The sequence below is a fragment of the Candidatus Methylospira mobilis genome, from assembly GCF_009498235.1.
Classification (GTDB): domain Bacteria; phylum Pseudomonadota; class Gammaproteobacteria; order Methylococcales; family Methylococcaceae; genus Methylospira; species Methylospira mobilis.
On record NZ_CP044205.1, the window covers coordinates 2356847 to 2412658 of the forward strand.

64 protein-coding genes and 2 pseudogenes (2 of these 66 only partly in view) are annotated in these 55812 nt (G+C 53.3%); 44 read left to right on the top strand and 22 right to left on the bottom strand.

What is annotated here, in order from left to right:
* From F6R98_RS10560 to F6R98_RS22755, 9 genes are all read left to right on the top strand, one after another.
* Positions 1 to 708, top strand: the 3' portion of a protein-coding gene (locus tag F6R98_RS10560; RefSeq protein WP_153248986.1) for a hypothetical protein. 1008 nt of this gene lie to the left of the window's left edge; 708 of the gene's 1716 nt are visible here — the last part of the coding sequence; the start codon falls outside the window, past its left edge; it ends in the stop codon at positions 706 to 708.
* Positions 709 to 721: 13 nt separating this feature from the next.
* Positions 722 to 1141: a hypothetical protein gene (locus F6R98_RS10565; protein ID WP_153248987.1), complete on the top strand. Its 420-nt coding sequence runs from the start codon at positions 722 to 724 to the stop codon at positions 1139 to 1141.
* 3 nt (positions 1142 to 1144) lie between these two features.
* Positions 1145 to 2785 (top strand): hypothetical protein, encoded by a 1641-nt coding sequence (locus F6R98_RS10570; protein WP_153248988.1) that lies wholly within the window; start codon positions 1145 to 1147, stop codon positions 2783 to 2785.
* Between the two features lie 5 nt (positions 2786 to 2790).
* Entirely contained in the window at positions 2791 to 3483 is a 693-nt protein-coding gene (locus F6R98_RS10575; RefSeq protein WP_228124828.1) for a hypothetical protein, read from the top strand.
* Positions 3484 to 3486: 3 nt separating this feature from the next.
* Positions 3487 to 4245, top strand: a complete 759-nt coding sequence (locus F6R98_RS10580; RefSeq protein ID WP_153248989.1) for a hypothetical protein — start codon at positions 3487 to 3489, stop codon at positions 4243 to 4245.
* A 16-nt stretch (positions 4246 to 4261) separates the two neighbouring features.
* Positions 4262 to 5047 carry a hypothetical protein gene (locus F6R98_RS10585; RefSeq protein WP_153248990.1) on the top strand — a complete coding sequence of 262 codons (786 nt, stop codon included), beginning with the start codon at positions 4262 to 4264 and terminating at the stop codon, positions 5045 to 5047.
* A gap of 177 nt (positions 5048 to 5224) precedes the next feature.
* The gene (locus F6R98_RS10590; RefSeq protein ID WP_153248991.1) at positions 5225 to 5662 is read left to right on the top strand and encodes a hypothetical protein; all 438 of its coding nucleotides are present in this window, start codon (positions 5225 to 5227) and stop codon (positions 5660 to 5662) included.
* A 75-nt stretch (positions 5663 to 5737) separates the two neighbouring features.
* On the top strand, positions 5738 to 6010 hold the full coding sequence (locus tag F6R98_RS10595; protein WP_153248992.1) for a DUF1902 domain-containing protein: 273 nt from the start codon (positions 5738 to 5740) through the stop codon (positions 6008 to 6010).
* On the top strand, positions 6007 to 6198 hold the full coding sequence (locus F6R98_RS22755) for a type II toxin-antitoxin system HicA family toxin (protein ID WP_153248993.1): 192 nt from the start codon (positions 6007 to 6009) through the stop codon (positions 6196 to 6198). Before F6R98_RS10595 ends, F6R98_RS22755 begins: the two co-directional genes overlap by 4 nt.
* A 29-nt stretch (positions 6199 to 6227) precedes the next feature.
* Here the strand turns inward: F6R98_RS22755 and F6R98_RS10605 are convergent, their stop codons facing one another.
* Positions 6228 to 6911 carry a hypothetical protein gene (locus F6R98_RS10605; RefSeq protein ID WP_153248994.1) on the bottom strand — a complete coding sequence of 228 codons (684 nt, stop codon included), beginning with the start codon at positions 6909 to 6911 and terminating at the stop codon, positions 6228 to 6230.
* 87 nt (positions 6912 to 6998) lie between these two features.
* A complete protein-coding gene (locus F6R98_RS10610) occupies positions 6999 to 7355 on the bottom strand; it encodes a helix-turn-helix domain-containing protein (RefSeq protein WP_153248995.1) in 357 nt (118 codons plus the stop codon).
* A 275-nt stretch (positions 7356 to 7630) separates the two neighbouring features.
* Here F6R98_RS10610 and F6R98_RS10615 point away from each other — a divergent pair, with 275 nt between their 5' ends.
* The 9 genes from F6R98_RS10615 (at position 7631) to F6R98_RS10655 (ending at position 12149) form a co-directional block, all read left to right on the top strand.
* Positions 7631 to 8161: a lysozyme gene (locus tag F6R98_RS10615; RefSeq protein ID WP_228124829.1), complete on the top strand. Its 531-nt coding sequence runs from the start codon at positions 7631 to 7633 to the stop codon at positions 8159 to 8161.
* Between the two features lie 11 nt (positions 8162 to 8172).
* On the top strand, positions 8173 to 8433 hold the full coding sequence (locus tag F6R98_RS10620) for a hypothetical protein (protein WP_153248996.1): 261 nt from the start codon (positions 8173 to 8175) through the stop codon (positions 8431 to 8433).
* A gap of 10 nt (positions 8434 to 8443) precedes the next feature.
* Positions 8444 to 8998: a phospholipase D-like domain-containing protein gene (locus F6R98_RS10625; RefSeq protein WP_153248997.1), complete on the top strand. Its 555-nt coding sequence runs from the start codon at positions 8444 to 8446 to the stop codon at positions 8996 to 8998.
* Positions 8999 to 9076: 78 nt separating this feature from the next.
* Positions 9077 to 9580, top strand: a complete 504-nt coding sequence (locus F6R98_RS10630) for a hypothetical protein (RefSeq protein WP_153248761.1) — start codon at positions 9077 to 9079, stop codon at positions 9578 to 9580.
* 8 nt (positions 9581 to 9588) lie between these two features.
* Positions 9589 to 9963 carry a hypothetical protein gene (locus F6R98_RS10635; protein WP_153248760.1) on the top strand — a complete coding sequence of 125 codons (375 nt, stop codon included), beginning with the start codon at positions 9589 to 9591 and terminating at the stop codon, positions 9961 to 9963.
* A complete protein-coding gene (locus F6R98_RS10640) occupies positions 9960 to 10856 on the top strand; it encodes a hypothetical protein (RefSeq protein ID WP_153248759.1) in 897 nt (298 codons plus the stop codon). Before F6R98_RS10635 ends, F6R98_RS10640 begins: the two co-directional genes overlap by 4 nt.
* Positions 10857 to 11375: a hypothetical protein gene (locus tag F6R98_RS10645; RefSeq protein WP_153248758.1), complete on the top strand. Its 519-nt coding sequence runs from the start codon at positions 10857 to 10859 to the stop codon at positions 11373 to 11375.
* Entirely contained in the window at positions 11375 to 11638 is a 264-nt protein-coding gene (locus F6R98_RS10650; protein WP_153248998.1) for a PAAR domain-containing protein, read from the top strand. Before F6R98_RS10645 ends, F6R98_RS10650 begins: the two co-directional genes overlap by 1 nt.
* A 10-nt stretch (positions 11639 to 11648) precedes the next feature.
* Entirely contained in the window at positions 11649 to 12149 is a 501-nt protein-coding gene (locus F6R98_RS10655) for a defense against restriction DarA-related protein (protein ID WP_153248999.1), read from the top strand.
* 63 nt (positions 12150 to 12212) lie between these two features.
* Here F6R98_RS10655 and F6R98_RS10660 read toward each other — a convergent pair whose 3' ends face one another.
* A complete protein-coding gene (locus F6R98_RS10660; protein ID WP_153249000.1) occupies positions 12213 to 12467 on the bottom strand; it encodes a hypothetical protein in 255 nt (84 codons plus the stop codon).
* Between the two features lie 284 nt (positions 12468 to 12751).
* Between F6R98_RS10660 and F6R98_RS22760 the strand changes: the two genes are divergently transcribed.
* Entirely contained in the window at positions 12752 to 12808 is a 57-nt protein-coding gene (locus F6R98_RS22760) for a DUF4113 domain-containing protein (protein ID WP_407079310.1), read from the top strand.
* A gap of 174 nt (positions 12809 to 12982) precedes the next feature.
* Here F6R98_RS22760 and F6R98_RS10670 read toward each other — a convergent pair whose 3' ends face one another.
* On the bottom strand, positions 12983 to 13201 hold the full coding sequence (locus F6R98_RS10670) for a hypothetical protein (protein ID WP_153249001.1): 219 nt from the start codon (positions 13199 to 13201) through the stop codon (positions 12983 to 12985).
* 294 nt (positions 13202 to 13495) lie between these two features.
* On the opposite strand from F6R98_RS10670, the gene F6R98_RS10675 reads away from it, so the two are divergent.
* Genes F6R98_RS10675 through F6R98_RS10685 form a run of 3 tightly spaced genes read left to right on the top strand, consistent with a single transcriptional unit; the run spans position 13496 to position 16371 of the window.
* Positions 13496 to 15028 (top strand): hypothetical protein, encoded by a 1533-nt coding sequence (locus F6R98_RS10675; protein ID WP_153249002.1) that lies wholly within the window; start codon positions 13496 to 13498, stop codon positions 15026 to 15028.
* A gap of 15 nt (positions 15029 to 15043) precedes the next feature.
* Positions 15044 to 15466, top strand: a complete 423-nt coding sequence (locus tag F6R98_RS10680; protein ID WP_153249003.1) for a hypothetical protein — start codon at positions 15044 to 15046, stop codon at positions 15464 to 15466.
* Between the two features lie 5 nt (positions 15467 to 15471).
* Positions 15472 to 16371 (top strand): hypothetical protein, encoded by a 900-nt coding sequence (locus tag F6R98_RS10685; RefSeq protein ID WP_153249004.1) that lies wholly within the window; start codon positions 15472 to 15474, stop codon positions 16369 to 16371.
* Between the two features lie 167 nt (positions 16372 to 16538).
* Here the strand turns inward: F6R98_RS10685 and F6R98_RS10690 are convergent, their stop codons facing one another.
* Positions 16539 to 16721 (bottom strand): hypothetical protein, encoded by a 183-nt coding sequence (locus F6R98_RS10690; RefSeq protein ID WP_153249005.1) that lies wholly within the window; start codon positions 16719 to 16721, stop codon positions 16539 to 16541.
* 177 nt (positions 16722 to 16898) lie between these two features.
* On the opposite strand from F6R98_RS10690, the gene F6R98_RS10695 reads away from it, so the two are divergent.
* The 3 genes from F6R98_RS10695 to F6R98_RS10705 all read left to right on the top strand — a co-directional run bounded on the left by F6R98_RS10695 (position 16899) and on the right by F6R98_RS10705 (position 20496).
* Entirely contained in the window at positions 16899 to 19385 is a 2487-nt protein-coding gene (locus F6R98_RS10695; RefSeq protein WP_153249006.1) for a hypothetical protein, read from the top strand.
* 113 nt (positions 19386 to 19498) lie between these two features.
* On the top strand, positions 19499 to 20056 hold the full coding sequence (locus tag F6R98_RS10700; protein WP_153249007.1) for a Panacea domain-containing protein: 558 nt from the start codon (positions 19499 to 19501) through the stop codon (positions 20054 to 20056).
* Complete coding sequence (locus F6R98_RS10705; protein ID WP_153249008.1) at positions 20053 to 20496, top strand: hypothetical protein; 444 nt, start codon at positions 20053 to 20055, stop codon at positions 20494 to 20496. The genes F6R98_RS10700 and F6R98_RS10705 overlap by 4 nt, the downstream gene beginning before the upstream one ends.
* A gap of 52 nt (positions 20497 to 20548) precedes the next feature.
* Here F6R98_RS10705 and F6R98_RS10710 read toward each other — a convergent pair whose 3' ends face one another.
* Positions 20549 to 21613, bottom strand: coding sequence for a phage antirepressor N-terminal domain-containing protein (locus tag F6R98_RS10710; protein WP_153249009.1), 1065 nt, complete (start codon positions 21611 to 21613; stop codon positions 20549 to 20551).
* A 537-nt stretch (positions 21614 to 22150) separates the two neighbouring features.
* On the opposite strand from F6R98_RS10710, the gene F6R98_RS10715 reads away from it, so the two are divergent.
* The 5 genes from F6R98_RS10715 to F6R98_RS22035 all read left to right on the top strand — a co-directional run bounded on the left by F6R98_RS10715 (position 22151) and on the right by F6R98_RS22035 (position 25574).
* Entirely contained in the window at positions 22151 to 22492 is a 342-nt protein-coding gene (locus tag F6R98_RS10715) for a DUF2845 domain-containing protein (RefSeq protein WP_153249010.1), read from the top strand.
* Positions 22492 to 23073, top strand: a complete 582-nt coding sequence (locus F6R98_RS10720; protein ID WP_153249011.1) for a hypothetical protein — start codon at positions 22492 to 22494, stop codon at positions 23071 to 23073. The genes F6R98_RS10715 and F6R98_RS10720 overlap by 1 nt, the downstream gene beginning before the upstream one ends.
* A 187-nt stretch (positions 23074 to 23260) precedes the next feature.
* The gene (locus F6R98_RS10725; protein WP_153249012.1) at positions 23261 to 23590 is read left to right on the top strand and encodes a type II toxin-antitoxin system RelE/ParE family toxin; all 330 of its coding nucleotides are present in this window, start codon (positions 23261 to 23263) and stop codon (positions 23588 to 23590) included.
* A complete protein-coding gene (locus F6R98_RS10730; protein ID WP_153249013.1) occupies positions 23580 to 23894 on the top strand; it encodes a helix-turn-helix domain-containing protein in 315 nt (104 codons plus the stop codon). The genes F6R98_RS10725 and F6R98_RS10730 overlap by 11 nt, the downstream gene beginning before the upstream one ends.
* Positions 23895 to 24026: 132 nt before the next feature.
* The gene (locus F6R98_RS22035; protein WP_228124830.1) at positions 24027 to 25574 is read left to right on the top strand and encodes a tetratricopeptide repeat protein; all 1548 of its coding nucleotides are present in this window, start codon (positions 24027 to 24029) and stop codon (positions 25572 to 25574) included.
* Here F6R98_RS22035 and F6R98_RS10740 read toward each other — a convergent pair.
* Entirely contained in the window at positions 25499 to 26542 is a 1044-nt protein-coding gene (locus F6R98_RS10740; protein WP_153247527.1) for an IS30 family transposase, read from the bottom strand. The two genes, F6R98_RS22035 and F6R98_RS10740, sit on opposite strands and share 76 nt — an antisense overlap.
* Positions 26543 to 26597: 55 nt before the next feature.
* Here F6R98_RS10740 and F6R98_RS10745 point away from each other — a divergent pair, with 55 nt between their 5' ends.
* Entirely contained in the window at positions 26598 to 27065 is a 468-nt protein-coding gene (locus F6R98_RS10745) for a lysozyme inhibitor LprI family protein (protein ID WP_153249014.1), read from the top strand.
* Between the two features lie 94 nt (positions 27066 to 27159).
* Here the strand turns inward: F6R98_RS10745 and F6R98_RS10750 are convergent, their stop codons facing one another.
* Positions 27160 to 27609 (bottom strand): hypothetical protein, encoded by a 450-nt coding sequence (locus F6R98_RS10750; protein WP_153249015.1) that lies wholly within the window; start codon positions 27607 to 27609, stop codon positions 27160 to 27162.
* A 189-nt stretch (positions 27610 to 27798) separates the two neighbouring features.
* Here F6R98_RS10750 and F6R98_RS10755 point away from each other — a divergent pair, with 189 nt between their 5' ends.
* The 10 genes from F6R98_RS10755 to F6R98_RS10800 are packed head-to-tail and all read left to right on the top strand — an operon-like array spanning position 27799 to position 36738.
* Entirely contained in the window at positions 27799 to 28086 is a 288-nt protein-coding gene (locus F6R98_RS10755; RefSeq protein WP_153249016.1) for a hypothetical protein, read from the top strand.
* Positions 28086 to 29585 (top strand): hypothetical protein, encoded by a 1500-nt coding sequence (locus tag F6R98_RS10760; protein ID WP_153249017.1) that lies wholly within the window; start codon positions 28086 to 28088, stop codon positions 29583 to 29585. The genes F6R98_RS10755 and F6R98_RS10760 overlap by 1 nt, the downstream gene beginning before the upstream one ends.
* Positions 29582 to 31030, top strand: a complete 1449-nt coding sequence (locus tag F6R98_RS10765; RefSeq protein ID WP_153249018.1) for a hypothetical protein — start codon at positions 29582 to 29584, stop codon at positions 31028 to 31030. Before F6R98_RS10760 ends, F6R98_RS10765 begins: the two co-directional genes overlap by 4 nt.
* 2 nt (positions 31031 to 31032) lie before the next feature.
* Positions 31033 to 31794 (top strand): hypothetical protein, encoded by a 762-nt coding sequence (locus F6R98_RS10770; protein ID WP_153249019.1) that lies wholly within the window; start codon positions 31033 to 31035, stop codon positions 31792 to 31794.
* A gap of 7 nt (positions 31795 to 31801) precedes the next feature.
* Positions 31802 to 31993 carry a hypothetical protein gene (locus F6R98_RS10775; RefSeq protein ID WP_153249020.1) on the top strand — a complete coding sequence of 64 codons (192 nt, stop codon included), beginning with the start codon at positions 31802 to 31804 and terminating at the stop codon, positions 31991 to 31993.
* A 12-nt stretch (positions 31994 to 32005) separates the two neighbouring features.
* Positions 32006 to 33274: a hypothetical protein gene (locus F6R98_RS10780; protein WP_153249021.1), complete on the top strand. Its 1269-nt coding sequence runs from the start codon at positions 32006 to 32008 to the stop codon at positions 33272 to 33274.
* 3 nt (positions 33275 to 33277) lie between these two features.
* Positions 33278 to 33985, top strand: a complete 708-nt coding sequence (locus F6R98_RS10785) for a hypothetical protein (RefSeq protein ID WP_153249022.1) — start codon at positions 33278 to 33280, stop codon at positions 33983 to 33985.
* A 12-nt stretch (positions 33986 to 33997) separates the two neighbouring features.
* Positions 33998 to 34558 (top strand): phage tail protein, encoded by a 561-nt coding sequence (locus F6R98_RS10790; protein WP_153249023.1) that lies wholly within the window; start codon positions 33998 to 34000, stop codon positions 34556 to 34558.
* A gap of 16 nt (positions 34559 to 34574) precedes the next feature.
* Positions 34575 to 36281 (top strand): hypothetical protein, encoded by a 1707-nt coding sequence (locus F6R98_RS10795; protein WP_153249024.1) that lies wholly within the window; start codon positions 34575 to 34577, stop codon positions 36279 to 36281.
* A gap of 40 nt (positions 36282 to 36321) precedes the next feature.
* Positions 36322 to 36738, top strand: coding sequence for a hypothetical protein (locus F6R98_RS10800; RefSeq protein ID WP_153249025.1), 417 nt, complete (start codon positions 36322 to 36324; stop codon positions 36736 to 36738).
* A 416-nt stretch (positions 36739 to 37154) separates the two neighbouring features.
* Here the strand turns inward: F6R98_RS10800 and F6R98_RS22765 are convergent.
* Positions 37155 to 37529: pseudogene (locus F6R98_RS22765) on the bottom strand (tyrosine-type recombinase/integrase); the annotation flags it as partial.
* 188 nt (positions 37530 to 37717) lie between these two features.
* On the opposite strand from F6R98_RS22765, the pseudogene F6R98_RS10810 reads away from it, so the two are divergent.
* Positions 37718 to 38329, top strand: a pseudogene (locus F6R98_RS10810) (IS3 family transposase); the annotation flags it as partial.
* 120 nt (positions 38330 to 38449) lie between these two features.
* Here the strand turns inward: F6R98_RS10810 and F6R98_RS10815 are convergent.
* The 8 genes from F6R98_RS10815 to F6R98_RS10850 form a co-directional block, all read right to left on the bottom strand.
* Positions 38450 to 39076, bottom strand: a complete 627-nt coding sequence (locus F6R98_RS10815; RefSeq protein WP_194270245.1) for a nucleoside deaminase — start codon at positions 39074 to 39076, stop codon at positions 38450 to 38452.
* A gap of 226 nt (positions 39077 to 39302) precedes the next feature.
* Positions 39303 to 40541 carry a carbohydrate porin gene (locus F6R98_RS10820; protein ID WP_153249028.1) on the bottom strand — a complete coding sequence of 413 codons (1239 nt, stop codon included), beginning with the start codon at positions 40539 to 40541 and terminating at the stop codon, positions 39303 to 39305.
* A 902-nt stretch (positions 40542 to 41443) separates the two neighbouring features.
* A complete protein-coding gene (locus F6R98_RS10825) occupies positions 41444 to 42526 on the bottom strand; it encodes an IS91 family transposase (RefSeq protein WP_153249029.1) in 1083 nt (360 codons plus the stop codon).
* Positions 42523 to 42717 (bottom strand): tyrosine-type recombinase/integrase, encoded by a 195-nt coding sequence (locus tag F6R98_RS22465; RefSeq protein ID WP_153249030.1) that lies wholly within the window; start codon positions 42715 to 42717, stop codon positions 42523 to 42525. Before F6R98_RS22465 ends, F6R98_RS10825 begins: the two co-directional genes overlap by 4 nt.
* Positions 42690 to 43430, bottom strand: coding sequence for a tyrosine-type recombinase/integrase (locus F6R98_RS10835; protein WP_153249031.1), 741 nt, complete (start codon positions 43428 to 43430; stop codon positions 42690 to 42692). The genes F6R98_RS22465 and F6R98_RS10835 overlap by 28 nt, the downstream gene beginning before the upstream one ends.
* 262 nt (positions 43431 to 43692) lie before the next feature.
* Positions 43693 to 45258 carry an FAD-binding oxidoreductase gene (locus tag F6R98_RS10840; RefSeq protein WP_153249032.1) on the bottom strand — a complete coding sequence of 522 codons (1566 nt, stop codon included), beginning with the start codon at positions 45256 to 45258 and terminating at the stop codon, positions 43693 to 43695.
* Positions 45259 to 45835: 577 nt separating this feature from the next.
* Entirely contained in the window at positions 45836 to 46228 is a 393-nt protein-coding gene (locus tag F6R98_RS10845; RefSeq protein ID WP_153249033.1) for a surface-adhesin E family protein, read from the bottom strand.
* A gap of 63 nt (positions 46229 to 46291) precedes the next feature.
* A complete protein-coding gene (locus tag F6R98_RS10850; RefSeq protein ID WP_153249034.1) occupies positions 46292 to 47581 on the bottom strand; it encodes a citrate synthase in 1290 nt (429 codons plus the stop codon).
* Positions 47582 to 47746: 165 nt separating this feature from the next.
* Here F6R98_RS10850 and F6R98_RS10855 point away from each other — a divergent pair, with 165 nt between their 5' ends.
* On the top strand, positions 47747 to 49132 hold the full coding sequence (locus tag F6R98_RS10855; RefSeq protein WP_153249035.1) for an MFS transporter: 1386 nt from the start codon (positions 47747 to 47749) through the stop codon (positions 49130 to 49132).
* A gap of 14 nt (positions 49133 to 49146) precedes the next feature.
* Here the strand turns inward: F6R98_RS10855 and F6R98_RS10860 are convergent, their stop codons facing one another.
* The 4 genes from F6R98_RS10860 to leuS are packed head-to-tail and all read right to left on the bottom strand — an operon-like array spanning position 49147 to position 54590.
* Positions 49147 to 50409, bottom strand: coding sequence for a glutamate-5-semialdehyde dehydrogenase (locus tag F6R98_RS10860; protein WP_153249036.1), 1263 nt, complete (start codon positions 50407 to 50409; stop codon positions 49147 to 49149).
* Positions 50406 to 51446: a DNA polymerase III subunit delta gene (gene holA, locus F6R98_RS10865; RefSeq protein ID WP_153249037.1), complete on the bottom strand. Its 1041-nt coding sequence runs from the start codon at positions 51444 to 51446 to the stop codon at positions 50406 to 50408. The genes F6R98_RS10860 and holA overlap by 4 nt, the downstream gene beginning before the upstream one ends.
* Positions 51443 to 51973, bottom strand: coding sequence for an LPS-assembly lipoprotein LptE (locus tag F6R98_RS10870; RefSeq protein WP_228124831.1), 531 nt, complete (start codon positions 51971 to 51973; stop codon positions 51443 to 51445). Before F6R98_RS10870 ends, holA begins: the two co-directional genes overlap by 4 nt.
* Positions 51974 to 51980: 7 nt before the next feature.
* Positions 51981 to 54590 carry a leucine--tRNA ligase gene (gene leuS / locus F6R98_RS10875; RefSeq protein WP_153249039.1) on the bottom strand — a complete coding sequence of 870 codons (2610 nt, stop codon included), beginning with the start codon at positions 54588 to 54590 and terminating at the stop codon, positions 51981 to 51983.
* A 132-nt stretch (positions 54591 to 54722) separates the two neighbouring features.
* On the opposite strand from leuS, the gene F6R98_RS10880 reads away from it, so the two are divergent.
* On the top strand, positions 54723 to 55502 hold the full coding sequence (locus tag F6R98_RS10880) for a ParA family protein (RefSeq protein WP_153249040.1): 780 nt from the start codon (positions 54723 to 54725) through the stop codon (positions 55500 to 55502).
* A 59-nt stretch (positions 55503 to 55561) separates the two neighbouring features.
* Here F6R98_RS10880 and F6R98_RS10885 read toward each other — a convergent pair whose 3' ends face one another.
* On the bottom strand, positions 55562 to 55812 hold the 3' portion of the coding sequence (locus tag F6R98_RS10885; RefSeq protein WP_153249041.1) for a GNAT family N-acetyltransferase. 598 nt of this gene lie beyond the right edge of the window; the window shows 251 of its 849 coding nt (coding positions 599-849); the start codon falls outside the window, past its right edge; its stop codon occupies positions 55562 to 55564.

The following is a 55812-nucleotide window of genomic DNA, read 5'->3' on the forward strand; positions in this document are numbered from 1 at the left end:
GCCAGCCCCTGGCGCGTGTTCACGCAACAGACCATCGACAGCCGTACCCAGATGTCGAACGAATTGGGGCTGGACCCTTACGGCGAAAGCGTGATCGGCATTCAGCAGCAATTCGCCAACGAGCGCCATTACAAGGTGCTGGCCATGGCGCGGCGCTTGGCGGTCAACAACCACACGCAATTCGATTTCAATTGGGCGACCAATAATGGCGGCGAAAGCCTGCAAAAGACCCGCTCTCAAATCCTACAGGACTTCGCCACCCCGCTGGGCGTCGCCGATCAGCAAATGGCGAACGACACCATGAACCACGGTATCACCCACTTGTACGTGGGTAAGTTCATGGCGTCCATGCTGTTGTCGATGCCGAGCGACATTTTCGTGCCGTCAGGGCTACCCGCTCGTCCGGGCATTTACCGCGTTGGGCGTCTGTTTGGCCGTTTCGATGTGTATTACGCGCCCAAGGGCGTGAAGGAAGCGATCGTCAATGGCACGCAAACCGCTCAGGTTTTGTGCATCGGACGCGCAACCGACGTCACGCGCAACCCGTTTGTGCTGGGCGACGCCGTGGCGCCCCAGGTTATACCGTTGGCGGTCAATTCCGACATGAAAACCGGGGCCGCGTTCTACGCGCGCAACTTTACCTCAGTCAATCCGCACTGCCCGTCTTCCATGGGCTGCGCGATGATCGACGTCTACAACCTGACCTAATATCGAGGCGATCATGTCAAGAATCATTGAAATTGGCGCGCCGGTATCCGGTGAAAAAAGCGCAAACGACGCGTTGAAAGAAGCGTTTGAAGGAGCTGGTTACCCGCTGGATGTAACGATTGAAAGCCACCTGCAACGCGCTATCGCGCTGCCGGAAATCGGGGTCTATTTGCCCGCGTCGAAGAGAACGTTCGCCACCATACGCAATGAGGATGCGTTTCATCGCGCGGTATCCAGCATCGAGCAAATCGCGGCGCTCAACGGTTACCAGAAAATCGTGACCATCGAGGAGGGGCATGCGGACCCGGCCGCGGACGGCGCAGCCGGCGCGGATGCAACCGAAACAAAGAGTCGAGCCAAAAAACCAGCGAATTCCGGGGCGGATGCGTCCACGCATAACGCATCCGATCCCAATTCCAAGCAAGGAGCATAACCCATGACCGGAGTGGCTTTTACTCGTCAATTGGGTTCGGAATCGGGAGTCCAGCTCAACCCGCTGAGGGACGAGTCGGAACTCCCAACGCTGGACAACGCGGACCAGACCTTCGCCGTCGCCATGCGCGCCACCCGTGGACGCATCGACAAGCCGTTTGCCGTCAATAGCGGGAACATCGGCAAAAAGCTGGGCAGCGGCGAGTCGATTCGCCTGTCCGCGCTGAACGAAGCGTGGGTTCAGGTATGGGAGGCGGTGAACCGTGGCGCTTACAACGCCATAGTGCAGCGCCTGATAACGAATGCGGCGGTTATCAAATGGGCTGTGGTCACGCTGCCCGATTCCGCTCCCGATGCCCCGGCGTTTTCGGTATCCGCCATCGATCCGGCGCCGCCCTACCTGCTCGCCATCAAGCATCTGGAGTGCCATAACGACGGCATTAAACTGGCGTTTCATGCCGATGAATCTCGCTCTGGCGGGGTGCTGACCGAGAATAGCAAGATAACGCTGAGAATATTCGATTCTGCCGACATATTGCTCTATGAGTTCCGTGGATCGCTAGATCCCGCCGCCCGCGATGATTTCGGGAATTCAGCGTTTTTGCCGGATGTCGTGTCCGGGATAACCGACGCGGTGGAAATCGAAGTTGGCGCAACCACCGCGATCGCCATCACCTCGAATGCCTATGGATACGACGCGGCGGGCAAGGAGAAATGGGTTAAGTCGGACTTGCTGATGTGTTTCGATGAAGGGGGCAAGGCGTACAGCACTCAAGACTACCATAATGCGCGTGATAAACTGCAGCGCACGCAATTGGGTTATGCCTACATCGCATCGGGCGGCACGCAATCAATCGGACTGATTGCGGCGCTGGCTCAATTATCGTTCGACACCAATAAGCAGTTCCGCCTCGACATACCCGGAAATTTAACGGTGGAGGAAGCGATTACGTTTAAGGAACAGCTTAATCTGGAAGCCGTTGAAACGGCTCACTTGATACATGTGTACTGGGCGCCGCTAAAAAGCGACGATCCGACCGGAGTGAACGGTAAAGGCTATATTGGAACCTCGGCGCTTAATATCGCGTTGTCGTGCCTGCGTAACGCGCAGGCCAATTCCAAGGGGTTCGCGTCTAAAAACTACCCTATCGCCGGGCGCGAATGGCCGGTACAGCGCACCGGGCTGGTACAGGTCGTCACCCCTGGCGATCAGGAACTTAGCGCGCTGGCAAAAGCCAGGATCAACCCGGTGATTTTTGAAACATACACCGGCGGTGGGCGCTATGTGTTCAGAGACTCCTTGACCTGCGCTCCGGTTGAAAACGTCCTCAAAAAACTGATTTCCGTGGTTGAAATGTCCACCAGCATCGACGATGCCGTGACGCGCTACGCAAAGGATGTGCTGCAACTGCCGATGGACGTATGCATCAAGCGCATGACCGACTTTCTTCAAAATCTGTTCGAGGGGGCTCAGGGCGCAAAATGGATTACCCCGTCGAGCGATCCGGCCATGGGCGGTTCCGCGTTCCGTTTTACGGTTCAGCCGAACGCGGCGCGCCCTTACGACACAATGGACTATGCATACTGGCTGCATTATGACGGAACAAACCGCCAGAGCTATGTAACCCAGACATTAAGCAGGTAATACTCATGAGCTTGACTGAAATTTTACGCAGCGCCATGGCGCGCAGCAAAACGCTGGACAGTTGCAAGGAAGAAAAAACCGTCGACTCGGCGGACACGCCCGAGCTGGAAGGCGCGGACCAGTACACGTTGAACGACGTGGCGTTAAAAACGGCGGCAGCCATACAGCAGTGGTGCGAAACCGATGACCTGGATTCCGGGGAAACCTCCGCGAATCGCCTGATGGCGTTGATCGTGGGCATCGCCGATATCAATAAGGACGGCGACATCACTGATGATGAGGCCGATCTGCTGGATATGGCCCTGAACGCGGCGTGGGATTATCTCGCCTCGAAGGGGGCCGACGAAGAAGACATCGGCGCGCTGCTGAACGATTGGGACGACGATGCCGCTGACCGCATCCGGGATCTGGTCACCAGCGCCTTGCCGGATGGCGATGACGCGGCTTCCGATGACCTGAACAGCTTCGTGTTCGGCGTCAGCCAGGAACCGGCGCTGGATGCCGTCTACAGAAACAAGGTAGCCATTCGCGGCGGTAAAAAGGTGCGCATACACAAGCGCATCTCAGGAACCGTGCATTTATCGGCCAAGCAAAAAGTGGCCGTGCGCAAAATGCTGATGAAAAGCCACTCTTCCACGGCGCAGATGCACCGGATGAAGTCGGTGCGCGTCCGTGGGCAATTTGGGATGAAGGTTTAATGGATGGTCCTTGGCGCGCTGTCATCGCTGTGGGGCGAATTATCGCCGCACCTGATCGCCAGTTTTTTTGAGGTTGATCGAAGCGGCGCGCGTATGGGCTCCGGCGCGGAGGTAAAAGCGCCGCTGACGGATTCGAATCTGGAGGCTACGCTTAACTGGCAAAGCCCGTTCGAGCAGGCCGGGCCTGAGTCAAAGGCTCCGGCTCTACTGGCCATGCTGCAATCCGGAGCCTTGCAGCCCATTATGGATGTAATGCTTGGAAAAGCTGCCAATGCAACCGGCATCGATGTGTCGGGAGCGCAACAGAAATCCAACGCCTTTCTTAAGCAATTCGACGGCAGAACCGGCATCACCAAGCTGAATTCCACACAGGTTTTTACCGGCATGCCGCCGGTAAAAATATCGGTCACCGCGCTATTTCGGGCATGGCGGGATGCTATTTCGGAAGTTGAGGCTCCAGTTGATCAGCTTTGGGATTGGGCGCTTCCGCAAGAGCTATCGAAAGACGGCGCTATCGTCGGTAGCCTGAAGGCGGCAAGCGGGGAACAAAGCGCGCTGGATGCGTTACTGCCCTCGCACGCACCGACCATGATCGGCGTGACGTATAAGGGGCGGACCTATGCGCCGCTGGTAATCGAGTCAATCGGCTACCCCATAAGCTCGCCCATTTCATCAAGCGGCAATTATGTCGAGCTATCCGTACCCATGACGCTGTGCACGCTGACCGCGTGGGATCGAAACGACCGGAAAAAAACCCGTTAATTTATGTGAGAAACACATGATTTACATACCGCCACTCAGAACAAAACGCCTCACGGTACAGCTCAAGGAGCTGTCCATTATGGATAGCATCGCGCTGGCCGGAATGCCTATCGCGCACGAGCAATCCAACATAACGCAGTTCCTGCGGCGCGCCACGGACAGCGCCAACGGCATCGATCCCGCCTTATGGACGGTTCAGGAGCGCCTATTGGCGGTTTGCCACTATATTGCCGCGGTAGCCGATGACGGCCCTGATTTTTCAGTCGGCGCTGCGGCGCATTATTCCGATTACCTGGATGGCGAAGTCGATATCACCGGCGATGGAAAACCGCTGCCGGCCGGTGAGCTGTCCGGCGATAACTGGTCCATCCGGCATCTGACCGGCTGGTCCGCCGAGGTCATCGAACGCCTGGAAGGGGAAATACCGGGTCTTTCTGCAAGAGCGCATTGGCTGTTGGGCGCCATGGCCGCGCAACTGGTGCGCGACTCGGAGGAAATCAACGATGAGTTTACCGATGAATGGCTGCTGGAGCGCATGCGGATCATGGCGGCGTTCCCGGAAAGTGACTTCATCGCGTTGAGCGCGATATTCATGGAGGGCAAGGCGACGCTGCATCACCTGATGCGCATCGAGTTCGGCGACGACGGCGGCATCGTGGTACTGCCGAAGGAGGGCGGCCTGTTACCGCCCGCCCGATTTCGCCTATATTCCTGCCTCTCAACGTTCGCGCGCGGAATGGGCGGAAAACCTGACGAATCTGGCGATCAGCGTCAGTCTATTCTCTTCGACACCGCTGCATGAGGCGTTGCGGCTCACGAGCAACCAGGCATCCCACTTCTTTGAGTCCAAGGCATTTACCGACTATAGGAAAAATCGCGACGCCGAGATGAAAATACAGGTGGCGGTCGTTAACCGGCTGAATGACGTGGTCAAGTCGGTGGGCATACTGGCGAAGGTGATGAGTAAACGGTAACGATAATGGAAATGAACAATGTCGAAACAATGCTGGCCGGCGGCGCGGGCGGCATCACCGTAACCGGTTTTTTATTCTGGTCGGTGCGCCGCATGTTCCGGCAGTACTCGACCGAGATCACAGAGAAGCGCAAGGACGAAGCCGAGGCGGCGCTTTTTACCAATCTGCGCGCGGAGATAACGCGCATGGGCGAGGATATTCTCAAAATCAAGGAAGCGCATCGGCAGGAAAAGCATGCGCTTGACCGGCGCATTGAGGCGCTGGAACATAAAGTAGCGACGCTAAACGGCCAGCGCAACCGCACAAAACAGATCGCGGTGGACGGATACCGCAGTTGCGCGAAAGGAAGCTGCCAGCATCAACCGGACACGCTGGGCAAGTTCAACCAGATCATCGACCACGGCGATCCTAATAAGGAGTGGGATTTTAAAACCGCTCCATAGATTGACAGTAATTGCAGAGTGCAGCAGAATAATTAGCCGTAACATAGCCGCCTCAGTCATTCTGGAGTAACCACCATGTACCGCCTCGGCTGGCCTCTGTCCACATTTCTTGCATCACTCGGCATCCCGCTGCTGGTTAAAATTATTGTTTTTTATGACGATGAAGCGCATGTTTATGTTGCGACAAGTCCGGATGTAAAGGGGCTGGTCGTAGAATCCAGCGACTTTGAGGAACTCAAGCGCGAGATTACAGATTTGGTTCCCGAGCTGCTGTCGCTTAACCGGCCCAATCTACGCTCAAAACCCGCAACAGACCTGACGTTTACCCAGCATCTTTCCCATGCATGAATGGCTACGAGAAGCAGGTTAAAGCGCTGCTGCTCCAAGCCGGTTGCAAACTGATACGCTCTGGAAAAGGATCGCACGAAATCTGGCAATGTCCAAATGGCGTGAATGTTACGGTAAACCACGCCTGCAAATCCCGTCATACAGCAAACAGCATCTTACAGGCTGCGGGTATCAAGTTCAGATTTTGAGCCGCGTCCCTGCGGCTGGATTACCCGGTTCACCAAGCCTTGCTCAACTCCTCCACGCAGAAGCGCCGCGCCTTTTCTCGGTACTGAGGCGACAGGTTCATGGTGCGCAAAAACGTCGCCATCAGCGCGGGCATGGTGGCGATGCCTTCGGATATCGAGGTCAGGCCCAAGGTGGACAGGTATTCGTCCACCAGCTCGCGCGTTAGCGGCTGGATGTTGCTCTGGCCGTTTTCGATGGTCAGCAGGTAGTGATTACGTCCGGCAGCCGAAGGGAGAACCCTACCCAGTAACCGCTCCCCTATTGTCTGGAGTATGCGCGCAGCGGCATACTGCACGCGCCTGATTGATCCCAACTCGATATCCCTGCAATGCGCCCATAGGGTTTCGTTTGGCAGCAGTATCAACTCAATCGCCATTTGGTCTTGCGGGCTGGCATTGCAGTAATGCTCGAATAGGGATTGTTTGAGGGATGCGTCCGGGGTTGCTTCCTGAGCGGGAATAAACTCACCTTCCAGCGGCAGCCGCGCAACCAGCGAGCAAACATCGGTAAACGACTCGGCGGGAACCTCTTTGTAACTGCATCCGAACTTGGACTTGATCGACGACCAGCACTTGATGGCGGCCTTGGCGTGTTTGTCTTGCGGAAGTTCGGCGACGCGGGATTTGACCAGCGCCTTGATGACGTCCTGCTGGTCTGGCGTCAGGCAGATCAAATTTCCCCCTCAGTCTTATTGCTTCTTTTCTGACATTTACAATGCTAATCGGTTGAACTAAATAACCTCGAAGTTGATAACTCTCCATTAATCCTCTTCTTTCTTCGCTCCCAACAAATCCGCAAGTTTAGCAAGAGTTTCCGCGTCAAAACTCGATCTGGCAAAACCGGCGATTAACATCTGCTGCTGCGGGTCGCATCCTTCCAGCGACACGCTTTTGTTTGCCATATCCGCGTAAACCCCTAAATCTTTAACCATAACGCCGCGCTCTTCAAAAAACTGGGTGGTTTTTTTTACCCACTCTTCGGGAATTTTTTTTCTTCCGGTTTCCATGGCACTAAGAAAGGCCGGTGATACTTCGAGACTTTCAGCCATGGTGGACAAGGTTTCATGGGCATCCAGTCTGGCCTTTCTGACAGCTCTTCCAAAGTCAGTAAGCCTCATTTTTTCAATCTCCCCTTTAGTTTGTTACACATTACGGATCAATCATGATCCTGAGACGCGATTATACCTATCCGCACAACAATTTCAACCGTTTTGGTTAAAATTTTTTAACATGCGGTTCTTCCTGTCAATCGTGAACCTTATACGCTCCCCCAACTATCAAAAACTAAGGTAGCCCGATATTGCACGCATACCATTCAAAACCGGAAAACAGCGCAAAAACCGCCCTACCCCACACTCAAAACTACCCCCTGATAACTACATCAGGTGGGCATATGACCAAACACAGACAGGTATGCGACGCTGCCGTCGCTATCATTAAAAAATTCGAGTCCCTGCATGACGGCGATCTGAGTCATGTCGGGCTACAGCCCAAAATGGACCCGATTGGCATCTGGACTGAGGGCTGGGGTCACGCGATGCGTGATCCGGCTACCGGTAAATTTCTCAAGGGTGCTGAAAACAAGGCAAAGGCCTACCGGTTGCACAGCATCAGCGACGAAGATCAGGCCAATGCTGTCCTGGACGAAGACTTGGCCGAGTTCTCCGATCACATTGCCACGCTGATCAAGGTTGATGTCAGTGACGACCAATTCGGCGCATTGGTCAGCTTTGCGTACAACGTGGGCTACGGCAAGGGTGGGTTGGGTGATTCAACGCTGCTCAAGTTGCTGAATGCCGGAAACTACATTGGCGCTGCCGACCAGTTTCCGCGCTGGAATAAATCCGGTGGCAAGGTACTTAACGGGCTTGTGAAAAGACGGGATTCCGAGCGTCTTCTGTTCCTGGATGGAACTTCTTCCTAAGCGGGTACATCATGAGCATTCTATTTTTCACGTTGATTGGGGCCTCCGGCCTCATTGCGCACTGGTGTAAACGCTGGCTGCGCGAACAAACCACGGCATCGCTGCTCGACTATTACCTGAAATACAACCGGCGCGCGACGGCGGCAACCGCCATTACATTTTCGGGCGCGCTATTCGGGTTTTTATCGAGCAGCCCCGAGCTTACGCCCGTAACGGCCTACGCCGTGTTTTTAACCGGTTACGGCATTGATTCTGCCATAAACGCTGAGTGAGGCAGTAAAGATGAATAAATACAAAACGATATCGATTGTGGTATTGTCCTTTATGCTGTTTGGCATGGCCATGGGGGTGAAGTCCGCATCGGCGGATGACGCCGTGCCGCCAGTGCTCGTAGGCTTCTCGCGCGGCGAACCGTCGGCCAAGGACATTGTGTTGCAGGCCATCGCCGACGCGCAGGTATCGATCTACATGGCCGCGTACCAGTTTACCCAGGACGATATTGTCGGGGCTTTGCTGGGAGCGCAAAAGCGCGGCGTCAAGATCGCGGTTGTGCTGGATAAAACCCAGGCGCATGGCGCCGTGCAAGCCGAGCTTGTGAGATCGGGCATCGGTTGCGCAATCGACCACCGGCATAAGATCATGCATCACAAGTTTCTCGTGGTGGACATGACATCCGTGGAAACCGGCAGCTTCAATTACTCCGAGTCCGCCGACAAGGCCAACGCCGAAAACGCGATCTATATTCGAGGCTCGCCCAGCCTCGCCGCGAAGTACAAAGCACAGTGGGAAGATGTGAACCGCAAGGCGCTGCTGTGCGGCGGAGTCCGCCCCATATAAAACCGGAAAACCAAGCAAAAACCACGCTACCATTGTTCAAAACTAAGCCCTTACGCAGCATGCATAAGGGCTTTTGTTATGGCGATTTCATTATCCAGTTACATGAAGGGTTTCTTCGATCTAACCAAGGCGATCGGATTGAAGGCCATATCCAGCGATTTCGCGTTCGAGATCGCCGGTTTTGAGGGGACTTATTTGCTGGTGAAGCAAGCGCCGTGGCCGGAACTGACGCCACAGGGCGAGATCGAGGTTCCGACCGTTCTCGGGGGCATGGCCTATCAGCCGCAACAGGTGAAGTTTGCCGGACAAGGCCCAATCTCGATCATGGAAACGCGCGCCGGTTCCGTCAATCAGTTGCTGGTTGGTCTGATTACCAAAAACCAGGGTGTTTTCGACGCGAAGATCTACGAAGGCACGCCCATGAAGTACATCAAGGCGAAGTCGATTCGCGATTGTTTTATTCAGCTGGACGCCCCGGATCGTGACTGGGAGAACCGTTCGCAGGTGCTGACCTTTTCCGGAACGCTGTTCTTCCACTATTTCGGCGACGACATGGCCGGTAATTCGACAGATTACCGTTAACACGCGTCATGGCTTCTATTTCCGCGCTGTCGGCTAGATTTTCCAAAGATGAGCGCCCTATCGGCATTGTTATCGACCCGGAAACGGTGCTGAGGCAAGCGCTGGCCGCGACGCGCATGTATGCAGGGTATGGGGTGCTGGAATGTGGGAACACCGGCGCTGAAATTACCGCCGATACCGATCTGAGCGATTCGGAGTGGGCGGTAATTCGTCCGCTGTTCCTTCTGTACGTCGAGCGCGAGTGCGCCATCCATCAGGAAGCGTCAAGGGCGATGGGGCTGGAGACTTTTGGACGAATGTCGTCGGAAATCTCCGGGGATATCGCCCTGGCCGAGCAGAATCTTCCTGGGCAGGCGTTCTGCTATACGGTCATCACGGTATGAATGTCACGCTGGAAAACGGCAAGCCTGTGCGCGGAGACCTGATCAAGTCGGTCATACTACGCTCGGACGCCACGCCGATACCATCCACCGTCGAAGCCGAGATTAGAGTAGACGCGGACATGCGCAGGCAGTTGGCGGAGGGGAAAAGATTTTATGCGGGCAAGGACGGCGACGCCTACCGCATCATAAACGACCCCTATTCGGCTGGCGGCTATTACCAGGGCGGTCACGACATGGGCGCGGTCAAGCTGATCGGCGTGCTGGATTGCTGCCACGCGGTTTCGTTTGTCCGTTCGACGGCGATCATCAAGGAACGCGCCACGCTATCGCAAATCTACCGGGCCTGCGGCGCGACGATAAAGGCAGTTGACGCCGACTTTCCGGTGCCACGCTTCGTATGCCCAATAGGCCAACCGCCTACCTTCCCCATCGCGCTGGCCCTACAGGAAGCGGGCGGAATTGTGCGCTGGAAGAGCGGTAAGCTCCGGTATTTCCGGCTGGCGGACCTGTTTACCCAAAAGACGGTCATGTCCATCAGAAGCGAGTCTGCGGAAGATGTTGGCAGCGGGTTTTCCGAGCGCCCCGAGATACCCTGTTTTTATTCTGTCGACGATGCGGGTCAAATTATTTTCGGCAATAGGGACAAGGCTCGGACGGCGCGTTTCGTGCCGGGAAAAAATATCCAGCAACTGCGCAATATGACGCGCTGCTTGGTCAAAAGAAAAATTGCCCAGGTAGGTTTCACCCCGGCGATTGCAGCGGGCGATTTAATCGACGTTGTGGGCGGCGCGCCGCTGGCGGTCGTGACCGCCGCCCATGTGTATCAGTCCGGCACGGATGGCAGCGGCAGCAATCAATACAGCAAATTGTGGTTATCGAGTCTGGAGGGGTAAGTGGAAAAAGGAGCGCTCATTGGCCGGCAACCGGCAGTCGTGCACAGTTACGACCCGGATACCCGTACCTGTATGGTAAAGATACCCGGCATCAGCGATGGCGGCGATACGCCGCTGGAGGCTGAAATAGAATATTCGCTGGGCGATAGATCGGCACAATCCGATGGTAAGATTGCAACCGAGGTCGAGATACTTTCCGGCGATACCGTATGGGTTGATTTCATCGGCGGCGATTCGCGCTATCCGTTAATCACCGGCTACCGTAACCCGCGCGTCGGCAACGACAAGGAGACGCGGCGCTGGCATCACCTCAATATTGCTCTTGAAAGCGACAAGGATACGATCATCAAGGCGGGGGGCAATGTAACGGTGATCTGCGAAAAGGATGTGTCGGTGCAGGCCAAGGGTGATATCAAGGGCAGCGCGCAGGGGTCAATATCCTGGGAGGCGCGGGGCGATATGTCGTTAACGGCGGGCGGCGCGATGAAAATCAACGGCGAAACAGTGGACTTAGGGTAATGGCCGGTATAGCACGCGTAAACGTGGACAGCGCCGGCGGTGTGATTACCGGGGCGCTGGCACCAAAGGTGCGAGTAAACGGCGCGCCGATCGCGGTTGTCGGGGCGACGGTTGCGCCGCACGGACAGTATCAGCATGCGGCGCCGGTTATGGTTCAAGGATCTTCCAAAGTCCGCGCGGGCGGACTGCCGGTATGCCGCGCCGGAGATGAGGCTAGCTGCGGGCATGTGGCATCCGGTTCGGATACAGTTTCAGCAGCATAGGGAAAAACAGATGAGCATCCAACACTTATTTTCATTCGCGGACTTATCGGTAAAGGACAAGGCGGCAAAGGCCGCGATGAAGTATTTCTCGCGCGCCGGCGCCAATGTCGCGCAGCAGGACGTTGACGGCAAAATCAAGCGGACGTCAGGTATCAACTACCGGGAAATGACTTTCACCTTCGATGATTCTCAAACTGTGGTAATGCGCATCAACGCGACGGGCGACGTATTCCAGGTACTCATCAACGGCGCGGTTACGCCGATCAAGAACCAAAGCGACCAGGTTGCGGCCATCGCCGAAATCGTGCAGAAGCTCAACGCCGGACGCATGAAGTTTCAGCAAAAGTTGGCCAAGGCGCAGGTGGCTATTCCGCCCGGCATCAAGACGGCGGCTCCGAGGATGCTGGAGGTACTCACGCAAAAGCGCGATGGGTTGAAATCCGCGATTCAGGCGGTCGTGGAGGAAATTGCCATCGTGACCGGATCGAACACACAAGCGGCGGGCGAATAGACTTGCGGCAAATTCGACAGGTAAACTCATCGGCGCTTACCCGCCCGCACTGATAAACCTAACCTAAATCCCAAGAAACGCCCTGATTTGCGCATCCAGCGCGTCGCGGTTTTTAAGCTGGCACTCCCAGATCACCAGCGCCTCCCAGCCCATCGTCTTCAGCGCGTCCAGCGCTCCGGCGTCGCGCGCCCGGTTTCGTGAGATTTTATTGGCCCAATAGTCGGCGTTTTCCTTGGGAGCGCGCGCGCCGCGTTTGCAGTCGTGCCCACGCCAAATCAGCCGCGCTGGGCATGTCGGTCGCCGCGAGGGTTTTGACATCGGCGGTTTTAAGCGCGCCCGCGCCCCAATTCAGCTCATAGCTACGGCTTTTTTTATAATCGAAGTCGTTGGCGAAAAGACATGTCCACTCCGGCCCCAGGCCGGCCCGCGCCATGCCGCCACCCGCGAAGAATTCATAAAACGTGTACTTTCCACGCCGTTTTGGTTGATAGCTGTTCATGGATTGTATGATAGCGGCAATGCGTTAAAGTGCAACCGCGCTGTAAGGTTTGAGAGTAATCTTTGACTAAGAACTAATCATACGCTTACCGTGGTGCAACCGGCTGAAATCGCCAGCGTATACTACGCGCTGGAGCGAGCTGCCTATCGTGCGGGGGTAGCGGGCGGCGCGGCATACCCGGCCAGCCGTTCGCTCAGCGCAGAATAGACAGTCCGTACCAAATTGTCTTATGTTCGCGCTATATTGCGGTGGTTAAGCCAAACCGGCGGAATGTATCCAATTGAGTGACAAGCCGCTTCTGGCCTGTACCTTTAGAATGTTAGGTTGGGTGTTTTTACTGTTGCGACGTTGCCCATTCTTTTACAAAAGCGGTCATCTTTGCTCTTGCCTCTGAATCTGTTTGCCCAAATACCTCGCCAAACTCATGCGATATTCTCTGTCTCTCACCACCCTGCATCACATACAAAGCCTGGACTTTCGCGGCATATTTGAAATCGCCTATCGGCCGTATTTTTTTCGTTGTCAGATACAGGTCATTTTCATCGATTTTCATATTTTTACCTATTGCTATGCGGCCTAGACACCCAAAGTAAATTATGTAGTGATTTTACTATATAAAACCAGTATTTTTGATTGGATAAAATGAGCCAAAATATCTCGTGGCTATCGTGGCTACTCAGGCACGGCGCTGCTTACAGCGCGTCTTTCACTCCCCAACAACGACTGGCTTAACCACTTGCGTCTGTCGGGTGACGGACGATTCCACCTCCCAACAAACCGGAAAACACAGGAAAGCCTCCAGCCACTCAATTGACAAAATAGCGCATGACCAAACAAATGCGCGCACATGGCCGAAAACCTTAAAACCAAGCTGATGAGCTTCGGCATGTCGGCGCGCCGCTTTGCCGCGTCGTTTTTGTCTCCGGCAAAGGAAATCACACAGGCCGATACCTGGATGTATGGCGCAGGTGCAACGACGGTTGCATCCCTGCTTACTTCCGGCAAGCGTCAAGCCAGAACGCGTCAGGTCATCTACCAGAAGTGGAGCGAGATGGAGGGAGACCCGCTGGTATCTTCGGCGCTCAAGCTTCAGGTGACATCCGCGCTAGGCGGGCATGAGACCAGCGGCAACACCGTATTCATCGAGAAAAACCCGAAAATCGGCGCGGACCAGCGCAAGGGGAAAATCGTCGAGGAAATTTCTAAGGATCTAACCCCGCTGCTGAACCGCATCGCCTTTACCATGGCGTACACCGGAGCGGCCTTCGGCGATGCCTACGCACGCATCTACACGAACTCGAGCGGCGTCGTCGATATTTATACCGATGAAATGGTGCGCCCTCCCCTCGTCCAGCCGTTCGAGCGCGCCAGTAGGACAGTCGGGTTTGCGGTCTATGTCGGGGAGCGCAACTTCGAGCGCCTGGATATATCGCAACTGGCGCGCCTGAAAATGCCGCGCACTCAATGGGTGCCGCAGTACGGCGTGGTTGAAAAGTCCCTCCGGCTGGCGTTGACCGAGGACGATGTGGACAATCTGCCGGTCATGCCGTCTATGGTCGGCGGCTCCATGCTCTACAACGCAGAGCCCTCATACGACAACCTCATCGCCTCACTACTCGGGCTGGTTGGTCAGCGCTGGATTGATTCCATCGACGAGCAAATCCTGATGCCGAACCTGGAGTCCATGACGCGCGCCCAGCAAGAGCGCTTTGTTTCGTCGCTGAAATCAATGTTGCAAGCCTCCAAGGAGCGCGCGGAACGGGCGGTGCGCGATGGCATGCCGATCATGGAGCGCATCCGGCACATTATCCCGGTCTTCAACGAAAAACAGATGACCAGTCTGGCGCCGGCCAATGGCGGTGGCACAAACCGCACGGCCAGCATCAGCGTCGACGACGTATTGCTGCACGCCAAGATGATGGCCGGGGCGCTGGGAACCGATCTCGCCATGCTGGGCTTTGCCGACCAGTTGTCTGGCGGGCTGGGCGAAGGCGGCTTTTTCCGCGTGTCCGCGCAGGCGGCTGAAAACGCGCGCACCATGCGCAACGCCCTGGCTGAACTCTACAACGGCATCATCGACATCCACACGCTGAAACGTTACGGCATGGTGTTTGGCGAGCATGAGCGCCCGTGGACCATCAATTTTTACGGTTCCATATCGGCGCTGGCGGCTGAACAGCAAAAGACGCGTAGCGACGCGATGAACGCCGGCATGATGCTGGTGCAGACGATGCAGGGGTTTAAGGACATGGGCGCGGATCAGGAAATGATGGAGGCATTTCTGTCGAAAACGCTGCTGGTCGATGAAGATCTGGCAAAACAGTATTCGGCGATCGTCAAAGCGCCCAATGCAAATGAACCGCCAAACAATCAGGAATAGATCCACGAGGTATTTATGAATTGGAAAGCAGATATTGTCCGAGTAGTAACCGGCATTGAAGAACTTGCATCCGCCCAGGATGAGGCCGCAATACGGGAATCAGAACGCCGCAAGGTGTTTAACGAGCAACGGGATCATGCGCTGTTCGTATTGCGCAACGGTGCGAACGAGTTTTGTCGTGAAGCCAGGGTGACGGGCATTGATGCCTTCGTTAAAACCGAAGAAGACGGATTTTCGGTAACTGCAAACATCCGAAATGCCAGCGTTAAACTATTCGTGCTGGGTCGTGCGTCAAGTCAGGACTGGCATGTATTTTACACGGCATCCATCAAGCCGCAGGCGGGCCGCAAAATTGATCTTCCAGCCACTTTTATTCAGGTGTTCGACGAAGTAACGATTCCCGAGTTGATGACGAAACTCCTGGATAAAACGCTGTAACGATCATGAGCCTTTTTAACGAAATTGCATCGTCGCTGGCCCAGAGTACCGGCATCGGCGGCGCGCTATCGAGTCTTAACGCGCAGATTAACGCATTTACCGGCATGAATCCCGCCACTGCTGCGATGGCCGCGCAAGCGCGCGGCATGGCATCTACCGCGGTGGCGCAGTTGGCGAACAAATACACGCCGGCAGTGGTGAAGCGCATGGATGCGACAATGGGGGCAAGCGGTTACGGCGGATTGCTGGGCGGCGGGACCAATTCAGGCAATGTGCTGGATGCGATGGGCGTCACCACCTATTCAGCCGTAAACGGACTATCGTCCGTGAACAGCCAAGCACCTGGGGCTATCAGCATTCGGGGTTTTGACGGCAACCCCAACCCGCTATTCGGCGGCATCAGCATGGCCGAAGCCCGGCAAATTTACCAGGAAGCGCAGTCAACCCGGTTCGCCAAGAAAAACCTGTTCCTGATTGACGTGTCCAGCAGGCTCAAGGGCAGTATTTCCAACTTCAACCTGTTCGTTACCGACATCGAATACGCGCCGTTCACCATCACCGGGGAAAAACGCCGGGTGGGATCGTCGGTGCTGGACAGCGTGCAATCGGGCGAACCGGTCGAGCTGCGCATTACCACGATGGACGATCAGGCGGGGACGCTGAAAAACTGGTTTCAGGCGCACTGCATGGCCGCTGTTGCGCTGGACGGAACCGTGGGGCTGCCGGAGCAGTACGCCATTAAGATCGTGATTACCCATGCGTTCATCAAGCCTGCATCCGGGGCGTATACCGACACTGGGCTTTACCGGCCCGCCAACATAGAATTCAGTCTATCGCGTAGGGAAGACGCCCTGCAGGAGATTCAAATGTCATTTTCTCAGCTCGATACATTCATGGCGCCCTAACTATGAGCAAACTAAACCACGACGCAGCTGGCTTTCTGATTGGCGACAAAATTGATCTTGGCAAGGAAATAGCGCTGCTTGAACGCATTCGGGCGGATGTGAGCGCGATACGCGCGGCCTTCACCGGGGTAAAACCTTCGGCAACCGAAGCGGCGGCAAACAAGCTGTCACGACAGCAAAGCAACCTGACGCATATAGCGGAACCGCGCGCGCGGGGTGACGATGGCCGCTTTATTCGGAAACAGCCCGCCGCCGAGCCGAAAGGTCGAAGCGATACGAAAGGCGTTTCTGTCGTCATCAACCAGCCCGCCGACGCGAAGCCCAATAAAAAATATGATGTGTGGCCGCAACTGCAACCGTCGGTATCCACAAAACCACGGCGCGATAAAAGCGGTCGGTTTGCCGCGCAAAACAATGGCGACGGCGGAAGTAATCCTCGCGAGCCAAAGGAAACCCCAAAAGACCGCGCGCTACTCGCCAAGCTGGCCGAACGCGTCACCGATACCGCGCGGAACAGCGTCCAGGGCATGGGCGATGTTGATCCCACCCTGAAGGCTCTCGGCGAAGTCGCCGAACCGCTAGGGCGCGGATTCAAGAGCATAACCGGCATCGGCGAAGGCAAGGATAAGTCCAAGGAAGGCTGGTTCAGGAAAATCTTTGGCGCGCTGCAGGGACTTCGCAGCGAAGACTCGGCATTCAACAAAGCCGCAAAGAAAAGCCTGAAGGCGATAGAAGACAAGCCGATTGCGGAAGGCGGCGGCAACGGCGGCGGTTTGTTTAGACTGATCGGCGGACTGCTGAGCAAAATACCCGGCATAGGCCTGGCTGGCCGTTTACTGGGCGGGGCCGGAACCGCTGTTGCCGGTGGAGCCCTGAGAGCCGCTGGCGGCATGGCGCGCGGCGCGGCAAAAGTTGCGGGCAATGTCATCAATAAAATTCCCGGCGTAGAAAGGCTTAAAAGGGCTATCGGCGTCAGCACAAGCGATGCAGTGGACGCATCAGCCGGAACTGCGGCTAAGTCCACCAAGGGCGCGCCCTCCGTTGCCAAGTCAGCGAGCAAGTTTGGCGTCAAGTCGCTGGGTAAAGGCTTGCTTAAACGCATTCCGATCATCGGCGCGCTGGCGGGTCTTGGCATGGCGGCGTCCGATATCTACGCCAACGAAAACGATCCTGAGAAGACCCCGGAACAAAAGCGGGAGGATAACTTCAAGGCTGGCGGGTCTGCTGTTGGCGGCATGATCGGCGGTGCTATAGGCATGATCGGCGGCCCGCTTGGAGCTGTAGTCGGCAGCATGATTGGCGACCAAGTGGGCGGCATGATCGGCGGTTGGTTGTCTACCTTCAGTTGGTCCGCGATAGGCGACCAAATCACATCTACATGGACAAGTTCAGTTGAAAACCTTAAAGGCGTATGGACAACGGTAACCGATGGCGTTTCAACCTGGTTCAAAGAGAACTTCGGCGGCGCTGTCGAGCGTATCAAGGAGGTTTTCGGTAGTGTTAAAAACGCTTGGGACGGCATCACCGAGCAAGCGGGAAAAACCTTTGACTCCTTCAGCAATTTGCTCAAGGACAAATTCGGCATTGATGTAAAGAAAATTACCGCAGATATTACGGAGGGTGTTGTCAATGCGGTTGAAGGCACCAAAGAGTTCATGGACAGAACCGTGGATTGGGGTAAGGATGCAGCCTACGAAGGCAGGAAAAAAGTTAGTCAACTGCGGTTTAATGATGTCGATGCCGCCTTAAAGATGGATGCTGGAGGAGATACCATAACCGGACTTTCAGATTCCCAGACCAGGGCGTTTGCCGCCAACACCATGAAAAGTGAAAGCGGTGGTGACCAAAGAGCGGTGAATCAGTTTGGTTTCTCTGGGCAATATCAATTTGGAGCCGAGGCCTTGGCCGAAGAAGGGTTGATTGATGAAAAAAAGATGCACGCGGCCAGAAACAGCATGTCTTCTGCTGAGTGGTGGAAAGGCGGCGGTCATAAACGGTTTCTAGCCGATAATTCAAACTGGACAATAGCGGGTGGACAAGAAGCGTTCTTGGCCGACAAACAGCTCCAAGACAAAGCGTTTATATCATTTACAAATAAAAATATTGCTAGGGGGATTGATGCTGGAGCCATATCAAAAAACTCCAGTCCCGAAATGATCGCAGCTTACGCCAAAGCAGCCCACCTTAAAGGCGCTGGCGGGGCAAACAAGCTGTTCCTTGATGGAAAAAACTCGGTAGATGCAAATGGCACATCCGCCAAGACATACGCCAATGAAGGAGCCGCAGCCATGCGCGAGCTTGCTGGAAAGGTTGAATCAGCAAAAGCCAGCCAAGCTGCGGCCGCACAAAAAAAAGCAGCGGACGCAAAAGCCAATGCATCCGACGTACCAACCATGGCCGACGTGTATCAAGCTGATCCCAAGACGCCACCTACCAATACGCCGCAACAATCGACGGATGCAAAAAAATCAGCAGATGCAGCGGCCAACACATCCGACGTTCCTACCATGGCTGACGTGTATCAAGCTGATCCCAAGACGCCACCTACCAATACGCCGCAACAATCGACGGATGCAAAAAAATCAGCAGATGCAGCGGCCAACACATCCGACGTTCCTACCATGGCTGACGTGTATCAAGCTGATCCCAAGACGCCACCTACCAATACGCCGCAACAATCGACGGATGCAAAAAAATCAGCAGATGCAGCGGCCAACACATCCGACGTTCCTACCATGGCTGACGTGTATCGGGCAGCACCAGCGCCCCAGCAGATGCCTTTCATCAACAATAAGCCCTCCCTGCCCGTCGTCAATGTGTCGGCGCGAATGCCATCCGCTCCGGCCATGCCACCTATCCCTACCCCCAATCCATCGCCGGAAATTCAAATACCGCTGACGGGCTTCGGCGAGAACAGGAACATCACGGTAGTGGCCCCGCCCGCCGAGGTCGGGCAAGACCTGAGTGATCGGCGTATTGCGCACATCGTCACGGGCGGGTATGGCAGGTATTAACCGTGTATAGCTGTGCCCCGATAGTTGCGCCCATCAATTTTTGATACACTCAACGTGGGAATCGATTATTCTATACTACAAGACGATAACAACAAAAAACTCAGGTGGACACAATGTTCAGCGAACGAAAAGCGGCGCAAATGGCGGCGTATTTCCTAGCAAAATCGCCAGACCGAAAGATGCCGCACCTTAAGCTCATGAAGATGCTGTACCTTGCTGACCGGGAGTCTATCCTGCGTAGCGGCTTCCCTATTACCGGTGATCACTTTGTTTCCATGCCACATGGTCCTGTGCTATCCATGACGCTAAATCACATGGATGGCGATGTTGAGTCATGCCCGGGCGGGTGGGAAGAATGGATTTCAGATAAAGAGAATAACGAGCTGTCACTGCGGAAGGCATTCGAAAATGATGACCTTGATGAGCTATCTGAGGCCAATATCGAGATACTGTCTTCAATATGGGACACGTTTGGCTCCATGGGGAAATGGGAGATTCGCGACTGGACGCACGATAATTGTAAGGAGTGGGTGGACCCGCACGGGTCATCTAACCCTATAACTTACAAAAGTGTTGCCGTTGCCCTCGGGTTTAGCAGTGAAGCGGCCAGTAATCTCGATTCGCGCATACGAGATGAAATCGAAATAGAAGGTATTTTTGCGGCTCTATGAAGCTGTTTCTGCCGCTCAAAAAAGCAACGATCCTCGTGCCTTCTGGTCCCGTTCACGACATAAATCGCAAGCATCTTTTTGTTATCCTGGCGAATCACCCAACCGGCGACACCCCTGAAAGCAGTGTTTTACTGGTGTCGGTATCCAGCATAAAACCGGAAATACCTTACGACAACGCTTGCGTTCTCAGACCGGGAGACCATCCATTTATAAAGCACGATAGCTTTGTGGTGTATGCCCGAGCACGAATTGAAAATACCAACGCAATACTCCGTGGCGTCAACGATGGCAAGCTTATACCCCAAGAGCCCATGAGCCAACCGGTTTTCGACAGAATTTGCACAGGCTTAACGGTATCGATTCATACGCCGCGAAATATCAGAGATTTTTTCGAGGTACTTAACAAGCGCGCTGTAACAAGCACTCGTATTATCTCGTAATCCGTAGTTTTCATTTTTTAATAGCCGCGTCCCTGCGGCTGGATTACCCGATTCACCAAGCCTTGCTCAACTCATCCGCGCAGAAACCCCGCGCCTTTTCCCGGTACTGAGGCGACAGGTTCATGGTGCGCAGAAACGTCGCCATCAGCGCGGGCATGGTGGCGATGCCTTCGGATATGGAAGTCAAGCCCAAGGTAGACAGGTATTCGTCCACCAGCTCTCGCGTTAGCGGCTGGATGTTGCTCTGGCCGTTTTCGATGGTCAGCAGGTAGTGATTACGTCCGGCAGCCGAAGGGAGAACCCTACCCAGTAACCGCTCCCCTATTGTCTGGAGTATGCGCGCAGCGGCATACTGCACGCGCCTGATTGATCCCAACTCGATATCCCTGCAATGCGCCCATAGGGTTTCGCTCGGCAGCAGTATCAACTCAATCGCCATTTGGTCTTGCGGGCTGGCATTGCAGTAATGCTCGAATAGGGATTGTTTGAGGGAGACGTCCGGGGTTGCTTCCTCGGCCGGAATAAACTCACCTTCCAGCGGCAACCGAGCGACCAGAGAGCAAACATCGGTAAACGACTCGGCGGGAACCTCTTTGTAGCTGCATCCGAACTTGGACTTGATCGACGACCAGCACTTGATGGCGGCCTTGGCGTGTTTGTCTTGCGGCAGTTCGGCAACGCGGGATTTTACCAGCGCCTTGATGACGTCCTGCTGGTCGGGCGTCAGGCAGCCGGGTAGCGCCTTCTTGGTTTTGGGCTCGCGCTTCGCCTGCCCTTTCGTCCAGTAATCCCAAAGCGCGTCATCGCACTCGTTCTGGTACATGATGATGGTGTCGCGCAGCTCGGGGCGCACTTTGTTCGGGCTGATGGTGGCGAGCCAGCCGGCGAGTTTGCGGAGGGGCATACAAATCATCTTTTGAAGACCGCCAAGGGAAGGTATAACGATTTCCGTTATACCCCACCTCGCTTCATTGCCGCGCAGCTTTGCAAGCTGGGATTGCCAAGCAAGGCCCATACCTTCGACGATGGTTTTCATCGGCGTAAAAGGCTGATTCTCGTGGTCAATGACAAATAATTCTGTACCGTGGAAACTGACAGTTAGTGGTTGTGCAGTCATGGCTTTGCTCCTGATAGTTTAGTAAATATCGCCAATATGAGGGCGAGCGGGACTCAACTACCGCTATCAGGCGGCGGGCATATTCCCCTTGCGGGTCTTGTATTTTGGCCTCTCATCCCGCCCATAGATAAATTTTGGGCGAAAAAAAACCGCTAGGCTGTCGGGTGCGGAAGGCCGCTGATAGGAAGTAGTGAGGGAAGCCTACACCCGAAAGATTGCGAATGTCAAGCTGTCAATTTCGACAGGTTACGCTCCCTCAAGCGCTTGATAAAATGCGAACCTCCGCGCGAAAACAGCATTAACTTCTATGCGAAAATCTTTTATTCAGAGCGTACTGTCCACCAAAAGGCAGCGGCAACGTTACTACTATTTCAGAAATGGCGCTGCTGGCCTTTGTGGCGTTGCCGCATACGCACATCTGGGTGGTGGTGGACTGGGCGCTTCCCTTGGGATTGCTGCAGCCATATTATCTTATTTAACTATAGCCCCCATTATCGCTTTCTTAATTTGTTTATTTGAACAAATGAGCTCATAGAAATGGATCTTAAAACAATACTAATTTTGGCAGCTACGACAATAGTAGCATGGAAAATACTCAGCTATTTTGTACGCCTGTACTTTAGAAAAAGACGTAAAGCGCGATTACTGGAAAAGTACGATGACGAGGAAATTGTATGTTTAATCATGAATCGCAAGTTCTGGCAAGGACAAACACCGGAACAACTTATAGATTCTATCGGGCAACCCCACGATATAGACAGAAAGGTTCTCAAATCAAAAACAAAAGAGACATGGAAGTATTACCAAGTACGCAAAGGACAATTCTCTTTAAAAGTTTACTTTGAAAATGACATTGTCATAGGATGGGAAAAGAAATAATGATACACATCACAAAAAAAACAATTACATATTCATTATTTATTTTATATTCTGTTTTATACGGTTATTCACTTAGCGCTTCAGCAACCACACTTGAAGAACTTGCAAGCGTGATTTCTCTTCCTGAAAATGCAGATTATTCAGCAAATGACTGGTCATCAACTGATGGTGTATCCGGTGTAAAATGGAAACAAAAAGGCATACAGTCAAACCCGTCAGGTTCGTTTACGCGCACTGGAAAAACAACTCTCGATAAACTAGGGCCTGCTATCGTTACCTACATTGGCCCCAGAACAATGATCTTCGCTATTCATGTCGATATTGATAAACCAATGGTTTCCGATGAATACAAAACAATACTTTCATCGCAGTTCAAAAAATCTACAACAATACATACAATTCGTGATAATTGTAAAGATGAAGGACCGTCGTCATCTTCTGGAGTATATGAAGCAATCTTGACCGGAAAGAAGCCTGTATATATTTTAGTCGAAAGCTCATCCGGTGCGAGTGGCATGGATGGAACGACTGGTTTTGATATTTCTCTTGCGTCTGAAGACAGATGGAAGTGTAGTCCATGAGTAAAGTGCGAAGAACCCGAAATTAAAATACCGCTGCTGACGGGCGGATATGGCAGGTATTAACTGTAGACCCGCCTATCAAGCGGGGGATTACGTGCGCCCCTAGCACTCTATCCTGCCTAAAGTCGGTCAGATACAGGCGTCAATAATATTTGCGCGTTAATAACATATTTGTTACCGTGCAACCATGAACTACACCATCACCTACTACAACGAAGCCGTTGAAGCCGACATACTGGCGTTACCCGCCACTTTGCGCGCACGATACTTCAGCTTGTCCGACCGCATGGAGGTTTATGGCGCGAATTTGGGCGAGCCGCATACCAAAGCGTTTGGTGATGGTTTGTTCGAGCTGCGCATGAAAGGTGCCGAAGGAATCGCCCGCGTTTTCTATTGCACCTTGGTAGGTCGCCGTATCGTGATGCTGCACAGCTTCGTCAAGAAGTCGCAGAAAACCCCGCCGAAAGAGCTGCGGATTGCTGTAACTCGTATGAATGAGGTTAAAAATGAACCCTGAACGCAAACCACCCACGATGACACACGCAGAATTAAAAGCAAAAGCCTTGGCAGACCCGGAAGTACGCGCCGAATATGAACGGCTGAACCGCGAGGAATTCGCCATTTTAGATGAAATCCTGGCCGCGAGGCGCGAAGCAGGACTGACCCAAGCGCAAGTAGCCGAACGCATGGGCACCAAAGCGCCCGCCGTGGCCCGGCTGGAATCTTCTCTGGCATCCGGCAAGCATTCCCCGAGTATAGACACGTTACGCAAGTACGCTGCGGCGCTCGGAAAACGCCTTGAAGTGCGTTTCGTGTCGTGACTCGACGCCACACGGAAGGATAGCACCCGAAAGATTACCACTGTCAACCTGTCAGAATTGACGGGTATCTGCGCATTAAGCTGCTTGATAAAATGCAGGTATATGAATGCTAATCTAATATCTGGAGGAGAAATGCATAAAGCAGGCGGAATAATTGGCATTATTGCTGGGATATTTGGAATTATTGCAGCAGTAGCTACGCTATTTTTTGGTGGCATAGGTTCTGCGTTCGAGGCAGAAGGAGCAAAGACAGTAGTTGGCCTTGGCTGGGGAGGGGTTGCTTTCTCCTTTCTCTCTATTATCTTAGGTGCCGTCGCATTCGCTCGCCCAAAGGCGGCAGGTATCGGGCTCATTATCGTCTCTATCCTTGGAGCCATTCTAGGGGGTACGCTAGTAGCAGTATGCATGGCCTTGTCATTGATCGGCGGCATTCTTGCCCTCATTGGGGCAAAAAATGAAGCCCAAACTACTCATCAACATAGCATAAGCGACTCCCCCCCTCCTCCCCAAACAAAAAAATACACCTGGATATGGTGGACGGCTGGTGCAGTGGTATCAATTATCGTACTCTCAATGGTTGGTAGCAATGATGCGCAATTACCAAAAGTTGATCCAATAGTAGATCTTGCAGGACAACAGCCAAGCGACTTACATCCAGATGGTGAGTTGTCTGACATATTCGCACTTGGCAGTAAAAATACCGAACTCCAGCGCGAAAATAAACTTAAAGAGATAAAGGGGAAAGTAATCCAATGGGAACTACCTGTCTATGAAGTATCACGATCTCATGATGGATATAAGGTTCAGACCAAATCTAGTATACGCATCGGTCAGTACGGTAAAAATGCTGTCGGGGTATTTATCTATATAACCCCGAGAAACGATGACGAAAAACATAAAATTGAATCTTTAAAAACTGATGACATCATAAAATTTAAAGGGCGTATTGCAGGGACTTCCATGCGTTCTTTAGAAATAAAACCAGCGATACTTTCCAATAACAGCACTGCAACTATTAATAAAATTGAACCGGCCAGTACCGCTGACATTAACACTGATAAAGAATTTCCTATAGTTGGGGAAAAAAACCAATTATCAGATCAGAGTCAACCGGCTGAAACTGTATCTACTGCTACGGGCACTCCAGCACCAACGACTCCAGCAGCCCCTGCGCTTCATTCAAACGATCCACTGCCCGGAGAGTGCAGTGAAATTCAGTCCTGTATTGAGCAAAGCCTAAAAGCTGCTCGGGATAATAACATTGACATTGTGCGCCATATCGCCTCGCGCATTGACTCCCTGCCCAAACCTGAACTGGGAAATAAAGTACAGAGTAGAAAACTCAATGCGCAAGGACTGGAAACATTCAAGGCAGGCGACTACAACAATGCCGCAGCCTACTTCCAAATGGCTCTGAAAGAAAACCCTCGTGATGCCGAACTGGAGGCTAATCTTGGTTCAGCGCTGACCGAAGCGGGTCGCGCCGGTGAAGCGGTTACTCCGTTTTTATCTTCGCTACAGCTTGATCCACGGCGTTCATGGACGTGGGCTCCATTGGCTGAGGCGTATGTGGTAACGGGACAGCAGGATAAAGCTGGGCGGTTTCAAATTCCAAGTGCAACGGTTGTTGATTCGCACATAGCCTCATCCTTTTGGCAATTATGCAGGAATTCGGCATAAACTTCCAAGGGGGTTCTAAACCCGAGAATTTTTCTCGGTCTCGTGTTCAGTCTGTATGCGATTTCATCCAGTTGCTCCTGCGAGTAGGTCGACAAATCGGTTCCTTTGGGTAAATACTGGCGCAGTAGTCCATTGGTGTTCTCGTTACTTCCGCGTTGCCAAGGGCTATGAGGGTCGGCAAAGTAGATGGTGATGCCCGCTCGCTCACTGAGCGTTTTATGGCAGCTCATTTCCTTACCTTGATCATAGGTCATGGTTTTGCGCATCGGCTCATGGACACGGTTCAATGCGTTACTGAAGCCTTCCAGTGCGGCTTCAGCCGTGCCGGACGTCATAGCCGCCAGCATCACAAGGCGGCTGCTACGCTCGACCAGCGTGCCTACCGAAGAACGATTGCCTGACCCCTTGATCAGATCACCTTCCCAATGCCCTGGAACCAGCCGGTCTTCAATCTCCGGTGGACGTACATGCAAGCTGTTCATATCAGGTATCTGACCACGCCGATCGGTTCCTCTGGCGCGAGGACGTCTGCCCGTGTGAGATTGCCGCAAACAGCTCAACAGTTCGCTGCGTAATTCACCGCGTGGGAAGGCATACAGTGCGGTGTATATCGTTTCATGTGACACCGTAAGGGCTCCCTGCTCTGCATACACGCGCTTGAGTGTGCCAGAAATCTGTTCAGGCGACCAACCTTCATGCAGAAAGTAATCGACTACGCCAAAAAGCAGGCTATCCGGTAATAATTTGCGCGGCTTTCGAGCCATATGGCGTAACTGCCTCGCTCGTATCCCCGCCGTACCTGCGCAATAGCTACCAGACTTGACTGGATTGCGTAACAATTCGCGACTGATCGTTGACGGAGATCGCTGTAATCTCAAAGCCATCGCCCTCAGGCTATGTCCATCTGACTTCATCAACATGATCGCGGCACGATCCTCTGCACTTAAGTGATTATATTTCTTTTCCATTGCAACACCTTATCATAGTGTTGCACTTGTATTTTGAGCCCGCCCTGTTTCCGCCTTGTTGCTTTCCTATTATTGGTCGTCTAATCGCGAAAAAATAGCCAATTTCTACAAGGAACACGCCGAAAAGGATGCCATACAAAAACCGGATAAGGCCGCTGCCTATCGCACCGCCTACAGCATAGTAAATAACGGCGGAGTTAATACGTCCAGCTACAAAATAACGGAAATGGGAGTTTCATCCCCAACGACATCGGCGAAAGATGCGCTTGATGAGGCAAACAAACAAATCAATATTGTTTGGAATGGAACAACAAAACAAAATAGAGCATTGCTTTTGCCGGAGCAACGGGAATGGTTAAAGATACGCGAACAGGAATGCCAGATTCAAGCCGCAAAAGATGAGCCTAATAACTTCGTGGCTCAAGACGCGGCTCGCATGAATTGTATGGCTGCGATGACGCACGAAAGAACAAGGGTTCTGAGACAAAAGATTGTTTCTATGTCAGGCGGCACGCGCGGTTGATCTCCGATCATAGACTGCGCCGAAACAAGCCCAATAGTTGAGCGATCGGCGCACTGCGCCATCGTGACGGGCGGGTACGGCAAGGTTATACCCCCTATTCCGCCGCCTTGAGGTCAATCCCCTCAATATTTTGAACGATGTTTTTTCCGGCACAATTTACGGTGGCAACCAGTTTACCATCTACTTCCACGTTTACCCCAGCCTCGATTGCGTGTTTATCTGAAAGCCGGTCAGATCCCCAAAAAACGCCATAAACGGTATTACCGTTTGGAATATTTACCGTATACGTCAAATAACGTCCCACCCCGTTCCACTGCGATGTCGATGCTTCACTCCGGGGTGATCGTACTACTATTTCCGGCTTCAAATTTGGCTTACCGAAAGAGTAGTCTATCGATTTCCCTGAATCACAAACCTCGATTAGTTTTCCGCTTTTGGTTAAACAGGAAAATACCTTTTTACTCCCGCTATCGCAGTCCGCCATCACAGTAGAGGAAAACAAAAGACCGAAAGTTGCTGATGCAAGCAATAGCATCTTAGACATGGTTGCTCCTTGAAAATGGGGGGGATGGAAACGGCTGGGCCATCGCGCTTATGCAACATCAATCATGCCGCGCGGCATGAAGCTTATCCCAAGCGCCCACACAATCCAACCAAATCCGCAGACAATGTTTAGCCAATTTTTCGGAAAACCTCGCAATCGACCTCGCATCACGCCGCATACACTTGCGGCATGTCTACGATAACCGGAAATGATGTACAGGCAATGGTCGGACACTGGCTTAAAACGCCGGTGGGCGGATACCTTGGCTCATCATATGGAAGCAACGCGAAGGAAATGCTTCAGGCGCCCCAAGCCTCCGGGGTAGCCGATAACTTCCTGCGTAAACTGCGCGCCGATGTCCCGGTGCTGTCCGCGTTGCCGGGCGACGCGGTAAATCTGTATGCCAGAGCCACGCCCCCAGATCGTACCGATCTCTTCATTGATATTTCCGGTCGGGCAATACAGGTAGGCGACTGATGTATACGAAATCAGACTTTCAACAAGCGGCCAGGGATACGATCAACAACTATCCCGCTATCGCGCCACTGTACCAAGCCGGCGATCCGCGCATACATCAGCCCATCGACGCGATGGCGACCATGCTGGCGATGGTGTCGGGACAGGTGGAAGTGGCCCTGTCCGAGCCGTTCGAGAAGGTTCGCGACGCCACCATCCTGGCTGACGCGGCGTTGAAAGGGATTATTCGTAAGGCGATTCCGGCGCGAGTAAGCGTGTCGGCCACCAATAAGAATGCCACGCCATTCGACTTGGCTTCTGGCGCAACAATCATCGACTCGAACGGCAATCCGTATATCGTCGAAACACCGATCACCATTCCACCCGGCGTAACCGCCGCTTTCAACGTCGCGCAGTACAAGCTTCGCACAATAAGTCATACCGTGAGCGGTAGCGCGCCGTTTTATTCGATAGAAATTCCGCCCTCTCTGGAGGACTTATTTTTGGCTGGGATCACGCTGAGCGATTCCAGCGGCAATTATTACGATTACGCGCCGAAATTTACCGGCATTGCCGCGGGCGAGCGGGTTTATCACATCGAAATAGACGAGTATCAGCGCATGTTTATCCGGTTGGGCTACGCCGGCGTGGTCGGTTACCAGCCCGTTGATGGCGAAGGCTTCACCATTTTGCTGTCCGAATGCGTTGGCGACGTGCGTCCGGCCAATGGCAGCCCGTTTTCATTCGAGTACCTGTATACGCCCCAATATTCTTTGGTTGATTTATCCATGGGCTCCTTGTTATCTCCTGGTGAAAATCCGCCTGACATGGCTACGCTACGTGATTTATGCCGCTATCCATCCGTTTATGACGAGTCCGCGGTTTACCTGGGTGAGTTTGATTTCGTTATCCGGCGGAATATAACCGGACTTTCCTTTCTATCCGTGTGGAACGAAACGCTGGAAGAAGCGGTTCGCGGTCATAGCATCGACAACATCAACACGCTGTTCGTGGCGCTGATTTCTTCAGCCGGCGGCGAAACGTTCATGGATGAGCCCGATCCATCGCAACCGGTTTCACCGCGCGTAATTCCGGTAGACGCCCTGACAGGCGTACAGAAAGACGTTTTGAACATCATCGTGAATGCGGATAACAGTTATCGCGTTCGATTTATTACGCCGATTCGCGCAAAAATTGCCGTGTCCATCAACGCGACCATCGCAGCCTCTTTCGATACCGAAGCGGTGCGCGCGCAAATCATCACCCTATTGTTAAGTGCTTACGGCGTCAGTACCGCGGTAGCCCAGCGCGGACGGTTAAACCCACTTTACCAGATGGTTTACGACATGCTGCGCAAAAATGTTTCCGCGCTTCGTGATCCGGGCAGCGATTTCACCGTGCAAATCGCGCAACCGCCCAACCCGATCCGCCCGGAACACTGGCGCTATATCTCCGAGGACAGTCTTACCGTCAACGTGGCGCGCACAAACACCATCACACCCTATTGGAGACCCTCATGATCGGCGGCACTCCCGTAGAAACGCTTGGGCCGCTGAGAAACAGCTTTGTCGTCGATGAAGTTGAAAGCGAGCTGCGACAGCTTTTTCTTGACTTGTACGACGCCCATCTTTCCCCGCAGGTCGCTGATGAGAACGTCCTGGGCGTCGCGCATCTGGGCTCGATGGAACTACTCAACCGGGCGATGCAGGCGGATGGCTTGGCGCTGCCCAATCGCGGAAACGCATTGGCGTACCAGTATCTCTATCGCGCGTGGAAGGGCAGAAACTCCGGGCGCGGTCTTGAGTTTTTGCGAACCGCCATGCAACTGATCTGGCCTACCGGCTGGGAGCTGGATCAAATGATGCAGCTTAAGTCGGCGCCCTACCCTGCCGCCTTGTCTCCTGCATCGACTACCGGCAACGATGATGACAAGTTTTTGACAAGCCGCGTCCGGGTACTGGTCGATAACACCGAAAACGATTTTCATGATATCGACCAGCTCGCTCCCCTGCTCCGGACAACCACGCCGGCGCGCATAACGCTGTATTTCTCCATTCTGAACCGAATGAAAATTCAGCCAACGGCCGGGGCCGCCATCGGACGACAAGCGCTTAGATCGAAGATTTCGAGCGCGATAACGGGCTCTGGACGTATCCAGGCCGGCGTGTCTCCCACGGCAACCGGTAGCTTCAGCGATCATCGCGGCGCGAAACGGGATGTCATGGGTAGGTTATTGCGCTCCGCAGAACTGCGCATGGCTAATCAACGCCCCTTATTGCCACCGTCCTTGACCCCGATCATGGTGACGGCCGCCATCGCAGAGCGTATCCAACAGGAAATGGCGCGCATCGCCAACAGCACGATTAAAGCGCCTGCGCTGGTTGCGGGCGTCGCGATGCACGGCTCGGCGGTCGACGATCCGAACCGGCCCAGCGCGACCATTTCGGCTCAGATGCGGCGCGCGGCGGGCGCGAGCCTGCTGGGCCATTTCACGGATCAAACCCGTAGCGTCAGAGTAAACGGCGCACGCCGAATAGCCGCCGGCGTCCGCGCGCATAACCAGCGCGCTTTATTGCCGCAATCGATGATGCCGATTCTGGTGTTTGAGGGGTTGTCGCTGGTTAAGGGCGGGCTGCGGACAGGCAGCAGCAGCATGCTGGAGCGTGCCTACGCGGTGTCCGCAAACAGCGGTGCGCATCCCGTATCGGTGGCAACCGAACAACACACGGTCATAACCAGTGATGGCCCCTTGCAGCCCCACTGCAGCAGCGTGCAGGAGCGCGTCACTGGCGTAACCGTCAACGGCAGCGAGCATCCCACTTCAGTTGCAACCGAGCGGCACACGGCAGCGGTCTGCGATAGCGGTATATCCGGTCTGAAATCCTCCTACGAATGGGAGGGGGAATGGGATGGGCGCTACTGGGACGGCAACGTGTCATTTTTCTACGATTCGACGACAGGCTAAGTATGACGACTTTTACCGAATCCGGCAGTATCGCGGCGGCAGTTGCGCTGCTCTCACGAGCGCTACACATTGCCTGGGGAAATGGTAATCCGGATTGGGAAACCACCCGGACAATTGCGGCGGCCCAGTTCAACAATGACACCATTACGCTGCCCTACCGGCAAATCAGCCAACTGGTGATGACATCTGAGGACGGTAAAACAGTTTACCAGCCGAATGTTGACTATAAAGTTCCCGACAGCATCGGCGGCTTTCTGTATGACACCGATAACGGCTGGTACATAAAGCTCATCGATGCCGCCAGCACCGATAGCCTGACCCTGGTGCGCAATCCCACCGGGACCATCCCTGCCGGCGCCTCCGTGGCGGGCAGCTACTTCGTACCCATCCCGCCGGAACCGTACAACTCCACGTCGCTGATCAAGGAGGTTGGACGGCGCACCGTGGATACAGCCGCGTTTATTGTCCCTGATAGCAACGGCGCCATCCTGATGCCCGACGGCAGTTTTTCTGTGTCGAGCAAACCGACCAACATGCTGTTTGTTAGCGCGCGCTTTCAATTCGGCGACGCGGTCGGTGAGTTCATCGGGGAAACAGGCGTGTTTGCTGATACGCAGATCGTTTCCGGTTTGCCGGCTGACCAGCGCTATTTTTTGCCGGCACAGATACAGAATTCGGGGCTGCTGCTCTCGATCGATTATCGCCCTCGGCAAAAGCGCTACGGAACGCAGGGCGAAACGATTTCGCACCGGTTGATTCTGTGAGGCGGCGATGAGCGAAGTAGTCACACCTAATTTACGGCTGCCATTGCCGCACGAGACACTCAACAAGGACCGGCCGCGCATTGCTCAGTCTTTGCTGATGATCGATGTGGCGGTGACGGCAGCGAATAACGCTACAGCCGGGTTGCAAGCGCAGGTTGACCAAATGCGGTTGCGAGATTTGTATCAATTGTACATTTAGCAGGTAACAAAAATGGCAGACAGTTCAGCAGCGCTACAGGCTGTAATTGACAGCGTTTCCGCTCAGGCGGCTTCAGCCTCGGCAGGCGACTTGGCGTATCTCGCAAAAGCCCTGGAGGCGATCGGACCAGCCAGTCAAACCGCATTCATCGCCCAACTGGGAGGAACGCAGGTTAACCTGATCAACTCCGCGAGCAATTCCGCTCAGACGGCTATTTCGAGCGCGGAGCAGGCCGCCACGCAGGCGATTTCGAGCGCGGAGCAGGCCGCCACGCAGGCGATTTCGTCGGATCAAACAGTCGCCGTTGGAGCTGTTACTACTGCGGGCGCTAATGCCATACAAGCCATTTCGACGGCACAGACCACTGCGACAACGGCGGTCAACACCGCCGGGGCGTCGCAAATCGCACAGATCGGCTCGCTCGGTAAATTCAGTGTTGGTATTGAGCCGGCGTCCGGCGGTACGGCTCTCGTCATTCCGACAATTTACACGGAAAATGATCGGAACGGCTTTGGCTGGCCGTTTGGCGCGCAATGGTCAAGCACCGGCCCCTGGACAACGCTATTCGGTTACGGCACCAATGGTGCGCCCGATGCCGTGCAGTGGATGAACATTGCTCTTGGTACCGGGTACGCCAACTATTCCGTCCCCAGTCACGGAGCGTCAGCCTTCAACCGGTACACGACCGGAGCCCGGCGCGAAATCGAGTACGCTTATGGTGACGAGGTGTGCGCGACGCGGGAAATCATCCAATTCAGCGGCGGCAATTATGCGCCGGCCGGTATCCGGCTGCTGCCGATCCGGAACACAGCAAACACATCGAAAACCATCACTATCGGCGTGCATTATTCGACGATGTGGAGCTCGGGATATGAGGGAGCTGGTTTGTATCTGCTGTCTCCTCCCGCGAATACGACATATGGAAATGTTACGAGCGTTAGCGTGTCCGTGCCATGGAGTATTACATCGAATGCCGCTCAATCATATACCACGGTATCGGCCACTCTGCCCGCAAATGCCACCAGTATTTTGATGCTGGTTACCTCCGCTTATACGACAAGCAATGTCGCATGGTCAGCGAATGGTCAAAGTGCCTACGTCGCGAAACAATGTAACGGCTTTTACAACCTGAACAATGTGTTTTCCGACACTGCCCTGCAGCCGGATATGCGCATGGCATCGGTATTAGCCGCCGACCGAGGGCATGCATCCATGGCCTACAACAGCAATACACTACACCTCATCTGGCAGCGCACCGCAACCCTCGAAGGAGATCGATAAACAATGAAATTGTATGCAATTTTCGATAAAAACGGACGGCACGTTGACTCAGTTGAACTCCAGGATAACGAAGCGCCACCGGCAGGCGCGACCGAAATCAGCGAGACGCTGTACGGCCATGCGCTGCGGCTGGATAACGGCGTGCCGATCCTGGTGACAATCAAAAATTATGCGTTGTTCGATGCAACCGGACGACATACCGGCACGGTACAGCTGGCCGATACTGAAGCTGCGCCGGTAGGCGGGATTGAGATCGCTGCAAATTTACTTGGTACGCCGTTGATCCTGGTTAATGCCGTGCCAACGCCGCGCCCGGCGGCCGATATTGAGGCAGATCAGGCAGCGCTGATGCTCACTGCCTCGCGTAATGCGGCGCTGCAGCATATCGACGCCGAGTGTGCGCGCGCAGTTGGCGCGTTGAAGTCCGGCTACCCGTCGGATGAGATTCTGTCATGGGATCAGCAGCTGCGTGAAGCGCTTGCGTTTTCGGCGGATAAAACGGCGGCCACGCCGATGTTGAGCGCCCTGGCTACCGCGCGCGGCAGCACAGTCGATGCGGTGGCACAGCGGGTCAGTAACAAAGCTGCTGCTTATGCGGCTGCTAGCGGCACCGTCATTGGAAATCATCAACGGCTGCGCGCCGAAATCATGGCAGCGATAGACATGCCGGCGCTGGCGGCGATTGACTTAACAACCGGCTGGCCGGCTTAAGGAGAAGCAGCAATGATCGTTTTTACAATTACCGCTGCCGGCATAGCGACAGAAAACGCGGCCATGGAAACGGGAACCATGCCGGTGTACGGCAATATCGTCATCGGCGATGGAACCCCTGCTGATGTGCCGTTCAATGCCAATGATCTCACGCATCAGGTGTTGTCGGTTCCGGTATTGGTCGTCGAGCGCCTGTCCGCAGGAGCTGTGCGTCTACACGCGAATATTCCTCCGGATGTCGAGCTGCGCATAAGAGAAATCGGCCTGCGTCTGTCGGACGGAACGTTATACGCCTATGCGCCGTATGACGAAGCCGCCGGAGGCTTCTACAAGCCAAGCGGATTTGATTTCTCCTTCGACGTAGTGCTGGCGCGCGAGCAGCTTGCCAATCTGACGTTCACCTACACGCCGGTTGACGTTCAGTCGATCGCGGACAGCATCACCAATACCGCGAGAAACGCCATCGACGCATACATGCAAACTTACATCATCGATCTGACGGCGATGTGTAGCCGCATGAGCCGCAATCTGATCGAGCTGCAGCAGCGATCCACAAACGTAAAACTGGGTTAACACAAGGAATACACAAATGACCACCATTGATGAATTGATAGCCCGCATAGACCGGGATCATAGTGATATCTACAGCCTCGTATCGGGACTCCCGCAATTCCTCGCCGGTGATCCCGGCGATATTCCGGTCACTCTGAACGGAGTTCAAGGCTCGATACCGAATCTAAAGAAGCTGACGGCTGCTATCAATATGGCTATTGTGTCGTCGCAGCTGGCTGCTCTTAACGATCAGATGAACAAGCAGTCCGTCACATTAAAGGGGGTAATTTCAGACGTATCCAAATTGACAGGACACGGCTCTCCATTCTGGAACGCCTATAATCTCAACGACCCGTCTATCGGCGATACAAGCGACCCGACATTCCGGGCAAATATTGAAAACGGGCTTCGATTCCCGTTCGATGGGTATGTGGTTAACAATCTAGACCGAAAAGACCCCTCGGTATTTACCAAGATCGGCAATCAAATGTTGCCGAACTATACGGAAAAGCTGATTCCTGGCTACCCGCTGACGTCGGGCGCCGACACCCCTAGCGCGATCGCAACGGGTTATCTCAACATAGCGGCGTACCCGGCATTTTCGCAAACCACCTACTACAGCGAAAACTATTGGGGGTGGTACGGGTGGTACTATGGTTATTATTACTACTGGTGGAATTACTATTATAGCTACAGTCGCGTTTATGCAGTTACCACCACGATCGCGATTAACGGTAGTGCAACGGCGCAGAGTTTCCAGGTTAGCTCGGATCAGATATTGACCGGCGTAAATTTCTGGGCCTATGCCGCAAGCAGCAATCAAAGCTCGAACCCCTATGTGCTGTTGTGCGAATGCACACAGGGTATTCCTGACCCAAACAAAGTGATTGGCCGAGCCGACCCAGTAAAGGACGCGAACTATACCGGGGGCGCATTGACCACTGCGGCCGCGCTAACGCCGACAAACAACATCCGGTTCAATTTCGGTCAGGCTACTTATTTGCACGCGGGTAAATCCTACGCATTCATCGTTGTATCGAACGGCACATATAACCTCTGGTACAACAGCAACTCGTACAACAAAGGTGGGGCATTCTACACACAGGACGGTGCTCAGTTCTCCGTTGACCTGCAAAAAGACCTCATGTTTGAGCTGGTGGTTGCACAGTTCAGCGCCGGACAGCAGATTGTCGAACTCGCGCCGGTATCGTTGTCGGGCGGCATCGCATCGATCAAAACCGAGTTGCAGGCCGTTATCCCTGCGGGTACTCAATTACAGCTACAGGTGTCCATCAATGGCAACTGGCAACCGCTGACCGTGCTGAACAACCTGGACTCCCTCCCGCCCTATACTCCGATTCGAGCCGTCTATACTTGCACCACGGATTTGGCGCCGATCGTGGACGTAGTGAAGTCCAGCGTCACGGCGTTCCGCCCCGCTACGGCGCTGAACTTTTTTGTTAAGCCGATACCGATCAAAAGCGGCTCAACATCGCTGAACCTCACATTTAATATGGTGGGATTCGATAAAACCATGCACACGCTTGATATCAAGATCAAGTTGGATAACGGGACTATTCTCTCGCCCGATGTGGTGCGCCAGTACACGGACAGCGTGGCTCAAGGCATGTTCGACACATTTTTCACTATCCCAGCCGGCGCCATCAGCTATCAATTGATAGCGAAAGCGACAACGCAGGTAGCAACACGGGTGTTCGACGTTACATCGATAGTCGAGTCGTAATTCAGCCTCGTAATCAAATCAGAAACAGCAGGTAAACGAAATGGCAGAATCAACAGAACAGGTATTGGCGCAGGACATCATGCTAGGCGGCCGCATCATCCTCGCCGGCGAAACCGTGCAGATCGATCAGGCAACGCTTGATGCAGGCATTGCGGCGCTGGCGAAGTATAAAAAGCGTGGCGTCATACAGCGCGGTGCCGGGGACATTGAGTCGCAACACGGCAGCACGAACGATGCCGCGCTGATGGCGCTGACGCTGGTGAGCCGGTTGATTGTCGGGTTGCAGGGGGCTCAGTCGCTCGCGGACGTACGGGCCGCGACTGACGCGATAGCGGCGGATGCGACGGCGATATCCGACGTCCTCGTTAATGTTAAGCAGCCGTGGCAGGCAAAGGGCGCAGCAGAGGCATCGAAGAAGATTGCGAACAGGGCGGCAGCGGTATCGGCGCAGCTATAGCTGCGGCGTCTAACGCTGTGTCGTCTTTCGGGGGTTGGAAATAGGTTGTTGGTGGCCGGACATTACCCGGCTACGTCCGGCAATCTACGATTTTATGGATTTATCACCAACAAGAAAGAGCGAACCACGTTGCACGCCCGCGCTCTTTCTTGTTGATGCTCCCGTGCTATATTTTAGCAAGTAACACGAAAATCATCTGCCGGAGATTTGCCGGTTTTAACTATGGCGTAGTTTGGCTTTATTTGGTTTGAGAACGAAAAGCCGATCTTTATGTTATTGATTAATATACGTCATTATAGAAAATACCGCCTTCGGGAGGCAGGGGCCGGAGGTTCGAATCCTCTCACCCCGACCAATAATACAACAAGTTACATTTTGATCAAATTACCTTGCGTTTTTTTGCGTGTTTCACTAAATTATCCCGCCTTTCTCAGTAGCACCATTTCTGCGGAGTTTCCATCATCATCCGCCAATTTATCGAGGCAGGAAAACAGCCTTTCAATCGCCGCCTTACTATAATGCTGCGTCACTGTCCCATATCGATGACCCAGCAGCTCAGCAATATCCTCTTGCGATACATCAACGCTCCGTAACCGCCGGGCAAATGTGTGTCTCAGGTCATGGATTCTAACATCCGGCAAGCCAGCGCGCTTTCTCCCGCTCTTCCATGCCGTATTCGTCAGCCTGGTTATGCGATTTCCATCGCAAGTAAACACCCATTCTGCTGATCTCCCCCTCTGCGAGTTTACCGCAGATGCCGCAACGGAGCTCAGTGGCACAAGTTTATCGTGACCGTTTTTCGTAACCGATCCAGGTTGTAATGTTCAACAAAAACCGGACACCTGTTCAGGCAGCGTTTCTATAAAACTCCCGCTCGAATTCGAGCGGGGACCGATAGCCCAATGTTGAGTGTGCCGGCGGCCATTATAAAAAGCCAAATAATCGATCACACTCAGTTTTGCCGCTGCTTGGGTCTTGGCGCCTGATGCGACAAGCCGATTTACGCTGTAAAACCCGGCGCCGCTTCAAGGCGACCACGAATTCGCGGCATAACCTGCCGGTTGCAGCCAACCTTCTGGATCGCCAGTTTAGCGTCCAGCGGCCCAACCAAGCTTACGTGGGTGATATTACCTATATTTCGACGCAAAAAGGCTGGTTGTACTTAGCGGTGGTAATCGACTTATACTCTCGCCAAGTCGTAGGCTGGTCTATGGCTGAACATATGCGCACTGCGTTGGTCAACGATGCCTTTTTGATGGCGGCTTGGAAGCGTAAGCCGGAAAAAGGCCTGATCTGGCATACCGACCGCGGCAGTCAATACGCATCGGAAAGTCATCGGATGTTATTGAAGCAATACGGTGTTCGGCAAAGTATGAGCCGTAAGGGGAATTGCAGGGACAATGCTGTTGCGGAAAGTTTTTTTCATACACTCAAAACAGAGCTGATTTATCAGGAAAACTACAAAACTCGGGAGCAAGCCAAGCAAAGCATATTTGAATATATTGAAGTCTTTTATAACCGGGAGCGGCTTCATTCGGCCAACGAGTATATGTCGCCAGTGGACTACGAATTGCAGTTTAAAACTGCTTAACTTTGTGTCCGGAAAAGTGTTGACACATCAATTTCAGGTTTTGCAAAAAATGGCGACACAATCGATAAAAAATACTGCGGTTTGAGTTTTGATTTCACGCCGCAGCTTTTGTCTACAGAGTCAATAGCGCGCGCCGTCAGGTAGTTTCCGGAATTCATCCCAGACTTTTTGTCCCTCAGCTTGAAGAATTTGTTGCGGCTTCAGCTTGCGTTTGGAGTAAAGTTTAGCCATGTCCTGACTTTCAGCCAGATCGTCGAACAGGTCGTCGTAGTCGGTCCACGCGGCTGCAAAAAAAACTTTACTGATACGCGCCCAATACGCCGTAGCATAACACATCGGACACAATTCGCAGCTGGAGTACAGCACCGCGCCTGAAAGATCGTGAGAGTCAATTTTACGGCAAGCCTGTCTTATGGCATTGACTTCGGCATGCGCGGAAGGGTCCTTATCCTTAAGGACACTATTGCCCGTGGCGGCGAGAATCTGGCCGTCCTTAACGATAACCGCGCCGAACGGACCCCCTGTTTTGTCGGTTACGCCGGCTTGCCGCATCAAACGGATCGCTTGGCGCATATATTCGCGGTCTTGATCTGTAACGTTATCAGTAACCTTATCCAGAAATTTGCCGGCGTGATCCGGCGTTTTGGCGATCACCTCGTTTCCTGCCAGGTAAATACCTGCAGTTGCCGCTGTTCCCATTGCAAGAAAATTACGGCGCGTTACCACGCGAATATTATCAACATTCATACCTGCCAATGAATCCGTCCGTTCTGATGTGCCGCTGTCTTCCGACTTCATATCGTTATACTCCCAAGTGAATAGTGAGCGCCGTTTCATGGCGTTTTTTTGCGATTCCAAAGCAACGCAAAATAGTAGTTGACCTGACTTCCCGTTTGGATTCTCCCTTAAATACATTCATATGGTCAAGCTAATGCGTTCTGATTTGTAACTTGCCAACGGGTTTTACACTCGATCAGAACAGCGCCGTCAGTTGAAAAATCATCGATGTGGCTGACGGGTAAGCACCGTTTGCCGGTGTTTTAACGCCCGGATTGGGTACATAGGAAAAAGTAGGCTGAAAGAAAATATCGCCGATCAGATGAGCCTGATAGTATACCTGTGTAATAATTTCGTTGCTCTGCGATTCCGGGGGATTATTAAGCCAGGAAACCGCAATGCCAACGCCTATCGAATCTTTCGGACGATTTTCAATCAAATTGAACCCGGTCAAACCTGCTCCAACGAATTGATTGGCCATCATCGTCTTCGAGTTGTTAAAGCCATATTGCAGGTACCCGATGACAGCTCCGCTGCGATTCCCCAGGTTTAGCGTTCGGAGTCTGTGGTTAGCAAACGCATAAAATCCTTGCGCTCCGCTTTCCTGTATATTTCCGTGAACCAGGGTACCGCTCTGCCCCCAACCGCCAACCGCGATTTTCCCCGGAGACTCCCCCGCCCAAGAATATCCGGCTTCGCCGATGGTAAAGTAATAGCTGTTGAATGAAGGAAAGGCATACGTACCTGTTTGCCGTCCGTTAGCCAGACTACCGTCGTAAATGCCATACGAAATATAGTATGAAGGGTCGGGTATGGCGGTCACTGTGAGCCCCCAAGCCGAGTTGTAGTACCCAGGAATTACGCCAAGGATGGATGCGTTTGCAAAGATCGGGCTGAACAGAAGACCGGTAATCTGAGGAATATAGGGGGTTTCATTTTCGACCTGCAAGGCCTGAATCACATTATTGAAATCGACGGTTGGAAGACTTTTCCCTACACGGAGGATGAGATGCTTATCCATCAGGGTTTGACGCCACCATAATTCGTAAAGTTCGCTCCGGTTCAGAGGCGGTGCCTGAGTCAGAGCGTTGTAGCCGGTTAGAACGCCTGCCGCGCCATTACTGTTTTGGCCGTCAAACTGCAGAAATGATGCGCCCATGGCCGCTCCCGGGACGCCCTGCAAAATATCAAGGTCCAGTTGCAAATCGGCGATAAACAAGCTGTTGAAGGTAACGCCTCCTGGCTTTGTGCCACCCGACATCAAAATATCCGCATTGCCTATCCACACCCCTCCCAAACGTACGCCCGAATCCTTTCCAAAACCCAGCATCCGCCCCAGTTTTCCCGTACCGGAAAATACATTGACAGCTCCCGGGTTGGATGAAATTCCGGCCTGTTCCTGATGATAAGCAAATTCGAAACCCTTGTTAAGCACACGGGGTTTAGCTGGTCCGCTTTTGGACTTTTCGCCGGCCTTCGCTACGGGCTCGCCTTGCTGGAGAGGTTGTTTTGTTTCAGCCGTTGCATCAGAAAGGCCGGACAAAACTGGCGTGGCTGTAATTAATATTACCACCAAAATTCTTGCCGGCAAGGTTGATAGCTCTAATTCACACAGCAATGCAAAAAAGCTTGAATTCTTAAGCTCCCGTGGCACCGCATTACGCAGCGCTACGCTTAATAGCCCATTATGCGAGTTATCGCCCACAATCTTAAAAGTGCTTCTGAAAGGACGGCTTTTTCACTCTTCCCCCTCGGGGCTCTGAACTTTACCCACGGATTTGGCGGTCACGGCGTTGTTGATGAGAATATGCCATCACCATACCACTTTCCTGAATTCGAGGTCTATTTTCGGAATAGCCTTATAATTCATATGGATGCGGCGCTTTTTGCTTCACCCAAAATAAAGGTGAATTTCTTATAAAATCATACTGTTGACTCTAACCACCACGGATTCAGGACTTTGTAAACCAAATTATTAGAAGTACAGCATTTTTTTGGCATCCACGCCTAACGAGTAAGGTTAGATTGTGATCGCGAAGCGAGCCACAATCTGAACCGTTTGTTGGACGAGCCCGGTTGATACGAGGTTCCTATGGAAATAGCTTTTGGGGCAGTTCGGTTTTCGAGGGCGCTCGGTCATCATTCGCGCCCTTTCTATCCTTTTCATCATTGCCGTTGCAGCAACGCTTTTATTGAACCGAGCTTTCCCTGTGGAATTCTCCCGGTTTAGACCATTTTCAGGCCAGCCGCGTCCTTCAGCGCCTGAAGTCAGAGCCGGTAACGGGACGCGCGGGTGGGTGGGTGCGATTACATGTTCATCTCCGCTGTTGCTGCCCGCTATCCTGCTCCCTCCGCCATTGTGAAGCGGTCGTATCCCGGTTTGATGCCGGTGCGCACGATCTTCATTTCCCCGCCACAACAAGGGCAGCATAGCGTCGGGCGTTTTTTCGGCTCCACCCATACCGGATCGGGTATCCGATTCAAGAGCAATTGCAGCAGTTTGATCTGCCGTTTGCTGTTGGGATGTAAAAAGCCGAAGTTGCGGGCGCGGCGGAAGCCTTTGGGTAGAACGTGTTGCAGTATCATGCGTAAGAACGCGACACCGCTGACCGTTCTGCGCTCTATCTTTTTGGTTTTGCTGTTTTGATAGCGGTACGTCACCTGGTCGTTTTCGCAGCGGAGGATGTTCTTTTCCGGTATCACGCCACGGTACAGATAACGCCCCAGATAAACCAATGCCTTTTCGCCCGTGCCGACGTTTTTGCAATCAACCACCCATTTTTCCGGATAACGCCTGGGTAAGCCCAGCCCGGCTTGTCGGATGCCATCCAGCATTTTGGCGCGAAATACTTTGGCGAGGGCTTTGTGGTCGAACAGGTACTTCGCTTTTTTGGTGCGCCATAACCGCCGTTTGCTGTCAATCGCTGCGGCGGGTACGACCAGATGCGTGTGCGGGTGGTAATCCAGTGCGCGTGAGTGGGTATGCAATACGGCGACAGCCCCGGGGGTGCCTTGCAGCGCTTTGTCGTTTTGGCTGAAGCTATGTATCGTGTCCCAGGCACATTGCAGGATCAGTGGGTATATGGCCTGCTGGTTGTTCAAGGCAAGCGGGCGCAGTTCTGCCGGCAGGGTGAATGTGATCAGAAAATAGTCGCCCGGCACTAATTTTTCGACCTGTCGTTCGATCCAGCGCTGCGATTCGTGCGCCTGACAATGCGGGCAACTGCGGTGTCCGCAGGAGTGCGGCACCCGGATTTGATGTGCGCAGTCGCTGCATTCAGCCTGCATTTTTGGGCTCATGGCGCTGCGGCAGCTCCTGATCGCGGAAAGTGCGTTGCGTTGGCCTGCCAGGAGTTGGCCGGTGTATTGTTGCAAAAACCCGGCTTCGAAAGTCTGAATGATGTCGGCCAGCCGGATCATTTGACCTTCCCCCAGCCGATTGCGATCCGATCCATCAGCGCGTCGATGCGTGCTTTGGCATTGTTCTGGGTTTGGTGGGTGAGGCGGGTGTAGCGCGTGGTGGTGAGTATGGAGTGATGGCCGAGAATCTGCTGCACTTCGAGCAGATCGACGCCCGCTTCGATCAGGTGGGTTGCGTAGCTGTGGCGCAGGCTGTGCGGCGTGAGTTTTTTTTAATCCCGCAGGCCTGCGTTACGATACGCAAGGTGTTTTGCACGCCGCCACGGTCGAGCGGCGTGACGGCGCGATGGGCCTGCTTCAGACCGCCCAGCCGGTTGGGAAATAACAGTATCGGGTTGCGATGGACTTGCCAGAAGCGGCGCAGTACCCGCAGAGTGGCGGCGGGTAGCGGCACGAAACGATCCTTGTTGCCCTTGGCATCGCGGATATGCACACGCTGGCGCGTCGCGTCGATATCGCCGACTTGCAGCCGCAGTCCTTCGCCGAGCCGTAACCCCATGCTGTAAAGGGTATAAAAAAACACGCGGTAACTGAGTACGCGCGTGGCCGCGAAGATTTGTTGGGCTTGCTCGACCGTCACAATATCAGGCAACTGCTGCGATCTGGGCGGCTTGATCAGATCGGGCGCAACCCAGGGTTGGTGCAGCACATGCTCATAGTAAAACCTGAGGCCATAAAGGTCGAGTTTGACGGTACTCCATGAGTGGGATGCCAGCAGTTCGGCGAAATAATCGGTTAACTGCTGTTCGGTCAATGCGTCAATTTGAAACGCGAAACGCTCACCCGCCCGACGCACGGCGCGAGAATAAGCTTCGATCGTTTTGGGTTGCAAGCCATTGAGTTTAAGTCGCTTGAGAAGGGTTTGATAGTTTTGTTCGAAATCTCTGGGGAAATGTGGTTTCATTACGATACGTCCTCATGAGTAAAAAACCCCGAGCCGGGGATGAGGTTGCATTTTCATCTTTTTGAGCGTGCACTGGAATGCGAACTTGCTGGGGATGGGCTGTTTCTCCGCGTAGCGGCTTCGTCCAACAGGGTGGTGAAAAACTCGATTGCCATACCGCCCGTTGTGTATTAACTGGATGGTGAGGCACAAGATCTAGTGGGTTTTTTGAGTTTTTCACTACCCTGTCAAGGGCATGCCCTGACAGCTTTATGAATCGTAACTATAGCGGATAACTACTGAGCAAATTCAGCGGATCATGTTTTTTTGATAATCGATGCAAAAACTTCAGCTTATCCTGAAACGCCATTTCCAGTTCATCTTTTGTCTCGGGAGTATTGTTTTTTATTTCGACACTATATACGCTGATTACCGCGGTTTTGATCTGGTCCATGATGTTTTTAACCCACGCAATGGCTTGCGCAGCTTCTGTGGGTGATGAATGCGTATAGTAAAATCCGGTCACTACTATATTCCAGTCGGCGTCTCGCCCACAAAAAACAGAGCCATTTTTAATTCGGCGCACCTTGCCGCCAATGTGTTGCAAGTCAATCCGGCAAAACTGGTTCGGAGCCGTGCGCAGCGCATCCAACAATACAGCGCTCATGTTTTTAATTATTGAGTTTTTAATCAAGTAACTTTTTACGATGGGAATCGCGTCATCACCAAACTCCCCGGAGTCTCGCAGAGGTACATCGAATGCGGGTATTTCCGTATAATCAACTCTATGCGCATCTTCAAGCAATGTTGATTTCACATCTCCCGTTATGCTTTTCTGCACCAGGCTTAATTCGGCGACAGCTTTTTCATCGCTGCCTTGATGAACCAGACAACCATATAGTACAGGACTCATATATTGAGCGCTGTCAGAGCCCAATACAAGCGACGCTGATATTCCTTCCTGCAATTTATCCGAATATTCCAGCCAGTTTTTTAGAGCGCCTGTATCTGCAACCAAACGAGACAATGCGACCTTGGTTCCTGGCACAACGCTTAAATACACCTCGGAAACGATGCCAAATCTTGGCGCGGCGCCACGTACCGCATTCCAGAGTTCTTTCTGGATGCAGTGGGCGTCAAGAAGAAAATTATCGCCACGAGCAGTAATAAAGTTTACCTGGGAAATATAATCGCAGGTCAGTCCTTCGCTACGTGATAAATAACCTATGCCGCCTCGCATAATTAGCCCTAAACCTGGTAACGGCGATACGCCAACAGGGATGTGATAACCGTAAGTATTTAAATGAGCCAGTATGTCGCCTGCTTTTGATCCGCCTTGTACTTTTACAAAAACACCTCCGTTAATTTTTACAACAGCTACTTTATTGTAATGAACATTAAGAGCAAGACAAAGCATATCTGTTTGCACGGATAACGAACTAAGTCCCTCGCCGCAAACAGTAAACCTCAGGGTATTTTCGGCAGCAATTTTGATAAACTGCATTATATCTTCATGTTTTTTTGGGCATACTATTGCACTGGGTTTATTATGAGCGGCTTCCGCTGAAAACAAGCTTTTCAGAAATAAGCTATAATTTTCATCTCCAGGAAAATAAACGTCCACATTCTTCAATAAAGACTTCATATTATTAGTGAAGTTGCCGGTGGATTTGTTGCTGTTATCCGATGGTTTGGTTTCGGCTATTATGCCGTCAGGCATGTAAAAAGCAGCGCTTGCCGCAACGCCTGCGGCGAGGAAGCCGCGACGGGTCGTCAGGCTAAGTTCATTTATATGAGAATTCAACAATGAATCCGGCTTTCCTTTTTTGGTATTTTTTTCTGAGCTCATACCAAAACAAGACTCCGGATGAATATGGTACAGACGTCACGATCAACAGAAGTCTCACGTTCATTAGCAGAATGGCCCCCCCCCAACCGATACGGTTTACAGGGCGGGGATGAAGTAAAATCGGCCAATCAACTTTTTGAGAAGTTATTGATAAGCAGCCCTGACGTTACCGAGGATTCCTTATTCGGTTGTATGGAGCAGGAAGAGCGGGCACCGAGGTTGCATCCCTTGCCCCGAATGCGGCTACGGTTTAACCTTCGATCCATTGGTAAAAATGCCATGCGCCTTGCTGCCGCGGGTGATCTACAAGATACGCGACGAATGGCAGTTTGTTGAACAAACAGATACCCTGTACCAAGTGCGTCTACCTCGCCAACGTCAAATAATATCCTCTTGTTTCGTCACACTGCTCGACTCAGGGCTGGGAGGCGAGCTAACGACATTTTCCACGCAACTGAGTCCTGAATACTTGCCACTTATTCGTTCATATTTAAAGAATAATATTATTCGAGAGGCATTGGCTCGTGGATCGTTGCCTCTCTCGTCCCGGCCGGATGCCCCGTAAATGTGTTCCGGCTTAACGACGGCAGGCGATACTTAACAAGGATTCGCCAAGCGAATCTTTTACCACGGTACGCCAGATAGGATCTCTGTAGGTATTCGACCAGACGATTTTTCCACCGGCCATGCGTCCGGCATATTGCGTAATGGACTCAATACTGGATTTGTCCGCATCGCAGTCATAAACGCGCAATATTTTTTCGGAGATGAATTTGTCGTTGTCCTGACTTTGTATTTCAAAATAATCAACCAGCTCCCATACCCTGGAAATATTGTCGTTTTTTTCGATAGTGGCCGGGTCCAGATAATAAGTATACCCGTCATCACTGACATTGCTCATAACATACCATTCGGCATCGGCAACGCTGGTGAAAAACATCATCAAGGCCGCAGCAAAATATCTCATCATTCCTCCTCCCCATTGCAATAATTTTTCGCATTATTTATTTAAAAGCGCGCCTGAGCTTAATCATCAGCGTTCATCTATCGGTAAATACTGCTGTTCCCGGCTACCGGTGTATATCTGTCTGGGCCGGGCTATTTTCATTCCCGGATCTTCAACCAGTTCTTTCCAGTGCGCGATCCACCCCGGTAAACGCCCCAGAGCAAACATGACGGTAAACATGTTGGTCGGTATCTTCAGCGCGCGATAGATAATTCCGGAATAGAAATCGACATTGGGATATAACTGGCGTTCTATGAAATAGTCATCGGTTAACGCGGCTTCTTCGAGTTCCTTGGCTATTTCAAGAATCGGATTATCGATGCCGAGATGATTCAGTACCTGATCACAATATTTCTTGATGATAGCCGCACGCGGATCGTATTTTTTATAAACCCGATGTCCGAATCCCATTAGTTTGAAATGGTTTCCTTTATCCTTCGCCATGTCGACATAGCGTTTGGTGCCGCTGCCGGAAGCATGTATCGACTCCAGCATTTCAATAACAGCTTGGTTGGCTCCGCCATGCAATGGCCCCCATAATGCGCAAATACCGGCGGATAATGCCGCAAAAAGGTTGGCTTTGGAAGAACCGACCATACGCACCGTAGAGGTCGAGCAATTCTGCTCATGGTCGGCATGCAGAATAAACAGCACATCAAGCGCCTTGCGTATCACTTCATCCGGCTCGAAAGGACGCATCGGCGTCGTAAACATCATATGCATGAAGTTGGAAAGATAATCCAGCTCGGGACGCGTGTAAACGAATGCTTCGCCCACCGACCGCTTATAGGCAAAGGCGGCCAAAACACGCACCTTGGACAACAGGTGCGTAATGGTTTGATCACGATCCTCGTCGCTTTGTTCGGGTTGCAGCAATTCAGGATGGTAAACCGACAAGGAGCACACCATCGCCGAAAGAATCGCCATGGGATGAGCATGTCCGGGATAGGACGTGAAAAAACTTTTCATGTCCTCATGAATCAATGAATGGTGATGTACTTTTTCCTTGAAACGCGTATATTCTTCCTCACCGGGCAAATGTCCGTAAATCAACAGATAAGACACTTCCATGAAAGTCGATTTTTCGCACAGCTCCGCGATATCTATTCCCCGATAGCGAAGAGTACCCAGTTCTCCATCTATAAAGCTGATCGCGGACTGACATGCGCCGGTATTTGCGAATGCAGGGTCCAATGTGATGTAGCCTGATTGTGCGCGTAATCGTCCCACATCCAGCGCCTTTTCACCCTCAGTGCCCTCAATAAGGGGTAGCTCATAGATGTGACCGTCAATATCAAGTTTGGCAGTTTTGTTCATGATGATGTCTCTGAAGGCGGTGTTACATATTATTAGTAGTATTTATAAAGATTATAACTTAAGACTGCCTTCTTGGTGTGCGCCATGCCTGACCTCTGATACACGCTCAGTCAACTTCCTGTTTCCCGAATCAAGCGGCAACAAAACCACTATTCCACACAAAATATGAATCATCAGACCACTGTACATCAAGATAAGGTTGCGCAGATTGCCGCTCGTATCGAGAGACTCCCTGTTTCAGGATTTCACCGGCGCTTCATAACCCTGGTATCACTGGGCGGCTGGTTCGATTTTTATGACATATTCATGATGGCCTATCTGGGCGCGGCGCTCAAAAATTCGGGTTTTCTAAACATACAGCAGTTCAGCCTGATGATTTCATCGGGGTTTCTGGGCATGTTCGCGGGTAGCGTATTGTTCGGCATAGGCAGCGACCGTTTTGGGCGGCGCACATCATTCATGTTCATGTTGCTGATTTATTCAGTATTTACGCTACTCGGCGCGTTTTCCCACAATGCCTGGGAGCTGATTGCGTTGCGCTTCCTGGCGGGCCTGGGTATCGGCGCCGAACTGGTGGTGATCGACAGCTACGTTACGGAAATAATACCCGGCAGACTGCGTGGCCGTTACGTCGCCATTACCCAGGTTGTAGGTTTCACTGCGATACCGGTAGTCGCCGGGCTATCCAGCCTACTGATTCCAACCAACTGGTTGCTGGACGGTTGGCGCTGGGTCATGGTTACAGGCAGTGCGGGCGCGGTGCTGGTCTGGTATTTACGGCGTAATTTGCCGGAATCGCCGCGCTGGTGCGCGTCGACAGGCCGTTATGAACAGGCTGAACGCATCATGCGACAGATAGAGCAGGATGTTGAACGTGAAATGGATTCTCCCCTGCCCTCGCCATCGGCGACGCAAATTTCGACCCGGCAATCCGCGACTCCTGTTCAGGCGAGCATAAAAACGCTATGGTCACGGCCTTATCGAAAACGCACGCTGGTACTGACCGTATTCCATTGTTTACAGACTGTCGGTATCTACGGCTTTGCCAACTGGGCGCCGATGTTCATGTTGACGCAAGGTCACAGCCTTGAACAGTCGCTCGATTACGGTTTCTGGATTGCATTGGTCAGCCCGCTGGGACCGATACTCTGTGTGCTGACAACGGAACGCATTGAACGCAAATACGCCCTGGTCATACTGCCGCTGCTGATGGCTCTCAGCGGCATCACCTTTCCCTATGCGCAAAGCGGACTGCAGATTATTTTAACGGGGGCTGCGATAACCTTTTTCTCATACTGGTTCTCGGCTGTGCTGCATGCTTATCAAGCCGAAGTGTTTCCTACGCCGATACGCGCCACCGGCGTCGGCTTTACCTACAGCATCAGCCGTTTGAGCGTCATTGCGTCAACTTCGATCATTACCGTGCTGTTGCAGTACGGCATCATGTTCGTATTCGCTTTCATAGCGGCATGCATGATGCTGATTGCGCTGCTGATCGGTCTGTTCGGCGAGCGCACCAATGCGAGGCTGCTGGAAGCAGTATCGAATTGAGGGTATCCCGCCCCTCAGGCGCGCACCTGCCCATCGCCGAGCACAATGAACTTTTGCGTGGTCAATCCTTCCAGACCGACAGGCCCGCGCGCGTGCAGTTTGTCGGTACTGATGCCTATTTCCGCTCCAAGGCCGTATTCGAAACCGTCGGCGAACCGCGTTGAGGCATTGACCATGACCGAAGATGAATCGACCTCGCGCAAAAAGCGTCGCGCGCGGCTGTAATCCTCGGTGACGATGGCGTCGGTATGATGCGAACCGTATAGCTGAATATGCGCCATGGCCTCCTCAATATCGTTCACGATGCGTATCGCCAGTATCGGCGCCAGATATTCGGTAGCCCAATCCTCTTCCGTCGCGGCCATGCAACCGGAAAGCAGCGAGCGCGTCTGTTCGCAGCCGCGCAACTCCACGCCTTTGGCACGCAGTTGCTCCGCCAGCGGCGGCAAAACGGCTGCGGCGATGCCTTCTGCGATCAGCAGCGTTTCCATCGCGTTGCATACGCCGTAACGCTGGGTCTTGGCATTCAAGGCGATGGACAGGGCTTTATCGATATCCGCCTTGTCGTCGATGTAGACATGGCAGATGCCGTCCAGGTGTTTGATCACCGGAATGCGCGACTCCGCCATGATGCGCTCGATCAGGCTTTTGCCGCCGCGCGGTACGATTACGTCGATATACTTATCCAGGCGCAACAGTTCGCCTACCGCGTTCCTGTCGGTGGTATCGACCAAAGACACGCTATCCTCCGGCAACCCGGCCTCCAATAATCCAGCGCGTATGATCGCGGCAATGGCGCGATTCGAGTGAATGGCTTCGCTGCCGCCACGCAGTATGCAGGCGTTGCCCGATTTAAGGCAAAGCGCCGCCGCGTCGGCGGTCACATTCGGGCGCGATTCGTAAATGATGCCGATCACGCCGAGCGGAACGCGCATGCGTCCGACCTGTATGCCCGACGGACGGTAGGTCAAACCGCTTATCTCGCCGACCGGGTCGGGTAAGGCCGCAACTTCCCGTAAACCGTCAGCCATGGCCTTTATGCGTTTTTCGTTCAGTTCCAGACGCTCGACTGCCGCGGCATCCAGCCTTCTTTCGCACGCCGCGGCGACATCGGCCCGATTGGCAGCAATGATGTCCGCCTGCGCTTTTTCCAGTCGCCCGGCTATAGTTTCCAGCGCCAGGTTTTTTTGTGCGGTCTGCGCCCCTACCAGCCTGCGCGCCGCAATTCCTGCCCGCTCGCCCAAGCGTAAAATAACTGAAGATACCGTATCGTTCATATGAGTAAATCCGTCGGTTGTAATAGCGATTGCGGCATACCGGCCAGCGCAAGACTGATGTCCTGCAACGCATCCCAGACATTGCCGTTCGCCATGCCCTTGATCATGCGGTCCGCCCGCGCTGAAGACAGCATCAGTGTCTGCCTGTGCATGCTGTCGCTGCGTTGCAACGCCTTGATCAGAGCCGTTTTACGCGGATTCCATATCCGCAGGCGATTGCAGACGCTTTCCACGTTTTCACCTTGCGCGCTTGCCCGGCCCAGTTCGTCCAGCGCACGGATTTCACGCGTCAGCGCCCACAGCACGACGGGTCCGGCAACCCCTTCCGCGCGCAGACCGAAAAGAATTCGGCTGATACGCGCGACGCTGCCGGTCAGTGCGGCATCGGTCAAATCGTAGATATCGTAACGCGCGCTGTCGGCAATCGCCCGACGCATCATGTCGTCGTCGATACGCGTTGCGCCATACAGTATGAAAAGTTTTTGCAGCTCTTGATCGGCCGCCAGCAGGTTGCCTTCTATGCGCGCAGCCAGTATCGATAAACCGGATCGGTCCGCCAGCATCTGGTAATGACTCATACGATGCTCCAGCCAGCTCATCAGCTCCTTTCCATGCAACGCCCAGACTTGCACAAAAACGCCTTTGGGCTCCAAAGCTGCAAACCATGCCGATTTTTTTAAATCGTCGTTGCTTAAACGCGGCAGCGTCAGCAGCAGCAAAGTATCTTCCGGGATTTGCGCTGCATAGTTGACCAGCATTTGACTCGCTTCCTTATCCGGTTTGGCGTTGAAGCGCACATCAAGAATGCGTTTATCGCCAAACAGTGAATAGCTTTCGCTCGCGACGGCAAATCCTGACCACTTGAACCCCGTTTCCACGGAAAAAATCTCGCGGTTGGAATAGCCTTGCGCGCTGGCGGCGGCGCGCACCGCATCCATGGCTTCTCCCAATTGGAACGGCTCGTCGCCTGCCGCCAGATAAACCGGATACAGGGTCTTCGACAAACCGGCTTTCAACTGTTCCAGATTCAGTTTCACTGGGGTTGCGCCGGTGGTTGTGTCGGTTGTGATTTCTTGCGATCCAGCGCGTTGATGGTTTGACGTATCAACAACTGTGCCGCCTCCACGCGCATTTCCTGCTGAATCACGCCTTCTTCCTGGGCTTGCGAAAGTGGCGATGTTTGCGAGTTATAGTAGTCTCTCACGACTTCCAGATCCCGTTGCGGCACCAGTATTTCACCGGATTTAGACCGTATATCATACACCACGCGATAACTTAACTCGTACATGGTTGTTTGTCCGAACTGGCTCAATGTCATGCCGCGTCTGTTAGCGACGGCGCGATGTATATGTATCACGCCGTCCGCTTTAGCCAGATTGGCAGTAACCTGACCGCCAGCCGTAGCCGTCACTTTTGTAATATCCAATACCAACGGATCGGAGTAAGGCATGCCTTCGACATAAAAGCTTTGTGTCGAGTTCAGCCCGGCATTACGCAGGTGAAATCCGCAGGATGCCCCGGCAACTGCGATGAGGAGTAATAGCACAGGAGAACTGAAACGCATAGGATATTCAAACCACCACATTAATTAGCTTGCCTGGCACAACGATTATTTTTTTTGCGGGCTTTCCCTCCATGAAGCGTTGCACCGTTTCATCGGCCAAAACAGCCGCTTCGATCTCTTCGCGGACGGCTGTTGCGGACACTACGACCTGCCCTCGCAATTTGCCGTTTACCTGCACCATCAATTGCCGGGTAGCGGATTGCAACGCCGCTTCCGAAACCTCCGGCCACACGGCCTGCAATATGGATTCGCCGTAGCCTAGCTGTATCCACAAGGCATGGCAGATATGCGGCGTAATTGGCGACAGCAAACGCAGCAATATGCCGATGCCCTCGACATACAGCGCTTCCGAATAACCCCGGTTGCTGCCAAGCCCGGCTCTCAACGCGGTATTTTCCAGCGCGTTAAGCAGTTTCATCGCCGCGGAAACCACAGTATTGAACTGATATTTGGCAAAATCGTGGCGCGCCTGCTGCAAAACCTGATGAATCTCGCGCCTTACCTGCTTTGCTATCTCGTCATCGGACATCGCGCTCCAATCCGCCGCCGTCTCATGTGTCGACATGATCACCGGAGCCAATTCCGCGCAGAAGCGCCATAAACGTTTTAAAAACCTTGACGCGCCTTCAACGCCGCTGTCGGACCACTCCAGCGATTGTTCCGGCGGAGCGGCGAACATCATAAACAAGCGCACGGTATCCGCGCCGTATTTTTCTATCAGCTCCTGCGGATCGACGGTATTACCCTTGGACTTGGACATTTTACTGCCGTCCTTGAGCACCATGCCCTGGGTGAGCAGATTGGCGAACGGCTCGTCGTTGACCAGAAAACCTTCATCGCGCAGCAATTTGTTATAAAAACGCGCATACAGCAAATGCAGAATGGCGTGTTCGATACCGCCGACATACTGGTCGACCGGCAACCAGTAACGCGCGCGCTCGTCCAGCATTGCCTGGGTATTGTCGAAGGATGCGTAGCGCGCGAAATACCAGGACGACTCCATGAAGGTATCGAACGTATCCGTCTCGCGGCGCGCAGGCTTGCCGCAGCGCGGGCAGTCCACATGAATAAAGCCGGGCATCTGCGACAACGGAAAACCGGCGCCGCTGATTTCGATATCGCGCGGCAGTTCGACCGGAAGCTGATCGTCAGGGACCGGCACGGTGCCGCAGTCGTCGCAATAAATAACCGGTATCGGCGCGCCCCAGTAACGCTGGCGCGAAACCCCCCAGTCGCGCAGGCGGAAGTTGGCCTGTTTGTCGCCCAAGTTTTTGGCCTTGAGGTCGGCGGCAATTGCGTCTACTGCGTCTTGCGGATTAAGTCCGTTATATTTACCGCTGTTTACTAAAATCATGAACTCATGTTTAGCTGCGTACCAAGCTTGCCAGCGCTTCTGATCAAAAGGCGTATCGACTACTCCGCTACCCGTTCCATCTCCATAGCCTGCTCCACACGCATGACCACCACCATATCCAGAACCATCACCAAAGCCTTCGGAGATATCGGGGCCGAAGCCCAAAGTTCTGCTATTTAAAACCTGAATAATCGGCAAATCGTACTTTTGGGCAAAGTGAAAATCGCGCTCGTCATGCGCCGGCACCGCCATCACCGCGCCTTCGCCGTAGCTCATCAGCACATAATTGCCGACCCATACCGGCACCGCTTCGCCGGTCAGCGGATGCGTCACGGAAATCCCGGTGGACATGCCCTTCTTTTCCATGGTCGCCATGTCGGCTTCGGCGGTGCCGCTTTGCTCGCATTCCAGGATAAAAGTTGCCAGTTCCGGGTTGTTTCGAGCCGCATAAGCCGCCAACGGGTGTTCGGGCGCAACCGCGCAGAACGTGACGCCCATCAAGGTATCGGCGCGCGTGGTATACACCCATAAAAGTTCCTGTTTCCCTTCCAGCTGGTAGGGAAACGCAAAACGCACGCCGTAGCTTTTGCCGATCCAGTTGACCTGCATGGTGCGCACCTGTTCCGGCCAGCCCGGCAACTTTTCCAGGCCGGCCAGCAGTTCGTCGGCATATTCGGTAATTTTCAAAAACCACTGCGAAATTTCCTTGCGCACCACGGCGGTATCGCAACGCCAGCAACAGCCGTCGATGACCTGTTCGTTGGCGAGTACGGTCAGATCATGCGGACACCAGTTTACAGGCGAGGTTTTTTTGTAAACCAGCCCCTTCTCCAGCAGGCGCAAAAAAAACCATTGCTCCCAGCGGTAATACTCCGGGGTGCAGGTGGCCAGTTCGCGCGACCAGTCATAGCCGAAACCCAGCCGCTTGAGCTGATCGCGCATATAGGCGATGTTTTCGTGAGTCCAGTCGGCGGGGTGAACGCCTTTTTGCATCGCGGCGTTTTCCGCAGGCAGTCCGAAAGCATCCCAGCCCATCGGCTGCAATACGTTTTTACCCTGCATACGCTGAAAGCGGCTGATTACATCACCTATGGTGTAATTGCGCACATGGCCCATGTGCAAACGGCCGCTGGGATAGGGAAACATCGACAGACAATAATACTTTTCCCGTGCCGGGTCTTCTATTGCACGAAAAACCGCCTGATCCTGCCAGGCCTGTTGAATGGCTGCTTCGAGTTGCTGGGGTTGATAAGTGGTTTCCATGCGCTGGGATATGCAAGCTAAAAGGATTAGAATACAGCAGCACGGCGCAAATCGAAAGTAAAGCGCCCTGTGAGGCCGAGTTACTTTACGATTCCGATTATCCCGCAACGACGGGAAGGAGCGAGCCAGACCATGCGCAGAGTCATTTTCAACCAGAAAGGCGGTGTAGGTAAATCAACGATTACCTGCAATCTGGCCGCCATCAGCGCCATCGACGATAAAAAAACCCTGGTGGTCGATCTCGATGTTCAGGGCAACTCCACGCACTATCTGCTTGGAAAAAAAATCACCGACCCCGATCAGACCCTGGCCTATTTTTTTAAAGAGGTGCTGAACATGAATCTGTTCGGCAAGGGCGACGATACCGCCCTGCTCGAAGGCGTTATCCACAGCACACCGTTTCCCAATCTCTATGTGCTGCCCTCGCACCCTGAGCTGGAACCCCTGCAAAGCCGCCTCGACGCCCGCTACAAAATCTACAAGCTGCGCGAAGCGCTCAGCAACCTGCAAGGCTTCGACCATATTTACATCGATACGCCGCCGGTACTCAATTTTTACAGCCGCTCGGGCCTGATTGCCGCCGAGCAATGTTTGATTCCGTTCGATTGCGATGCGTTTTCCCAGGAAGCGTTATACAACCTTCTGGCTACGGTAGCGGAAATCAAGGCCGACCATAACCCGGAGCTGCGTGTCGAAGGTATCGTCGTCAATCAATTCCAGAGCCGCGCCAACCTGCCCGCCAGCCTGGTGCAGCAATTGGTGGAGCAAGGCCATCCGGTTTTAAACAGCAAACTGTCCATCTCCGTAAAAGTCAGGGAGTCGCATACCGCCTCGAAGCCTCTAATTCACTATTTACCGGATCACAAACTGACGGAAGAATTTATCGCATTGCATCAGGAGCTGCACAGTTAGCGGATATGCAAAAGTGAAGAGGAACGCCGCTCCGGGCTCCCCATAAGCGGCAGTCGCATTCATCCCAGCTCAAAAGTGGTGACACCGAACATTTTTTGCAAATCGACACGAGGAGCCTCCTGGCTGTACATACGCGCGGTGGCAAACACCGGCGCCAAACCGTACTTTTCAGCCAGAGAGACTGCCGCAGTACACGCGTCCGGGGTATCTAAAAACACGTTGGCATCGCCGATATCCTTGACCAACCCGAGAAAAAGTTTTTCGGCGATATTCCCATCATCGGCAAATAACGGCCCGATTCTATAGCCGT

Bases quoted from the DNA above. Each gene is read 5' to 3' on its own strand.
- F6R98_RS10565 (WP_153248987.1), top strand. From the start codon at position 722: ATGTCAAGAATCATTGAAATTGGCGCGCCGGTATCCGGTGAAAAAAGC.
- F6R98_RS10570 (WP_153248988.1), top strand. From the start codon at position 1,145: ATGACCGGAGTGGCTTTTACTCGTCAATTGGGTTCGGAATCGGGAGTC.
- F6R98_RS10575 (WP_228124828.1), top strand. From the start codon at position 2,791: ATGAGCTTGACTGAAATTTTACGCAGCGCCATGGCGCGCAGCAAAACG.
- F6R98_RS10580 (WP_153248989.1), top strand. From the start codon at position 3,487: ATGGTCCTTGGCGCGCTGTCATCGCTGTGGGGCGAATTATCGCCGCAC.
- F6R98_RS10585 (WP_153248990.1), top strand. From the start codon at position 4,262: ATGATTTACATACCGCCACTCAGAACAAAACGCCTCACGGTACAGCTC.
- F6R98_RS10590 (WP_153248991.1), top strand. From the start codon at position 5,225: ATGGAAATGAACAATGTCGAAACAATGCTGGCCGGCGGCGCGGGCGGC.
- F6R98_RS10595 (WP_153248992.1), top strand. From the start codon at position 5,738: ATGTACCGCCTCGGCTGGCCTCTGTCCACATTTCTTGCATCACTCGGC.
- F6R98_RS22755 (WP_153248993.1), top strand. From the start codon at position 6,007: ATGAATGGCTACGAGAAGCAGGTTAAAGCGCTGCTGCTCCAAGCCGGT.
- F6R98_RS10610 (WP_153248995.1), bottom strand. From the start codon at position 7,355: ATGAGGCTTACTGACTTTGGAAGAGCTGTCAGAAAGGCCAGACTGGAT.
- F6R98_RS10615 (WP_228124829.1), top strand. From the start codon at position 7,631: ATGACCAAACACAGACAGGTATGCGACGCTGCCGTCGCTATCATTAAA.
- F6R98_RS10620 (WP_153248996.1), top strand. From the start codon at position 8,173: ATGAGCATTCTATTTTTCACGTTGATTGGGGCCTCCGGCCTCATTGCG.
- F6R98_RS10625 (WP_153248997.1), top strand. From the start codon at position 8,444: ATGAATAAATACAAAACGATATCGATTGTGGTATTGTCCTTTATGCTG.
- F6R98_RS10630 (WP_153248761.1), top strand. From the start codon at position 9,077: ATGGCGATTTCATTATCCAGTTACATGAAGGGTTTCTTCGATCTAACC.
- F6R98_RS10635 (WP_153248760.1), top strand. From the start codon at position 9,589: ATGGCTTCTATTTCCGCGCTGTCGGCTAGATTTTCCAAAGATGAGCGC.
- F6R98_RS10640 (WP_153248759.1), top strand. From the start codon at position 9,960: ATGAATGTCACGCTGGAAAACGGCAAGCCTGTGCGCGGAGACCTGATC.
- F6R98_RS10650 (WP_153248998.1), top strand. From the start codon at position 11,375: ATGGCCGGTATAGCACGCGTAAACGTGGACAGCGCCGGCGGTGTGATT.
- F6R98_RS10655 (WP_153248999.1), top strand. From the start codon at position 11,649: ATGAGCATCCAACACTTATTTTCATTCGCGGACTTATCGGTAAAGGAC.
- F6R98_RS10660 (WP_153249000.1), bottom strand. From the start codon at position 12,467: ATGTCAAAACCCTCGCGGCGACCGACATGCCCAGCGCGGCTGATTTGG.
- F6R98_RS10670 (WP_153249001.1), bottom strand. From the start codon at position 13,201: ATGAAAATCGATGAAAATGACCTGTATCTGACAACGAAAAAAATACGG.
- F6R98_RS10675 (WP_153249002.1), top strand. From the start codon at position 13,496: ATGGCCGAAAACCTTAAAACCAAGCTGATGAGCTTCGGCATGTCGGCG.
- F6R98_RS10680 (WP_153249003.1), top strand. From the start codon at position 15,044: ATGAATTGGAAAGCAGATATTGTCCGAGTAGTAACCGGCATTGAAGAA.
- F6R98_RS10685 (WP_153249004.1), top strand. From the start codon at position 15,472: ATGAGCCTTTTTAACGAAATTGCATCGTCGCTGGCCCAGAGTACCGGC.
- F6R98_RS10695 (WP_153249006.1), top strand. From the start codon at position 16,899: ATGGGCGATGTTGATCCCACCCTGAAGGCTCTCGGCGAAGTCGCCGAA.
- F6R98_RS10700 (WP_153249007.1), top strand. From the start codon at position 19,499: ATGTTCAGCGAACGAAAAGCGGCGCAAATGGCGGCGTATTTCCTAGCA.
- F6R98_RS10705 (WP_153249008.1), top strand. From the start codon at position 20,053: ATGAAGCTGTTTCTGCCGCTCAAAAAAGCAACGATCCTCGTGCCTTCT.
- F6R98_RS10710 (WP_153249009.1), bottom strand. From the start codon at position 21,613: ATGACTGCACAACCACTAACTGTCAGTTTCCACGGTACAGAATTATTT.
- F6R98_RS10715 (WP_153249010.1), top strand. From the start codon at position 22,151: ATGGATCTTAAAACAATACTAATTTTGGCAGCTACGACAATAGTAGCA.
- F6R98_RS10720 (WP_153249011.1), top strand. From the start codon at position 22,492: ATGATACACATCACAAAAAAAACAATTACATATTCATTATTTATTTTA.
- F6R98_RS10725 (WP_153249012.1), top strand. From the start codon at position 23,261: ATGAACTACACCATCACCTACTACAACGAAGCCGTTGAAGCCGACATA.
- F6R98_RS10730 (WP_153249013.1), top strand. From the start codon at position 23,580: ATGAACCCTGAACGCAAACCACCCACGATGACACACGCAGAATTAAAA.
- F6R98_RS22035 (WP_228124830.1), top strand. From the start codon at position 24,027: ATGCATAAAGCAGGCGGAATAATTGGCATTATTGCTGGGATATTTGGA.
- F6R98_RS10740 (WP_153247527.1), bottom strand. From the start codon at position 26,542: ATGGAAAAGAAATATAATCACTTAAGTGCAGAGGATCGTGCCGCGATC.
- F6R98_RS10750 (WP_153249015.1), bottom strand. From the start codon at position 27,609: ATGTCTAAGATGCTATTGCTTGCATCAGCAACTTTCGGTCTTTTGTTT.
- F6R98_RS10755 (WP_153249016.1), top strand. From the start codon at position 27,799: ATGTCTACGATAACCGGAAATGATGTACAGGCAATGGTCGGACACTGG.
- F6R98_RS10760 (WP_153249017.1), top strand. From the start codon at position 28,086: ATGTATACGAAATCAGACTTTCAACAAGCGGCCAGGGATACGATCAAC.
- F6R98_RS10765 (WP_153249018.1), top strand. From the start codon at position 29,582: ATGATCGGCGGCACTCCCGTAGAAACGCTTGGGCCGCTGAGAAACAGC.
- F6R98_RS10770 (WP_153249019.1), top strand. From the start codon at position 31,033: ATGACGACTTTTACCGAATCCGGCAGTATCGCGGCGGCAGTTGCGCTG.
- F6R98_RS10775 (WP_153249020.1), top strand. From the start codon at position 31,802: ATGAGCGAAGTAGTCACACCTAATTTACGGCTGCCATTGCCGCACGAG.
- F6R98_RS10780 (WP_153249021.1), top strand. From the start codon at position 32,006: ATGGCAGACAGTTCAGCAGCGCTACAGGCTGTAATTGACAGCGTTTCC.
- F6R98_RS10785 (WP_153249022.1), top strand. From the start codon at position 33,278: ATGAAATTGTATGCAATTTTCGATAAAAACGGACGGCACGTTGACTCA.
- F6R98_RS10790 (WP_153249023.1), top strand. From the start codon at position 33,998: ATGATCGTTTTTACAATTACCGCTGCCGGCATAGCGACAGAAAACGCG.
- F6R98_RS10795 (WP_153249024.1), top strand. From the start codon at position 34,575: ATGACCACCATTGATGAATTGATAGCCCGCATAGACCGGGATCATAGT.
- F6R98_RS10800 (WP_153249025.1), top strand. From the start codon at position 36,322: ATGGCAGAATCAACAGAACAGGTATTGGCGCAGGACATCATGCTAGGC.
- F6R98_RS10815 (WP_194270245.1), bottom strand. From the start codon at position 39,076: ATGAATGTTGATAATATTCGCGTGGTAACGCGCCGTAATTTTCTTGCA.
- F6R98_RS10825 (WP_153249029.1), bottom strand. From the start codon at position 42,526: ATGATCCGGCTGGCCGACATCATTCAGACTTTCGAAGCCGGGTTTTTG.
- F6R98_RS10835 (WP_153249031.1), bottom strand. From the start codon at position 43,430: ATGAAACCACATTTCCCCAGAGATTTCGAACAAAACTATCAAACCCTT.
- F6R98_RS10840 (WP_153249032.1), bottom strand. From the start codon at position 45,258: ATGAGCTCAGAAAAAAATACCAAAAAAGGAAAGCCGGATTCATTGTTG.
- F6R98_RS10845 (WP_153249033.1), bottom strand. From the start codon at position 46,228: ATGATGAGATATTTTGCTGCGGCCTTGATGATGTTTTTCACCAGCGTT.
- F6R98_RS10850 (WP_153249034.1), bottom strand. From the start codon at position 47,581: ATGAACAAAACTGCCAAACTTGATATTGACGGTCACATCTATGAGCTA.
- F6R98_RS10855 (WP_153249035.1), top strand. From the start codon at position 47,747: ATGAATCATCAGACCACTGTACATCAAGATAAGGTTGCGCAGATTGCC.
- F6R98_RS10860 (WP_153249036.1), bottom strand. From the start codon at position 50,409: ATGAACGATACGGTATCTTCAGTTATTTTACGCTTGGGCGAGCGGGCA.
- F6R98_RS10870 (WP_228124831.1), bottom strand. From the start codon at position 51,973: ATGCGTTTCAGTTCTCCTGTGCTATTACTCCTCATCGCAGTTGCCGGG.
- leuS (WP_153249039.1), bottom strand. From the start codon at position 54,590: ATGGAAACCACTTATCAACCCCAGCAACTCGAAGCAGCCATTCAACAG.
- F6R98_RS10880 (WP_153249040.1), top strand. From the start codon at position 54,723: ATGCGCAGAGTCATTTTCAACCAGAAAGGCGGTGTAGGTAAATCAACG.